General features: G+C 52.5%; 39 protein-coding genes (2 of these 39 only partly in view). 17 read left to right on the top strand and 22 right to left on the bottom strand.

The features are described from left to right. The 3 genes from BMW93_RS25840 to nirB form a co-directional block, all read right to left on the bottom strand. Window positions 1-1396, bottom strand: the 5' portion of a protein-coding gene (locus BMW93_RS25840) for an ATP-binding protein (RefSeq protein ID WP_090383187.1). It extends 32 nt beyond the left edge of the window; only the first 1396 of its 1428 coding nucleotides appear in the window; its start codon is at window positions 1394-1396; the stop codon falls past the left edge of the window. Between the two features lie 44 nt (window positions 1397-1440). Next, window positions 1441-1794, bottom strand: a complete 354-nt coding sequence (gene nirD, locus BMW93_RS25845) for a nitrite reductase small subunit NirD (RefSeq protein ID WP_090383188.1) — start codon at window positions 1792-1794, stop codon at window positions 1441-1443. Window positions 1795-2029: 235 nt separating this feature from the next. Beyond that, window positions 2030-4543 (bottom strand): nitrite reductase large subunit NirB, encoded by a 2514-nt coding sequence (nirB, locus tag BMW93_RS25850; RefSeq protein ID WP_090383189.1) that lies wholly within the window; start codon window positions 4541-4543, stop codon window positions 2030-2032. A gap of 275 nt (window positions 4544-4818) precedes the next feature. Here nirB and cobA point away from each other — a divergent pair, with 275 nt between their 5' ends. From cobA to BMW93_RS25880, 6 genes are all read left to right on the top strand, one after another. Further along, window positions 4819-5577 carry a uroporphyrinogen-III C-methyltransferase gene (cobA, locus tag BMW93_RS25855; RefSeq protein WP_090383192.1) on the top strand — a complete coding sequence of 253 codons (759 nt, stop codon included), beginning with the start codon at window positions 4819-4821 and terminating at the stop codon, window positions 5575-5577. A gap of 37 nt (window positions 5578-5614) precedes the next feature. Next, complete coding sequence (locus tag BMW93_RS25860) at window positions 5615-6973, top strand: alginate export family protein (RefSeq protein ID WP_090383194.1); 1359 nt, start codon at window positions 5615-5617, stop codon at window positions 6971-6973. A gap of 36 nt (window positions 6974-7009) precedes the next feature. Next, window positions 7010-8320 (top strand): NarK family nitrate/nitrite MFS transporter, encoded by a 1311-nt coding sequence (locus BMW93_RS25865; RefSeq protein ID WP_090383196.1) that lies wholly within the window; start codon window positions 7010-7012, stop codon window positions 8318-8320. A 243-nt stretch (window positions 8321-8563) separates the two neighbouring features. Further along, entirely contained in the window at window positions 8564-12106 is a 3543-nt protein-coding gene (locus tag BMW93_RS25870) for a nitrate reductase (protein ID WP_090383199.1), read from the top strand. Window positions 12107-12407: 301 nt separating this feature from the next. Next, window positions 12408-13892, top strand: a complete 1485-nt coding sequence (locus tag BMW93_RS25875; protein ID WP_090383201.1) for a rubredoxin — start codon at window positions 12408-12410, stop codon at window positions 13890-13892. A 2-nt stretch (window positions 13893-13894) separates the two neighbouring features. Then, window positions 13895-14374, top strand: a complete 480-nt coding sequence (locus BMW93_RS25880) for a nitrate reductase associated protein (protein ID WP_090383323.1) — start codon at window positions 13895-13897, stop codon at window positions 14372-14374. Here the strand turns inward: BMW93_RS25880 and BMW93_RS25885 are convergent. The 3 genes from BMW93_RS25885 to BMW93_RS25895 all read right to left on the bottom strand — a co-directional run bounded on the left by BMW93_RS25885 (window position 14371) and on the right by BMW93_RS25895 (window position 18949). Continuing rightward, on the bottom strand, window positions 14371-15675 hold the full coding sequence (locus BMW93_RS25885; protein WP_229240812.1) for a TlpA disulfide reductase family protein: 1305 nt from the start codon (window positions 15673-15675) through the stop codon (window positions 14371-14373). The two genes, BMW93_RS25880 and BMW93_RS25885, sit on opposite strands and share 4 nt — an antisense overlap. A 220-nt stretch (window positions 15676-15895) precedes the next feature. After that, window positions 15896-18136: a M1 family aminopeptidase gene (locus BMW93_RS25890; protein ID WP_090383207.1), complete on the bottom strand. Its 2241-nt coding sequence runs from the start codon at window positions 18134-18136 to the stop codon at window positions 15896-15898. A gap of 105 nt (window positions 18137-18241) precedes the next feature. Then, complete coding sequence (locus BMW93_RS25895) at window positions 18242-18949, bottom strand: hypothetical protein (protein WP_229240814.1); 708 nt, start codon at window positions 18947-18949, stop codon at window positions 18242-18244. 427 nt (window positions 18950-19376) lie between these two features. On the opposite strand from BMW93_RS25895, the gene BMW93_RS25900 reads away from it, so the two are divergent. After that, window positions 19377-19658 (top strand): hypothetical protein, encoded by a 282-nt coding sequence (locus BMW93_RS25900; RefSeq protein ID WP_229240816.1) that lies wholly within the window; start codon window positions 19377-19379, stop codon window positions 19656-19658. On the opposite strand, the gene BMW93_RS25905 is transcribed toward BMW93_RS25900, so the two are convergent. Then, window positions 19637-19831 (bottom strand): hypothetical protein, encoded by a 195-nt coding sequence (locus BMW93_RS25905; RefSeq protein ID WP_090383211.1) that lies wholly within the window; start codon window positions 19829-19831, stop codon window positions 19637-19639. The genes BMW93_RS25900 and BMW93_RS25905 overlap by 22 nt on opposite strands. 237 nt (window positions 19832-20068) lie before the next feature. Continuing rightward, entirely contained in the window at window positions 20069-20656 is a 588-nt protein-coding gene (locus tag BMW93_RS35575; protein ID WP_177194196.1) for a hypothetical protein, read from the bottom strand. 168 nt (window positions 20657-20824) lie between these two features. Here BMW93_RS35575 and BMW93_RS25915 point away from each other — a divergent pair, with 168 nt between their 5' ends. The 7 genes from BMW93_RS25915 to BMW93_RS25945 all read left to right on the top strand — a co-directional run bounded on the left by BMW93_RS25915 (window position 20825) and on the right by BMW93_RS25945 (window position 31708). Then, window positions 20825-21601, top strand: a complete 777-nt coding sequence (locus BMW93_RS25915; RefSeq protein ID WP_090383215.1) for a thioredoxin family protein — start codon at window positions 20825-20827, stop codon at window positions 21599-21601. 164 nt (window positions 21602-21765) lie between these two features. Then, on the top strand, window positions 21766-22416 hold the full coding sequence (locus tag BMW93_RS25920; protein WP_090383219.1) for an RNA polymerase sigma-70 factor: 651 nt from the start codon (window positions 21766-21768) through the stop codon (window positions 22414-22416). 8 nt (window positions 22417-22424) lie between these two features. Continuing rightward, on the top strand, window positions 22425-23411 hold the full coding sequence (locus tag BMW93_RS25925) for a FecR family protein (protein WP_090383222.1): 987 nt from the start codon (window positions 22425-22427) through the stop codon (window positions 23409-23411). Window positions 23412-23416: 5 nt separating this feature from the next. Then, complete coding sequence (locus BMW93_RS25930) at window positions 23417-26914, top strand: TonB-dependent receptor (protein ID WP_090383224.1); 3498 nt, start codon at window positions 23417-23419, stop codon at window positions 26912-26914. Window positions 26915-26947: 33 nt separating this feature from the next. Continuing rightward, a complete protein-coding gene (locus BMW93_RS25935) occupies window positions 26948-28513 on the top strand; it encodes a RagB/SusD family nutrient uptake outer membrane protein (protein WP_090383227.1) in 1566 nt (521 codons plus the stop codon). An 84-nt stretch (window positions 28514-28597) separates the two neighbouring features. Continuing rightward, complete coding sequence (locus BMW93_RS25940) at window positions 28598-29452, top strand: DUF4380 domain-containing protein (protein WP_177194197.1); 855 nt, start codon at window positions 28598-28600, stop codon at window positions 29450-29452. Window positions 29453-29539: 87 nt separating this feature from the next. Then, window positions 29540-31708 carry a PQQ-binding-like beta-propeller repeat protein gene (locus BMW93_RS25945; RefSeq protein ID WP_090383232.1) on the top strand — a complete coding sequence of 723 codons (2169 nt, stop codon included), beginning with the start codon at window positions 29540-29542 and terminating at the stop codon, window positions 31706-31708. 37 nt (window positions 31709-31745) lie between these two features. Here the strand turns inward: BMW93_RS25945 and BMW93_RS25950 are convergent, their stop codons facing one another. Then, a complete protein-coding gene (locus tag BMW93_RS25950; protein WP_090383235.1) occupies window positions 31746-32111 on the bottom strand; it encodes a DoxX family protein in 366 nt (121 codons plus the stop codon). Window positions 32112-32212: 101 nt separating this feature from the next. On the opposite strand from BMW93_RS25950, the gene BMW93_RS25955 reads away from it, so the two are divergent. Beyond that, window positions 32213-32623, top strand: coding sequence for a helix-turn-helix domain-containing protein (locus BMW93_RS25955; RefSeq protein WP_090383238.1), 411 nt, complete (start codon window positions 32213-32215; stop codon window positions 32621-32623). On the opposite strand, the gene BMW93_RS25960 is transcribed toward BMW93_RS25955, so the two are convergent. Next, window positions 32598-33542 (bottom strand): hypothetical protein, encoded by a 945-nt coding sequence (locus BMW93_RS25960; RefSeq protein WP_090383240.1) that lies wholly within the window; start codon window positions 33540-33542, stop codon window positions 32598-32600. The genes BMW93_RS25955 and BMW93_RS25960 overlap by 26 nt on opposite strands. 415 nt (window positions 33543-33957) lie before the next feature. On the opposite strand from BMW93_RS25960, the gene BMW93_RS25965 reads away from it, so the two are divergent. Continuing rightward, the gene (locus BMW93_RS25965) at window positions 33958-39021 is read left to right on the top strand and encodes an ExeM/NucH family extracellular endonuclease (protein ID WP_090383242.1); all 5064 of its coding nucleotides are present in this window, start codon (window positions 33958-33960) and stop codon (window positions 39019-39021) included. A gap of 176 nt (window positions 39022-39197) precedes the next feature. Beyond that, window positions 39198-40790 (top strand): DUF4394 domain-containing protein, encoded by a 1593-nt coding sequence (locus BMW93_RS25970; protein ID WP_090383244.1) that lies wholly within the window; start codon window positions 39198-39200, stop codon window positions 40788-40790. Window positions 40791-40860: 70 nt separating this feature from the next. On the opposite strand, the gene BMW93_RS25975 is transcribed toward BMW93_RS25970, so the two are convergent. From BMW93_RS25975 to BMW93_RS26030, 12 genes are all read right to left on the bottom strand, one after another. Then, on the bottom strand, window positions 40861-41460 hold the full coding sequence (locus BMW93_RS25975; protein ID WP_143061727.1) for a hypothetical protein: 600 nt from the start codon (window positions 41458-41460) through the stop codon (window positions 40861-40863). After that, window positions 41457-43322, bottom strand: coding sequence for a T9SS type A sorting domain-containing protein (locus BMW93_RS25980; RefSeq protein WP_177194198.1), 1866 nt, complete (start codon window positions 43320-43322; stop codon window positions 41457-41459). Before BMW93_RS25980 ends, BMW93_RS25975 begins: the two co-directional genes overlap by 4 nt. Before the next feature lie 204 nt (window positions 43323-43526). After that, window positions 43527-44786 carry an ankyrin repeat domain-containing protein gene (locus BMW93_RS25985; RefSeq protein ID WP_090383252.1) on the bottom strand — a complete coding sequence of 420 codons (1260 nt, stop codon included), beginning with the start codon at window positions 44784-44786 and terminating at the stop codon, window positions 43527-43529. Window positions 44787-45032: 246 nt separating this feature from the next. Next, window positions 45033-48002: a DUF2723 domain-containing protein gene (locus BMW93_RS25990; RefSeq protein ID WP_090383255.1), complete on the bottom strand. Its 2970-nt coding sequence runs from the start codon at window positions 48000-48002 to the stop codon at window positions 45033-45035. Between the two features lie 462 nt (window positions 48003-48464). Then, a complete protein-coding gene (locus BMW93_RS25995) occupies window positions 48465-49115 on the bottom strand; it encodes a response regulator transcription factor (protein ID WP_090383259.1) in 651 nt (216 codons plus the stop codon). 83 nt (window positions 49116-49198) lie between these two features. Continuing rightward, window positions 49199-50512 (bottom strand): HAMP domain-containing sensor histidine kinase, encoded by a 1314-nt coding sequence (locus tag BMW93_RS26000; protein ID WP_090383263.1) that lies wholly within the window; start codon window positions 50510-50512, stop codon window positions 49199-49201. A gap of 382 nt (window positions 50513-50894) precedes the next feature. Further along, window positions 50895-51098, bottom strand: a complete 204-nt coding sequence (locus BMW93_RS26005; protein WP_090383330.1) for a hypothetical protein — start codon at window positions 51096-51098, stop codon at window positions 50895-50897. Window positions 51099-51479: 381 nt separating this feature from the next. Beyond that, window positions 51480-54041: a zinc-dependent metalloprotease gene (locus BMW93_RS26010; protein ID WP_090383266.1), complete on the bottom strand. Its 2562-nt coding sequence runs from the start codon at window positions 54039-54041 to the stop codon at window positions 51480-51482. Window positions 54042-54073: 32 nt separating this feature from the next. Beyond that, on the bottom strand, window positions 54074-54520 hold the full coding sequence (locus BMW93_RS26015) for a hypothetical protein (RefSeq protein WP_090383268.1): 447 nt from the start codon (window positions 54518-54520) through the stop codon (window positions 54074-54076). A gap of 1 nt (window position 54521) precedes the next feature. Next, complete coding sequence (locus tag BMW93_RS26020) at window positions 54522-55685, bottom strand: FtsX-like permease family protein (RefSeq protein ID WP_090383270.1); 1164 nt, start codon at window positions 55683-55685, stop codon at window positions 54522-54524. Further along, a complete protein-coding gene (locus tag BMW93_RS26025; RefSeq protein ID WP_090383273.1) occupies window positions 55651-56319 on the bottom strand; it encodes an ABC transporter ATP-binding protein in 669 nt (222 codons plus the stop codon). The genes BMW93_RS26020 and BMW93_RS26025 overlap by 35 nt, the downstream gene beginning before the upstream one ends. Window positions 56320-56767: 448 nt before the next feature. Beyond that, window positions 56768-57671, bottom strand: the 3' portion of a protein-coding gene (locus BMW93_RS26030) for an amidohydrolase (RefSeq protein ID WP_090383332.1). 689 nt of this gene lie beyond the right edge of the window; 904 of the gene's 1593 nt are visible here — the last part of the coding sequence; the start codon falls outside the window, past its right edge — the gene reads right to left on this strand; the stop codon is at window positions 56768-56770.

A 57671-nucleotide genomic window follows, 5' to 3' on the forward strand; every position in this document is an offset into this window, starting at 1 on the left:
CGCTATCGACTTTGGAAATGATTTCTATTTCACCATTCAAAAGCTGGGTGCGCGTACGGATATTTTCCATCCCGTTACGGGTCAGGAACTGTCCTTCTGACTTTAAATTACTAATTAAAAATCCTTTTCCGTCATCGGCGATTTCCAAAACAATGCGATTCTTATTTTGTTCCAATTTTATCTTGATCCGATCCGCATTCGCATGTTTCACGGCATTGTTCAACGCTTCCTGCGCAATACGGTACAACCCGATTTCCATCGGACGGCCCATCATGATGCGCTCGCCGGTCTCGCCTTCAAACAAAACTTTGATCCCCGACAAGTCGGCAGCCTGCTGGCAGAGCAGTTTCAAGGCCGATGCCAGCCCGAAATCGCTGAGCACGGAAGGCATGAGGTTAAACGATACCTGCCGGGTTGTCTGGATAATATCCTGAATGAGTACTACCAGCTGATCGAAGCGTTTCTGGTGTTTTTCGTCGTGAAACTGGACGGCTTTTAATTTCTCTGCATGGAGTTTGAGGCCGGTCAGCATCTGACCTATCCCGTCGTGCAGCTCCAATGCAAAACGTTTCCGCTCCTCTTCCTGGCCTTCAATTAATGCCGCTGCCCGGACACGGTCTTCGGCGAGCTGTAACTCATATTTTTCCTCTTCAAGTCGCAGCAATTCTTTCTGCGTTTCCAGGAGTTGAATATTGGCTTCTTTTAATCGCTGGTTAGAAAACTGCAATGCATCTTCCGACTCGGTCAGCATCCGCACCACACGGCGCGTGGTATTCACTACCGGCCTAAAAATCAACAACCCCTCTGCCACGAGCACGAGAATCGTCATCAGATCCAGTATCCATTCGATGCGTTCCAGGTTTTGGAGCCTTTCAAAACTCTCTTTATCAAACTGGAATACAATGCGGTTCATTTGCGCCAGAAACTCCGGCTCGTGGGCAAGTACCTGCGCCAATGCCTGCTGTCTCACGGCCAGGTCGGAATTGTCGCGGCCTATGATGACCAGATTTTGATAAATGCGGTCAAAAATGGGGGCCAGTTCGCGGAACATCGTGTCCAGCGGCTGGCTTTTCCAGGTAACAAAACCCTTTTCTACGGGAAGTCGTCTCGATACGAGGTCTTCGTGGCTGTCTTTCCATAATGTGAGCAATGCGTCAAAACGCACGGAATCGCGGTGCTCGATGCCGTTGATTTTCAATACGGCCAGCTTAGTAAGCCGCTGGCTGAGCATTCGCTGACGACCGGCCACGTTTACCAGCCGGCTGTCGTGGTTAAGGTTCCTGATCGTTCGCCTGATCAGAAACAGGCCGCTCACGGTAAGCAAAGCTACCACGCACAATGCCACTACATAAAACCGCGTCAGGCTGCCCGCCACGCGTTTGTCGAGTCTCTCCATTTGCTAGCCCGGCGTTGAAACCCCGGGTTGATAATACCCAATGCTCACAGGCCGATGTAGACCCGGTTCTCTTTTACCATTACTGGAAAAGTATTGATCCGGTACTCATCATCGTTCAGGCACTGTCCGGTTTGCAATGAAAAGGTTTTTTTATGAAAAGGGCAAGCTACTTTCGGTTCTTCTCCATGGCTGCCGATCATTCCGCGCGAAAGCGCCATTTGCTGGCGGTGCGGGCATTGGTTGTCGGTGGCGTACCACTCTCCTCTCCGTGCAAAGTTGTAGATGGCAATTTGTCTGCCGCTGATAAACGCGCAGCCTCCGCCGTCTTCGGGGATATCGTCGACGAAGCATGCCATGTGCCAGGTTACTGCATTGATTGTGTCGGTGATCGTTTCCATCTGTCTGTAAGGTTGGTCGTTGGGGCCCAGGGTTGAAACCCTGGGTTAAAAATCTTTTGCTGCTGATTTGATTCTCTATCGATCCCCGGGTTAAAACCCGGGGCAATGGGATTTTTAATCCATTCCCGTCGGCTTCAGCCAACGGATGGCCATTGCAATGGATTTTATTTTTAATCCATTCCCGTCGGCTTCAGCCAACGGATGGCCGATGGATACCGCGCCCGCGGAGCCCGCATTATGCCCATTCTTTCGCGCGCTTCTGCTCTCGCATATCCGCAAATGTGATGCTAGGGTCTTTCATCGGCGTGTTCACGAAGTGCGTGAAGCGCTTGCGCAGCTCTGGGCTTTCCACCACTTCGCGCCATTCGCATTTGTAGACGTCGATAAGGTTTTGCATATCGCGTTCGAGTTCATCGGCAATGCCCAACACGTCGTCCACGACGACTGCCTTGAGGTAGTTTATACCGCCTTCCATTTTGTTGAGCCAGGTAGCGGTACGCGTCAGAGGATCAGCGGTTTTGATGTAGAACATCAGGAAGCGGTCGATCAGGCGGAGACAGGTTTCCTTATCCACATCGCTGGCGAGCAGTAGCGCGTGCTGTGGTTTCGCGCCGCCATTGCCGCATACAAACAGGTTCCAGCCCTTGTCGGTAGCGATAATACCGAAATCTTTGCTCTGCGCCTCCGCGCATTCACGTACGCAACCCGATACCGCCGATTTCAGCTTATGCGGGGAGCGCAATCCTTTGTAGCGGTCTTCCACTTCGATCGCAAACGATACAGAATCCTGCACTCCGAAACGGCACCAGGTCGAGCCCACGCAGCTTTTCACGGTTCGCAGCGATTTACCATAAGCATGACCGCTTTCAAAGCCTGCTCCGATCAGCTCTTCCCAGATATCCGGCAAGTCGCCCAGGTGCGCGCCGAAGAGGTCGATGCGCTGGCCGCCGGTGATTTTGGTATACAAGCCATATTTCTGCGCTACCTGACCAATCACGATCAGCTTCTCAGGTGTAATTTCTCCACCGGGAATCCGCGGCACGACCGAATAAGTACCGCCTTTCTGGATATTCGCCAGGTAGCGATCGTTCGAGTCCTGCACCACAGCACGGTCTTTTTCAAGGATGTTTTCATTCCAAAGACTGGCCAGCACCGAGGCTACCAATGGCTTGCAGACCTCGCAACCATCACCTTTTCCGTGATGATCCAGCACGGCACCGTACGTCTTCAACCCATTCATTTTCACAAGATCCATCAGCTCTTGTCGCGAGTAATCGAAATGCTCGCAGATCACATTGCGGACATAAACGCCTTTTTCCTTCATCACACCCGCAATCAGGTCTTTCACCATCGGAATACAACCGCCGCAGCCTGTACCGGCCTTGCAGCATTTCTTCAATGCATCCACGGTTTGATGGCCGTTTTCACCTACTTCATGACAAATCATGCCCTTGGTAACGGCCTCGCACGAGCATATGAGCGCGTCGTCGGGCAGGCTCATCACGCCTGCGCCCGCTTCCTCGCCCCCGCGTGAGCCCAGGATCAGGTCTTCCGAGTCGGGTGGCAGGATGGTTTTGTTTTTGCAGGTTTGCAGCAGCATATTGTATTGCTCAGCCTCGCCTACCAGGATACCACCGAGCAGTGTCTTACCGTCGGTGCTTACATTAATGCGTTTATAAATGCCCTTCGCTTTGTTCTCATAACGGATCGTGCGGCAGGCCGGCTCCTCCACGAACGGGTCGCCGAAGCTCGCCACGTCGGTACCGATCAGTTTCAACTTGGTCGACATGTCGTAAGGTAAAAACTCCTTTTCACCGCCTGTCAGCATGGTTGCCACGACATCGGCCATTTCGTAGCCCGGCGCGATGAGACCGTAGATCATATGGTGGGCCAATGCACATTCCCCGATCGCGAAAATCGACGGATCGGAGGTTTGCAATTGACTATTCACCACAATACCACCGCGTGGATGCGTTTCAAGCCCTGCTATTTTCGCCACTTCATCGCGCGGGCGGATACCAGCGGAAATCACGAGCATATCCACATCAAGGAAGCTATCGGCGAACTGCATTCCTTCAATGCGGTCGTCGCCCTTGATTTCCTGCGTGCTTTTGGAAAGGTGTATCTGTAAACCGAGCGATTCGAGCTGGCTTTGCAACATGCGCGAACCGGCGTCGTCGATCTGCCTCGGCATGAGGCGCGGGGCGAATTCTACCACGTGTGCTTCTTCCAGGCCCAGGTCGAGCAATGCCTTTGCCGCCTCCAGACCGAGCAGCCCGCCACCGAGTACCGCACCCTTTCTCGCCTTTTTAGCATACGACTGGATCAGTTCCAGGTCCTCTATCGTGCGGTACACGAATACCCCGTCCTTTTCAACCCCCGGGATCGAAGGAACGAATGCCCCCGAGCCGGTTGCCATGACAAGGTAGTCATAATATACTATATGTCCATGGTGTGAACGCACCAGTTTCTCTTCCCTGTCGATATCCACCACCGGGTCGGACAAAAACAGCCGTATCCCGTTTTCTGCATACCAGTCGACACCCGCCATTGTCAGATCATCGGCCGATTTGCCCGCAAAAAACTCGCTCAAATGTACTCTGTCGTAGGCAGCGCGAGGCTCTTCGCCGAATACGGTGATCGAAAAATCCTGTCCGTCTTTTTTTCTCGAGAGCAGCTTTTCACAGAATTTGTAGCCCACCATACCATTGCCAACTACGACGATCCGGGTGTTTGAAACAGTTTTCATAGTAATTAATAACTATTGATTTGTGAAAACATAATTATTTTGTTGTACTATTTTAATATTATGTGTGTATTATCATTTTTTCGATAGGTCAAAAGTAAATCGTGTTTTCTGGAATTCCTAACTTTTAATTCGTATTTATGATCAAAAACAAACATAAATTTTGGCAAAATGATTGTTTTATAAAATTTAACTAGTAAATTTGAACCAATAAATGATATAGTTACAAAATACTATATATAGTACATTTCTAATATTCACCCTATTATATATAAGAGATGGAAGCGAAACTGACACTGGTAGGAGCCGGCCCGGGCGACAGCGAACTGATCACACTGAAAGGGATGCGCGCATTACAAACCGCCGATGTGGTGCTGTACGACGAACTCGCCAACGCGGCTTTCCTGGAATTTGCGCCCGCCCACGCATTGAAGATGTATGTAGGCAAAAAAGTAGGGAACCCTTCCTTCTCGCAGGATGAAATCAATGGCCTGATCGTCCGCCTCGCCCGCAAGCGCGGTCATGTGGTACGGCTCAAAGGCGGCGACCCGTTTGTGTTCGGCCGCGGACATGAGGAGATCGAATACGCCCGGGACCACGACATCCTTTGCGAAATGGTACCGGGCATTTCCAGCAGCATTGCAGTACCCGCTTCGCTCGATATACCGGTTACACGCCGGGGATTAAGCGAGAGCTTCTGGGTGATCACGGGCACGACGCAGAACGGCGAGCTTTCGGACGATCTCCGGCTGGCAGCGCAGTCGCGCGCGACGGTGATTGTTTTGATGGGTTTGAATAAACTGGAAGAGATTTGCGCATTATACAAACACTTCGGACGCGGCCATTTGCCGATGGCGGTGATCCAGAACGGCACCCGGCCCGATGAGAAGAGTGTGGTGGGACAGGTTTGGGAAATGCCGAGGCTCGTGCGCGAGGCCGGCATCGGCACGCCCGCGATTATGGTGATGGGCGAAGTAGTGGCCCTCAGCCCGACTTATGCATTGGAATACCTGCAAAATATGCAGATGGCATTTTGACCCGCTTTGCTTTCACTCCAACCTAAACATAATCACAATGAGAAATGCTGTTTACCTCCTGCTACTGGGTATCCTCGGGACGGGTTTGCTGGCTCCGACGCGGACAATGGCGCAATTCAGCCTTTCGGGTCAGTTACGCACCCGGACGGAGTTACTCGACGGACAAGGCACGATGCTTTCCAAAGGCGAAAAGCCTGCCTTTTTCACGTCCCAGCGTACCCGCCTGAATGCGGGCTACAAGGGTTACCGGACACAGTTTTTCGTGGCCGTTCAGGATGTGCGCGTTTGGGGGCAGGACGCCTCGACGAACAACCGCATTACCAATTCGGCTATGAATGGATTGATGCTGCACGAAGCCTGGGGAGAAATCAGCCTGCTCGACACCAACCAGACGAAGCTCGGTAAAGAGTTTGCAATGAAGATCGGGCGGCAGGAGTTTCTCTACGACGACAGCCGCGTACTCGGCAATCTCGACTGGCTGCAACAGGCGCGGCGCCACGACGCAGCTTTGGTGAAGTACGGCTTCAATGGCTTTACCGCACATTTGGGCGTTGCGTATAACCAGAACCGTGAGCTCAAAACCGGTACTTTGTACGACGGCGTGCCCGTAGGCTATGCTGCTGGCACAAACGGGATCGGGACGATGTACAAGTCGTTACAGTTCCTGTATTTGGGTAAAAAATTAAAGCAGGGAAATGCCTCTTTTCTCGTTATAAAAGATGATTTCCAGAAATATACATTAGATACTGCAGGTGTTAAAAAACTCGCAAACGGTGTGCGGAGCCGTGTGACCGTCGGACCATACCTGCAAACCAAACTGGGCAAGAGCTGGACGCTGACTGCGAATGCATTCTACCAGACCGGCAAGGACAAGGACGGTGCGACGTTAAGCGCTTATATGTATTCTGTCCGGGGGTTGTATGCGATGAACCGGGTATTTTCCATTGGTCCCGGGTTCGACTACACCTCCGGCACAGCTAACGGCTCTGCCAAAAACCACACATTCGATCCGCTTTACGGCACGCCGCACAAGTTCTGGGGCCAAATGGATTACTTCTATGCCGCGAATGCATTCGGTAAAGGCGGCCTTTCGGACCTCTACATTAATACGACCATCAAAGCTTCCGAAAAACTTTCCATCAACACCGACCTGCACCATTTCGCGAGCGCAGCGACAGTCCGGGTTGCTGATAATCAGAAACTTTCGTCCAGCTTCGGCGAAGAACTCGACATTATCGCCAATTATAACCTAACCAAGACCATCAGCTTTCAGGGCGGCTACTGCGCATTTTTCTCCACCAACAGCCTCGCGCAGGTGAAGGGTGTGAAAAACCCGCAGAAAATGTCTAACTGGGCTTACCTGATGATCAATATCAAACCTGAATTCCTGAAATAAGTCTGTCACTACCAACCATTTCGAACTCTTATTACTATGGAAACGACCAATAAGCCGCTTGAAAAACTCAACATATTCAGCTTCAAGGGCGTGCAAATGCGTACCTTCCACCTGACCTGGATGGCGTTCTTCCTTTGCTTTTTCGGATGGTTCGGACTGGCCCCGCTGATGACCGTCATCAAAACCGACCTGGGACTGACCAAACCGCAAATTGGCAACATTATCATCGCTTCCGTAGCCGCAACGGTCATTGCCCGCATTGCCATCGGCAAGCTTTGCGACACCTGGGGACCACGGAAAACCTACACCGCATTGCTGGGCCTCGGCTCTATTCCCGTCATGACGGTAGGTTTGGTGGATTCCTATGAAGGTTTCCTGTTGTTCCGCCTCGCTATCGGCGTGGTCGGCGCTTCGTTTGTCGTCACACAATACCACACATCGGTCATGTTCGACAAGAAGATTGTCGGAACGGCCAACGCGGTGGCCGGAGGTTGGGGTAACCTCGGTGGCGGTATCACCAACATGGTTATGCCTTTGATTTTTGCGGCATTCGTAGGCGCAGGTTACTTGCCTGAATCGGCTTGGAGAATTGCGATGGTGATCCCCGGCGCGGCATTATTGATCTTCGCGTTCGTATACTACTTTTTCACGAAAGACACCCCTGCCGGTAACTTCGAAGACCTTGCCGTTGCCAATCCGAAAGCCACCAAAGCGAAAGGCACATTAGGCATCGCCATGCGCGATCCCCGCACCTGGGCACTGTTCCTGGCTTACGGGGCATGTTTTGGAATTGAGATCACTTTCGACAATGTAGCTGCATTGTATTTCTTTGAAAACTTCAATACCTCGCTGGCAACGGCGGGTATCCTGGCTGGTACATTCGGTTTTATGAACATTTTTGCCCGCGCTGTCGGCGGTATCGTGGCCGACAAGGTTGGCAACAAATGGGGGATGCTCGGCAAAGGTCGCCTGCTTGCATTGTTGCTCGTCCTGGAAGGGATCGGCATTGCATTATTCGCGCAGAGCGGCAGTATTATCGGCGCGGTGATTACGATGCTTTGCTTCGCGATGTTCCTGAAAATGGCGAATGGCGCTACTTATGCGATTGTGCCATTCATTAACCAAAAGGCGATCGGTTCGGTGAGCGGGATTGTCGGTGCGGGCGGTAATGTGGGTGCGGTACTCGCGGGCTTCCTGTTCAAATCGAGCACTATCTCTTATTCGCAGGCATTCATGTATATCGGTGTTGCCATTGCTTGTGTGGCTGCCGTTGTAGCATTGATCAATTTTGAAAAAACCCAGACTATTACCGCGGAAACCGGCCAATTGGAGCCTGTCGAGGCGTAAGGGTGTAGTCCTGGCGCTTTCCGTTGATTAAAATCAACGGTAATAGATTAAAAAAATGATGGATTTCGGAATGGGCGCCGCCCGTCGATTAAAATCAACGGAAATAGATAAAGAATCCCCTTGCCCCGGGTTTTAACCCGGGGATCCGAAAATTAAGAGAAAGGAAATCACTCATTCACTCATTCACTCATTCACTCATTCACTCATTCACTCATTCACTCATTCACTCACTCACTCATCAAAATGAAACCGACCCCAAACTCCTACAAATCGACCTGCTGTTACTGCGGCGTAGGCTGCGGGGTCGTGGTGACGAAAGAAAGTAATGGCCAGTTGAGCCTGGAAGGGGATAAAGAGCATCCTTCGAATAAGGGAATGCTGTGTTCCAAAGGCATGAACCTGCATTACACGGTGATGGACCAGTCCGACAGACTGCTTTACCCGCAGATGCGCCTCAACCGCTCGATGCCGTTGCAGCGCGCGACCTGGGATGAGGCTTTGGAGCGCACAGCGGCTGTTTTTAAAGCACTAATCAAAAAATTCGGGCCCGATTCAGTAGCGTTTTATGTCTCCGGCCAATGCCTTACAGAGGAATACTACCTGGTAAACAAGCTGATCAAGGGTTTCATCGGGTCCAACAATATCGACACCAACTCCCGCCTGTGCATGAGCTCGGCGGTGGTAGGCTACAAGCTGTCACTGGGCGAGGATAGCGTTCCTGTTTGCTACGACGACATCGAGGCGGCCGATGTCATGTACGTAACCGGCGCTAACCCGGCCTGGTGCCATCCCATTATCTGGCGGCGCGTGGAAGCGCACAAAACGGCGAAGCCGGATATCAAAATTATCTGCGTAGACCCCCGCGTGACCGACACCGCCCGCTCGGCCGACCTGCATTTGCAGATCCGCCCGGGCACCGACATTGTCCTCAACAACGCGATCGGCCGTTTGCTGATCGAAAATGATTATCTCGATGAGCGGTTTATTACAGACCACACCGATGGTTTTGATTTATTCCGGCTACAAGTAATGCAGCGCACTTTGGCGGAAGCGGCCGACATTTGTGGTGTCCCTTCCGCCGATATTGCCTTAGCAGCCGAATGGATCGGCCGTTCGAAAGGTTTTCTTTCCTTTTGGACAATGGGACTGAACCAATCGGTAATCGGTGTAAACAAAAACCTTTCGCTCATCAACCTGCATTTAATTACCGGTAAAATCGGCAGACCCGGCAATGGCCCATTCTCGCTAACCGGCCAGCCGAATGCCATGGGCGGTCGGGAAACGGGGGGCCTTGCCAATATCCTTCCGGGCCACCGTGAAGTGGCGAATCCCGGACACCGCGCAGAAATGGAGCAATTCTGGAACACGCCCGTCCGCATTGCCGACAAGCCTGGACTTACCGCGACAGAAATGTTCGAAGCACTGGCCGACGATAAATTGAAGGCGATCTGGATCATCAATACCAACCCTTTGGTAAGCATGCCGGACATGAACGCCGTGGAAAGCGCATTGAAAAAGTCGCGATTTGTCGTCGTTCAGGACGTTTCCAGCCGTGCCGACACCGTGCATTTCGCTGATGTGGTACTACCCGCTGCCGCCTGGCTCGAAAAGGACGGCAGCATGACCAACGCCGAACGCCGCATTACCTATCTCCCGAAGGTGCTCGACGCGCCGGGAGAAGCCCTGCCCGATTCTGAAATCCTCTGGCGTTTCGCCCAAAAGATGGGTTTTGAAAAAGCATTTAACTACAAAACCACTTCCGAGGTTTACGATGAATATGTAAAGGTTACGAAGGGAACGACTATCGATGTGACCGGCGTAAGTCACAAGCTGCTGAAAGAAAAACGCAGCGTCCAATGGCCATTATCGGTTCGTGATGCGGAACGCTCAGCAGAAGTGCGCCAACCGGGCACGAAACGCCTTTTCACCGACCATCAATTCTACACCAAAAACAAAAAAGCCCAAATCCACGCTGTCCCCGACGAAAACACATCCGAACCCACCGACGACCTGTTTCCTTTGGTTTTAACGAGTGGAAGGATTCGGGATCAGTGGCACACGATGACGAAAACCGGCCGCGTCGCGAAACTGAACAAACATATCCCCCAGCCTTTCCTGCAAATCCATCCCGAGGACGCACGCGAGCGGGGTATTTCGGAAGGCAGCCTGGTAACGGTGGGCAGCCGTCGCGGGGAGGTACGCGTAAAGGCGCAGGTTACAACAGATGTGCGTCAAGGCCTCTGCTTTCTGCCCATGCACTGGGGCAAAATACTGGGAAGCAACCTGGTACGTGCCAACAATCTGACCAGTCCGCTGGTTGACCCCAAATCCAAGGAACCCGATTTCAAGTTCTCGGCCGTACAGGTCGGTTTATATAAAAAACCATTTGAAAAAATCATCATCATCGGCGCCGGATCGGCGGGGCTGGGCTTTATCAACTCCTACCGCCAGCTGAATGCCGACGATGAGATCCATGTTTTTTCCAAAGAAATTTACCCGTTCTATAACCGGGTAATGCTGCCCGATTATATCAGCGGCACCCAAACCTGGGAACAACTCGTGAAGCTGCGCGAAGACCAGTTTGCCGAAAACCGCATTACCGTACATAAAGGCGTGAGTATCATGCACATCGATCGCAAACATAAAACGGTGATCGATAGCAATGGGCTGGAACACCATTACGACAAACTCATCCTCAGCATGGGCAGCAAGGCATTCATGCCGAAGGGCGTACCCAACCTGCCAGGCATATTCAATATGCGTTCGCGCCTTGATGCGGATTCGCTCCTGCCATTTTTGAAACAGCCCGAACCGCACGCGGTCATTGTCGGCGGCGGCATTTTGGGACTCGAACTCGCGGCATCTTTTCGTGAAATGGATGTAAAAGTGACCGTAATCCAGCGCAGTGGCCGTTTTATGGAGCGCCAGCTCGACCCGCTGGCCAGCGAGCTGCTCTACCAGGAGCTCCTCGACCGGGGTATCGAATGTTATTTCAACGATGAGGTGGCTACCTTCTCGGGTTCGGATACCGTGGAAGGGATCAGGCTGAAATCGGGGCGGAAGATCAGCTGCCAGGTGGTTGTACTGGCAATCGGCACCGTCCCGACCATCGACCTCGCCAAAGATGCCAGCCTTGAATGCAAGCGCGGCGTAATTGTGAACGATTATATGCAAACCTCCGACCCGGATATTTATTCAGCCGGGGAAATCGCAGAATGGAACGGGCAGATGTGGGGCATTACCCTCGCCGCCGAACAGCAGGCAGAAGTGATCGCCAATTACCTCGCAGGTGATATTTCGCAACCTTACAGGGGCAGCACCTCGATGAACATCCTGAAAATGGAGGGTTTGCAACTCAGCAGCATCGGTATGACCGACGTTCCCGCCAACGACCCGACTTACGAACAAATCGTATTTATCGATAAATCGAAACGCTATTATAAAAAATGCATCGTGCACCGCGACAAGCTCGTGGGCGCGATCCTGATCGGCGACAAAAACGAATTCCTCGAATTCCGCGACCTGATCGCTGGCGGAGTCGAGCTTTCCGAAAAGCGCCTGCAACTCCTGCGGGCAAGTCAGAAAGCCGAACCGGTAATGGGTAAGTTGGTATGCTCCTGCAACAACGTAGGCCAGGGAAACCTCGAAAAAGCCATTGCCGGCGGCTGCGGCGATTTCCAGAAGCTCTGCCAGACCACCGGCGCCGGGACCGGCTGCGGCTCGTGCCGGCCAGAGGTAAGGTCGATACTTGAAAAGGCGTTGGAAGCAAATCTGGTACCAAATTGAAATTGTGTCAGGTTTGGTCAGGAGTGGTCAAGATTGGTCAGGTTTGGTCAGGAGTGGTCAGGAGTGGCCAGGAGTGGTCAAGAGTGGTCAAGAGTGGTCAGGATTGGTCAGGAATGGTCATTTGTGGTAATAAGTAATCCTGACAACGCTCGACAACGCCTGACAATACTTGACAACACTTGACAATACTTGACAATACTTGACAACACCTGACAACACCTGACAATACCTGACAATACTTGACAACACCTGACAATACTTGACAACACCCGACACCCACTAACCACAAAACCGTAAAACGATGCGCGACTATTACCACATCAAAATCAACCTGCCGGGGGGCATTGCTTCGCCGGGGTACCTGAAAGATATTCTTTCGGCGGCGTGGAATGCGAATGTCCGCAAGGTCCGTTTCGGGTCGCGGCAGCAGTTGCTGATGACCGCGCATTACGAGGATATGCGGTTTCTGGAACGTGATTTTAAAAAGCTGGGCATCTTTTACGAGGTCAATACCGACCGCCGGCCGAATATCGTCAGCTCCTACTGTGGCGAAGACGTTTTCAGGACCGGGCAATGGCTTAATGCGAGCGAGTACCATTCCGTACTCGACAGTTTTGATGCCGAGCCCGGCTGGCAGCCCGGTTTGAAGGTCAATATCTCTGATTCAAACCAGAGTTTTACCCCGTTTTTCACGGGCAACCTCAACTTCATCTCCTCGCCGGAACCGCATTTCTGGTACTTGTATGTGCGTTTAAAACAGACCAACACGGTTTTCAAATGGGACTGGTTGATTTACACGAATGAAATCGGCCGCTTGTCCAAAGTAGTGGAAGAATGCATGCTCAATGAAGGTTTAAATGAGGAAAATGCATTAAAAACAACTGTAAACGAACGTATTCGCTACGTTTTTCAACAGTCGCAGCAGGAACTCGAACTACCTTCTTTTTCCCTGCCTTATTACGAAGGTTTCAACCGCTACGAATCGCGTACCTGGCTCGGGCTTTACCGCCGCGACGAGGAATTTACGATCGATTTTCTCCTGGACGTATGTACGCTATGCCTGAACACGCGGGTGGGTGAAATTTGCTCCACACCATGGAAATCACTGGTTATCAAAGGAATAGAAGACCAATACCGTGAAGCTTGGAGTAATATTCTGGGAAAACACAATATCAATGTCCGCCACGCCGCCAACGAGCTTGCTTGGCAGACGGAGGACCATAATGGCGACGGCGCAGAACTTAAAAACGAACTGATCCGGTATTTTTCCAAAAACGACACCCGTACTTTCGGCCTTTGCTTCGGAATACAGACCCGCCCTAAATCCGAGGTTTTCGGTTCGGTACTCATTCGGAAACGGCCGTTGCTACGGGTCGGGCAGTTGCCGCTATTCAGCGTCTACGACCTTTATTATACAGAAAACTTCAACCCGAACAGTCGCGCATTAGTGCCGTTTGAAAAAGGGTTATTCAAAATACATTTGCCTGCCCAGCTGGAACGTCTTTGCAGGCGGTTTAACAATCAGCGATCGAGGGATACTCTGAAAACTATGCTGTCCGAGCCCGACGAAGCCAAAGCGGCCGTCAAAACGGCGAAGATGGTGCACCAATGCCCCGATTGCCTGACGATTTATGATCCCGAGTATGGCGACATGCCCGGTGATATCCCACCCGGGACCGCCTTCGAAGACCTTCCGGCCGGCTACTGCTGCCCTATCTGCGACAGTGGCAAGGCCGTTTTCGAACCCATCGAACTAACCCGATCATCCAACCTCGAACCAGCATGAACATGACATCATTACCTGCCATCGAAACCCGCTTTTTCGCGTTTGAAAGCGATTTTGTAGATAGCCTGCGCTGCATTCCGATGATCGTCCGGTACAAGCTCGATACCTGTCGCGTGAAACTCCAACTTGCCGACTGGGCCAAATTCAACTACGAGGAAAAAGACCAGCTTGCAGAACTTCCCTGCCATTCCGCGGACGAGATCGAAGCATATGCAGGCTATGTGAACGCATTGGTCTGGACCTACACCAGCACCGTGCCCAGCCTGCTCAAAAACCTCGATCCCGCCTGGGTATACACGTACGTGCCCGCGGAGGTACGCGAGAAGGCGCAGGAATGGAACTGCCCCGTTATCTCTGCCGCCGAATGGATGCAGCTCGACGTGCTCGAAAGGTTTGCATTGGTAAAACTGAGCCGTTCAGGACATGAAGGACGAAATTTCCCGAGGGCGCTGGCGGAGTTTGGGCTGGCGGTGGCTTGTTAGTTTTGCGCTAATTCGTTAGCTATCAATAGCCTTTTCAGTTCATCTGCTACTTTGCCAGACGAAGGCCGCTTGGCATGTGCGGCCACCATTCGTCCTTGCGTGTCGATCAGCAGATAGCGCGGGATGCCCCATACATAATACTGGTTCCAAATGGATTGAGGGGAATCGCCGTCGTCGATGATATGAATGCCTTTGGGCACTTTGTCGCCTGCTACCATCTTTTTCCAGGCCAATGTATCGCGGTCAACCGAGACGTACAGGAACGCTACTTTGTCGTTACCCTTGAAATTCGCAAGCAGTTTTTTGGAGTCCGGAAATTCTTCTACGCAGGGCCCGCACCAGGTTGCCCAGATATCCACATACACGACCTTACCCCGAAAATCCGATAGCGACAATTTCTTTCCATCCGGTGTTAAACCGGAAAATACCGGCGCAGGCTTTCCCGGGCCGATTTTCTCCCATCTGGCAATATCTTCGCGGATTACTTTCTTGAAATCATTGGATGCAATCTCACTTTCAAGCTTCCCGGCAAGTTTTAGGATGGATGGCGAAAGCCCGCTACTACCGATCTGATAGTCAACACTTTTTACGCGAAGCAGCTCTTCAACTAGCTTCGGGTATTTTTTTGATTTAATCTTTTCATCAACAAGCAACGGGAAAATTGCCGCCAGCGAATCGCTATTCATTTTTTCATTCTCCTCGTAAATTGCTTCATTCATTTTATGCTGATAAAAAGTTGCGATCAATGCAAAATCGAACATTGCGGTTTTCAATGCGATAGAGTCGGCAGGTAATTCCCGGATTACTTTCCTCACGGACGGCGGTATATCCACCGAATCGGTTCCGTTCGCAAAATTGAATTGGTAAGCGAGCACGCTCATTTTAATATTCCGTTGTAAAAGATCCATTCTTTCCTGAGAAACACCCGGATTGGATTTGATTTTAGCCAGCAATTGATCGTAGCCTTTTTGCAAAGAATCTTTTGCCAAAAGAAACGTATCCTGGTCGAGACGAAACGAATAGGTCCCATTCCACTTTTCCAACCCCTGTCTGAATTGCCCCGCTTCGTTGATAAATTCCTGCGCAGCTGCGCCGTCGCCTTCAAAGCTGAATGCATGCTTGGAACCAGGTTTCGATGGAACGATGGTAAGTTCGTCGCCTGGAAAAACAAGAAGGCCCGCCGCGAATTTTCCTGCATTAACTCCTACAAAAACGGGCGCATCAAGCGTAAATTCAACAATTCCCTTCCCGGCACTGTCCAACACAGCCCTGCCCAGACCAATACTATCCAGGGTAACCATCTTCGTGCTGCTTATCATAACAGTGTCGCCCGCCGCCTTGGGAAAGTTTACAGAGATTTTAACCAAATTCTTTCTCTTCTGGTCGCAGCCGTTTAATTGAAAAAGAAAGCAAATTAAAAGCAGGAGATATCCCGGATAGCGCATTTTGCTGAGGTTTAGTTAAATACAATATTACTCAAACCGTTTTACGCTAATCAAATGGGTTTTGTGGAGATTAAGGCTATTCTTTTAAAAATTTAACATATTTTAAAAGTTGTCCGTTTTCTATCTGAAATGCTAAAATATATAGTCCGCCAGGTAAAAATGAGACATCGACTGACAGTTCAGAACTGGAATCGGCTATTTGATTATCATTTAACCAATACACCTGACCTGAAATATGGTTGACGGAAACCGGTTTGAATCTCTTTCCACCCGTCGAATTTTTGATCCGCAAAACAGATTGAACCGGATTGGGCGCCATTACAATATCTTTCATTGCAGCCCCACATTCAGCAACTACAATCCGTGTTTCCTGCGATTTTCCATCCAAGTCATATTCTTTAATGCGGTAATAACTTTGGTTTAATGCATTTTCGATTTGAAAAGAATAATTATTTTCAACATTCGAATTACCCACCGCAGGCACAATACCTTTCGAATCCCAATGGCGGGCATCGTTGCTGGCAAGTATTTCAAAATAATCCGCATTTACTTCTTCCGTGGTTGCCCAGCTGAGTCGTGCACTATTACCACTGCATTCTACGCCAAATTTGCTGAAAACCACCGGCAGCGGACCGGAAGCTTTGGTCAGCGTATTGTTCCGAGTGATCAGCCAGACGTCCGGGTCGAAAATTACTTCGGTGGCTTCAAAGCCGAGGTTATCCATGAAAACCTGTCCATTCAAAGTGTTGTTGAGTACCACCAGCTTCTCCTGATTGGTACCCGCATTGCGGAAAAGCAACGGCACAGGCAGCTGGAAGAAACTCACCGACGCATGCGATTGCGTCTGGCTCAGCTTCACCTGTACCGAATTACCCGCCGGGTACCATTCGACCTGGTACGACGGGTACCCCTGGCCGGTAAACCATTGATTGAAAAAATAGGTCAGATCCTTCCCGCTGGCCGCTTCCAAATGTGTTTTCAGATTGGCCGTGGTCGCATACCCATAGGCTAATGCGGGGTCGTTGATGTAGTTATTGATCGCCGTAAAAAAAGTGGCGTCACCCAATATCCAGCGCAGCATATAGAGCAAATGCGAGCCTTTGTAGTAACTCAGACGGCTGCTGAAAATCCGGTTCACATCATTCACATTATCCACCCAGACGGAGCCGCCGGGTAGCGAGGTGATATTATTGATTTCGTTGGTACGGGTGATTTTGGTATTCGCCGGATATTTGGCCTCCGAGTAAATGCTCGCGAGATGCGTAGCGAAGCCCTCGTTCAACCAGATATCCTGCCAGCTCCCGCAGGTAATTTTATCACCAAACCACTGATGTCCGAGTTCATGCGCAATGAGTGTTTCACCCATATTGACCATGAATGAACACGTCTGGTGCTCCATCCCACCACCCCAGCCAAATTGCACATGGCCATATTTCTCGTTCTTGAACGGGTAATCGCCAAAAAGGTTACTGAACTGCACCATCGCATTGAGCGTATTCTGCACGCCATTTTGAAAAGTGAACTGGCTCTCCGGGTAGCAATAAGTTTTGAACGGTACGTTGGTAGCACCTATCATCACGCTATTATCCAGCACATTATAGTTAGTAACAGCAATAGCCACCAGATAGCTCGCAATCGCGTAACGGTGCTTCCAGTGCGTACGGGTTTTTGCGCCCGCTACCGCTGTTTCACTTTTCAGCAATCCGTTTGAAGCGGCCTTGTAGGCTGCGGGATGCGTAATGTATATATCCAGTGAATCGGCCTTATCGTCGAGGCCGTTTTTGCAGGGCCACCAGTCGCGGCTTCCGTACGGTTCGCTTAATGTCCACAGTACCGGCGTCGCGGATGGCCCGTGCGTGGTCACGACGAAAGCACCGAAAGTCGGCGGGGGCGCTCCCTGATAGTTGATCGTAACGGAATCTTTTGTTCCTGCCCCGAGCGGAGCTTGCAATGTAATCGTCAGTGCGTCAGCGGCATGCGTGAAAGCCAAATTGCTGCCATGTTGCTGCACCGACGACACCGTCAATGCGCTGGACAGGTCGAGGGTAATGCTGTTCCCCGCGGTACTCATCACAAAATGGGGCGTCACAATGCCTTTGATATTGTTCACCGCAGGATCAACCTCCCATTCGCAACGATAGTACTTCACGTCGAAGTTGTTGGAAGCCATCACGCGCAGGCCCGGCGCATTCAACCGCAATCCGGCACTCCGGCTTTCGAGCACGGCTATGTCGGAAGTGGAGAAATCCGCAGCGGGTTCCTGGGCAAATGCCCGTCCGGCGAGCAACATAAAGAGGAGCAGGAAAGGTGTTTTCATAGCGTGTTGTAAATTGTAAGTATATCATTACCAATACGCTAACTTAACCAATTGCGGACAATTCTTTTCCGTTTTCCTTCCAAATGTTCAAATGGCGGGTTTCAGTTACAGGGAGGTAAGCACATCGCAAAACCCGAGTAGTCTTTGCAGATCGTCGGCATTGCCGAAATCGATACGGTTCTCACGCATGTAGCGCGCGAGCTGGCGCCTGTTGCGCCCATACACCCGCAGGAACGCGCGACGCGACGCGGGGTGCACGACCCGGTTCTGATCAATCAGAAAATAGGTCGTTTTCACCTTCCAACGGTTCCCGGAAGCATTATTTTCCCATTGGAAATTTCCGTTGTGGTTGCTCACCATCAATGCATGCGCTGAATTTCCTTCCGACGCCGAAAAGTGCTGACCCGAATGGCTGAGGCTATTGCCCGCAGGTTCAGGCTGCGTCCGTGCGGCCAGCAGCACGCGCCCGGGGCTTCCGATCACCTCCATATCCGAGTGAGCCTCGGTAAGCATAAACCGGCGCTCCCCGATCGAAACGTAATCAATCAGATATTTACCCGTAAAAAGCAGTGTATCCGCCTGCGGGTTGAGAAACTGCATCTGGCCACGCTGGAAATGGTAGTTCACAAGCGCTTCGCGTTGGGTACCATTCCTGAAATGGACCGTCCCTTTCACGAATACGGGAAACAGGTAGGTGGCGGGCTGCTTTGCCTGCGCGTTTTCGGATGCGTGAACAAAGCACGCGACGTTTAATGGGACGTGCGAAGAAATTGGTCGATGGATCAACAGGAAGGCAAGCAGCAGTGTTTTCATAATGGTTCAGGAAAACGATTGGTGATACAACTTCTGCTCTAAAGATGCTACCAGCTCATTTTCATACCCTTATGTTCACTTAAACTTTTACAAATACTTCATTGAAAAGGTATATAGTAAGCTCATCCGGTAACATTGTGAAGAATTTTTCTACAACCTATTTTAAAAAAACCAGTTAAATTCTAAACTTTTCGTAATACTAATACTACATTTTTAATTCAAAACGTATATATTGCCGTTCATAAGGTTCAATACCGCCAACCAACGTTATTAAATTGCGAAACCGGATACATCGGCACACTTTTGGTGCCGGTTAGATCCTACATCAATGGAATTCATGATGGAAATCGGAACAATCAAGGCGGTACATATATATACTCACCGACGATTATATGTTACGGCCGAACTGGAGTTGAACCTGAAAGGAGTGAAATACATATTTGGCGGGCACGACGTCTTACTGTCGGGCATGAATGGCGGCGAATCGGCCGATCCACCGTTCCTGGGCAGGTTCCTCTTCAGGTGCATGCAAATTTGCAGGGTCGATAACTGGGACCAACTGAAAAGCTCGAAGGTATTGGTGGAAATACAACATGGCAAAGTAGTGGCCATCGCCGACATCACCGGCAACAACTGGTTCAACCCGACCGCGGAATTCGAAGCAATGGGCCAGGAGAAAGAACAACGCTATTCCAGCCGGACTTCATAAATACCATTCTCGCATTTCTCCGGCACAGCCAGTTCTAAATGTTCCTTAAGGTTCACCCGCAGGTAATTTTCGATTGCAAGTATCGCATCATTCTCCGACTCCGCCCCCGACACCGCCAAAACCACTCCCGGTTCCAGCCGTCCTGTTTCATCAAGATTGGTTATACTTGGCATGATAGATTTGTCAGTTTATTGATTAAACTAGCTTAAAGGTATAAGTCGCGCATAGTAAAAGTTAGGCGGAGCAAAAGTTAGGCGTAGTAAAAGTTGGGCGTAGTCTCAGACTACGTCCGAGCGACACGCGGTCTCTGACCGCAACACCATGCAATGCCGGTCGGAGACCAACCTACACCCGACGTACTGACAAACTACGCCCAACTCTTACCACTCCTTTCTCCGCTCACCATCTCCTCACGGAATTTTACCCGGTGTCGTAGTGCTACCCGGCACGGTCGAAGACGGGATCGTTGTGCTTTGCGGCACCTGTGCAGGCTGCGTGGTTGCACCCGGAATGCTGGTTTTCGGCACATTGCTGTTACTCGGGTTTGTACCTTGTTGCAGGTTGCCCGGAGTGGTGGTGCGTGGCACGGCATTCGGATCGGTCGGGGTTGCGGGAACGGTCGATGGCGTAGTCGCGCTGCTTGGGACGGTGCTGGATGGCACGGTCGATGGCTGCGTCGTTGAACTCGGGGTAGTGGTGCTCGGAACGGTCGTCGGCGATGGCTGCGTCACGGTGCTGCCGGGCCTTGCGGCGCCTGGCAGGTCGGACGGTTGCACGATGGCGCCCGGAACGGTTTTAGGCTGTGTCGTATTGCCTGGGTAGGTCGACGGTTGTGTCGTGCTTGGCGTAGTCGACGGCTGCGTGGTACTTGGGACGGTAGCAGGCTGCGTGCTCGAAGGCGTGGTGGCCGGTGTAGTCGTCTGCGCAAAGGCGGCGGCCCCTAATGTGGCACTACCGACCAGGGTTAATGCAATGATATTCAATTTTATAGCTTTCATAATAAAGTATGTTTTAGTTGTTGAATGTTTTCAGTTATGAGCTCAATGTTGAAAAAGAATCATACCAGAAGCGCGTTTGTCTCAAACACCCCCTGAAATAGACGTTTTTACACGCGCTGTTTGCGTGATTAATTTGTGAGTTTTGTATGAAACTAAATCCAGAAACCAATGGAAAAGCAATTGGACACCATGGCCGACCGCTTGGAGGAAAGCCTCGCAACGCATCGCGTCGTATCGCAGGAAGAATGGACCAGAGCGCGAAAAGATCTGCTCAAAAAGGAAAAGGAACTCACGCGCCTCAACGACGAGCTCAGCCGCCAGCGCCGGGAATTGCCCTGGGTGAAGGTCGATAAATCCTACATTTTCGACAGTACCGAAGGAAAACGCTCGTTACCAGACCTTTTCTATGGCAAAAGCCAGCTTATCGTTTACCATTTCATGTTCGCCCCGGAATGGGAAGAAGGTTGCCCGGGCTGTTCCTTTCTCGCCGACCATATCGACGGCGCCAATCTCCATTTGCAGCATCACGACGTTTCGGTGGTCGTCGTGTCGCGTGCGCCGTTGGAAAAGCTTCTTACATTTAAAAAGCGCATGGGCTGGAAATTCAACTGGGTGTCGTCCTATGGCAGCGATTTCAACTACGATTACCACGTATCGTTCACCAACGAGCAACTCAAAAACGGCACGATCTATTACAATTTCGAGTATTCGAAACACGACGAAGGCACCGAATCGCCGGGTACCAGCGTGTTCTACAAAGACCGTACAGGTAACATTTTCCACACTTATTCCAGCTATTCCCGCGGCGGCGACATCCTTATCGGCACGCACAATTACCTGGACCTAACACCCAAAGGCAGAAATGAAGACGGGATCATGGACTGGATGCGCCACCACGATAAATATGAGGATTTCAAAGGCGATGCGGGCAGTTGCTGCCATTAACAGCAGCCTGCCGCTACTTTTTCGATATTTCGCAATTAGCGCTTTTCGTGCTATTATATTCTGCTCAATAAAGATTTATAATTTTTTTATTCGCAACATAGGGAAAAGTAGTCTTTAATTGTCTGGTGGAGGTAATTTAAAGCCAGCCTTTTGACATCCGACTAATGACTGCTTTTCCGCTCAACCCACTGGAAGAAGATTTTCCCGGCCAACAACCGGAAAACCATGACCGCGTCAGGTCGGAAGCGATCGTTCCCGACGACGAATGGCTGCTGCGCAGGCAATTTGCCGAAGCGCCGGATAAGGCTTGCGAGCTGCTTTTCCGGCGGTATTATGTGAATCTGTGCAACCATACCATCCGCTTTGTCCATTCCAGGGAAGTAGCGGAGGACATTGTTTCCGAGATTTTTACCGCATTCTGGCAAAACCAGACTTTCCGGCACATTAACACTTCCTACCGGGCGTATCTTTATAAATCGGTCCGTCACCGTGCCTACAATTACCTCAAATGGCAGGTCCGCTTCCAGCATTCTGCCGATGAGCCGGTCCATCCGTCGGAAAGTCCGAGCCCACACGAGGTGTTGCAATATTCCGAACTCCATCAGAAAATCGAGCTTATTGTCCGCGAATTGCCTGCGCAATGCCGCCGCGCCTACCTTTTGAAGCGCGTCGAGGGAAAGAAATACGACGAAATAGCACAGGAAATGAAGATCAGCGCCAAGGCGGTGGAAGCACTCGTCAGCCGGGCGCTCAGCCGCCTGCGAAAGGAATTGTCCGCGCATTGGGTCTTGTTCATTATGCTCTTTTTCTGCTAATCCACACCATGAAGGAATCTGTTATCCAGTTACTGCTATTCGATTTTTTTGAAGGGAAAACAACGTCCATCCAACGGAAAATGATCGAAGAATGGCTCGCGGAAGAATCTAACCAGGAACTCTTCTACCGCTACCTCGACCAATGGGAGAGCGAACATCCCCAATTTGGCCCCAACAAAGAAATCGCCCTTGAACACTTCCGCTCGGTGATGGCGGGTGCGGACGAAACAGAGTTACACAACATAGAACCGGAGCCGGAAAGGCCATTCAGGGCACGGCGCTGGTTTCTGGCCGCCGCAGCGGTCGCGTTAGTCGCTGCCGGACTCGCATTTCAGAAACAAATCCTTTACAAATCTCTGGACGCGGGTCCGGGTAAAAGGATAACCTACCGCCTCAGTGAAGGCACCGAAGTCCTTTTGAATGCAAACTCCACACTTTTGGTACCCCGTTTTGGATTCCTGCATAATGAACGCGAAGTTTTCCTGGACGGAGAGGCGGAGTTCAAGGTGACGCACACCCGCAACCACGACCGCTTCGTCGTGAAAATGAGCGACCGGTACCAGATCGAAGTGCTCGGCACCGAGTTCGTCGCATTCTCGCGGGCGCGCGGCAAAAGAGTATTCCTGAAAGAAGGGAAGGTCAAGCTGGGGCTACCCGAAGGCAGGCAGATTTATATGAAACCGGGCAATGTATTTGTCTCCGGTCAAAACGGCTCCTATAAGATGACCGTCCCCACCGATACCCGCCCGTACACAGCCTGGAAAGAGCAGACTTTTTATTTCAACAATACACTGCTTTCCGACGTGGCGCAGCAAATCGGGGAGCAGTTCGGAACGCAGGTGCGTATACCCGACACGTTACTGGCGCAACGGAGGATCGGCGGCATTTACAAGGCCGATCAGGTGGATGACCTATTGCAGATTTTGTCCGAACTCATGCAAATAGAAGTCATCCAGAAAGAGGATCACATCGAACTGGCTATTCCTAAACCTTAATCAATATGTCCAAACAATTACTTACCAAACCAGGGCTGGTACTGATCGCGCTGCTGGTGGGCCGTGGGGCAATTGCACAGAACGTCGCATTTGTGCAGCCCGTGCGGCACCACGCGGAACGCCAGGCCGGGCCTGAAACCCAAAAGCTCAAAGAAGCACTCCTCGAACTCGGTAAAAGGTATCAGGTCAACATCGTGTTCGAAGAATCGACCGTCCAGGGTATTTCGATCGTCGTGACACCCGAAACGGGGAATGTGAAATTTGAAAAGAGACTTGAATCGCTGCTGAACCCCAACAACCTGGAATTCAGGAAGTCGAGAAAGGGCACCTACCTCATTATCAAAAAACAGGCTAAAAAGGCGGCTTCCGAACAATCGCAGACCACCGAACTCACGAACGACTTTCCTGTGCCCGGCACGCCCGCTCCCGTGGAGGTACGCGTCGCGGCAGCGGACGTCCGGATCGCCGCTATTCCGGTTAAAGGCCGGGTACTCGACGCCAAGGGCGACGGCCTCCCCGGCGTGAGCATTGTAGTGAAAGGTACCAACCGGGGCGTCACCACCGACGCCTCCGGGAATTATCAGGTAACTGTCGACGATGCCAGCTCCGCATTGATTTTCAGCTTTGTAGGCTTTGCGAGCCAGGAGGTCGTGGTCGGTAACCGCACCACCCTGGACGTTGTGATGACCGAAAACGTGAATGCATTGGATGAGCTCGTGGTAGTGGGTTATGGCGAACAGTCGCGGAAGGATCTGGTCGGGTCCGTAGGCGTGCTGAGCCGGAAAAACTTCGGGGATGTGGGTGTGAGCAATACTTCGCAGCTCCTGCAAGGCAAAATCGCCGGCGTGCAGGTGGTCAATAACAGCGGCGTACCCGGCGCGGGTGCGCAGATTGTCGTGCGCGGCACGGGCTCGTTCACCAGCGCCGCCCCGCTTTACGTCATCGACGGCATTCAGAGCGACGCCACGATGTTCAATTCGCTGAGCCCGTACGACATCGAATATATCAGCGTACTGAAAGACGCTTCCTCCGTGGCCATTTACGGGGCGCAAGGCGCGAATGGTGTCGTAGTGGTAACAACGCGATTGCCCAAAACCGGTAAGCCCCGCGTCACCTACAACGGCTACGTCGGCATTTCGAAGCCGTGGAAACAGTTCGATATGCTCAATGCCCAGCAATACACCGATCTCGTGAAGGAATGGTATACCAATTACGGCCAGCCCCTCCCACCCCGCCTTGCCACACCGGAGGCCAATATCACGAAGACCGACTGGCAAAAGGAGATGTTCCGCACCGCCAAGATGACCGAGCACCACATCAATATCGGCGGCGGCACCGAGCATGTCACTTACAGTTTTTCAACCGGTTATACCAAACAGGAGAGCCAGGTGGTGGACCTCAATTTCACCCGGGCCAACTTCCGCTTCAATCTGGAAGAGTTTATCGGCAAACGCATTAAGCTGGGCCAGCAGCTCAATATCCGCTACCAGGTATCGGACGGCAACACGGCCAATATCCTGAACGGCCTTCGCATGCCGCCCTACATTTCGGTTTACGACCCTACCAACCTGCTCGGCGGCTACGGCATCGCCACCAGCGCGAAGGATGGCAACGACTCCCAAAACCCGCTGATTATTCCAAACCTCTACGACACCAAGAACCGCAACCTGAATAACTACCTGCAATTGTACGGCGAACTCGACATCATCGAAGGCCTCCGGTTCCGCACGCAGTTCGGGGGAACTTATAATTTTAACCAAAACTACTCCTATAACCCCACTTATGCCGGTAACCAGCTCGTGACACAAAGCCAGATATCGGAGGGTTACGGGTATAACCTGAGTTACATTCTTGAAAATTATTTTACCTACAACAAACAATTCAAAGACCACGGACTGACCCTCACGGCCGGTAATTCCTACCGCGACGGCTATCTGTCGAGATCCGTGAACCTGGTCGGAAGCAATTTTGCCAATACTGAAATTCATCAGATCGGTGTAGCCAAGACGGTAAATTTCAGTTCAGGTGCGGCCAATTCCAACTCCCGCTTTATCTCCTACTTCGCCCGTGTGAATTATAATTTCAAAGAAAAATACATTCTCACGCTGACGGGACGCCGCGACGCCACTTCACTATTCAGTAAGGATAATCGGGTAGGTTACTTCCCCTCCGCTGGTTTGGGATGGCGCATTTCGGACGAAGCATTCATGAAGAATATCCCCTTCATTTCCGACCTGAAACTGCGGACCAGCTGGGGTAAGACGGGTAACTCCAATATTGCGGGCTTCTCCTACCAGTCGACCGTATGGACCGGCTCCGGCAACAGCGTGGTGTACCCGCTCGGGCCCAATGAAACGCTCGTCAACGGCGCGACGGTCACAATACCTTCGACGCCCAACCTGAAATGGGAAGAAACTTCGACCATCGACGTCGGCCTCGATGCCTCATTCTTTCACAACCACTTCACGGTGAGCGCAGGCTATTACAATCGCAAGAACAAAGACCTGCTCGTAGAAGTCCCGGTTGCATTGTCTACCGGCTACGGGGGCGTAAGCGGCGCGTCGGCCAGCCAGCTGATCAACGCGGCGTCCGCATTCAACAAAGGGTTTGAACTGACATTGGGCTACAACGGTACCAACAAGGACCTTCGGTACAGCATCAATGTAAATGGAGCTTACAATAAAAACCAGGTTACCTCGCTGGGCACGCAAGGCGCCGTACCTATCATTGCAGGCGCATTCTACTCCGTTCCAGCCATGTCGCGCACGGAAGTGGGCCATCCGATCGGCGCTTTTTACGGGTACAAATACGACCATGTCGCGATCGACAATGCGGATATCGAAAAATACAATGCGTTGGCGCGGCAGAAATCGGGCGATCCGAACGCCGTATACCAGGCGGGCTTGCTTCCGGGAGACCGTATTTTCCAGGATATCGATGGCGACGGGCAGGTTACCCTCACCGACCAGACCTTCCTCGGCAGCCCCATTCCGAAACTGACCTACGGCGTGGACGTGAACCTCAACTACAAGAATTTCGATTTCATGGCGACCTTGCAGGGCGTTGCGGGTATCGACATTATCAATGGTACCAAATACTACCTGGAAGGCGTAGCCCTGCCATTCAATACCAAAACCACCGTACTGAACCGCTGGCAGAAGCCGGGCGACGTTACGGATATCGCGCGGGCCGGACAGAACTACGGTACCGCCGCCAACCTCCGCAATTCCTCCTGGTACGTCGAAAATGGCGCCTACGCACGTGTACGTAACGTGACGCTCGGGTACACGGTACCGGGCGCGAAGATCAAGCCATCGACAGGTAATGTCATTTCCAGCCTCCGTGTATACCTCACCGCGCAGAACCTGTTCACATTTACCAATTATTCGGGCTACGATCCCGAGGTGACGGGCAGCGGCAGCTTCATTTTCGGAAGGGGCATCGATACCGGCCAGGTACCACAGCCGCGGACGTTCATGCTCGGTCTGCAACTCGGGTTCTAGACAAAAAATTTAAGCTTCTCTAAACAGAAAGACATGAAAAGGATAAAGCTATTTCTGTGTACGGCAATGCTTCTCACCGCTTGCAGCGACAGCCTGCTCGACGTCAAGAACGAGAATACCTACACCGATGAAACCTATTTCAAAACCAAAACGCAGTTCAACGAGGCCATCATCGCGACCTACACGGTGTTCAGTCACATGGGAATGATGTCCCGGGAATGGTACTTCATCTTCGATCTGCTGGCGAATGAAGCCGAGCGTTCGAGCGCCCTGGTAGGTACCGAGCTGCAATTGACCGATTACAGTTTTACCAATAACAATGAAGATATCGTCGGCTTGTGGTCGTCGCTCTACCGGATGGTTTTCCGGGCCAACCTGGCATTGAAAGTAATGGAAACCTGGCAGCCGGTGGACGCCTCGGAAGAGACTTTAAAAAAACAGTACATTGCCGAAGCGCACTGGCTGCGCGGTTTCGCATATTTCCACCTGGTAACCAACTGGGGCCGCGTGCCATTGAAAATGAGTTATGACGATTCCAAAACGAATTCCAGTCCGCGTGCTTCCGTGGAAGAGCTTTGGAAAGTGGTAGAAAGCGAATTCAGCCTCGCCGTTCCCGACCTGCCGGTAGAGTACCCGGCCGATCAGAAAGGCCGTGCCACCAAAGGTGCCGCCATCGGTTTTCTGGGCCGTACTTATTTGTTCCAGAAGAAATACGACCAGGCCATTACCGAGCTCACCAAGCTCACCGCCGCCCCGTTTACCTATGCATTAGACCCCAGCTACGATCATTTGTTCGGGGAAGACAATATCAATACGCCTGAGGTGCTTTTTGCCGTGAACCATACCTATACCACTTCCAATACCCAGTACTATATGTTCGGCGGCTGGGAAGGGGAAGATGGCAAGACATTCCATACCGGCCGTGCGCAGGAATATGGCTTCAATGACTGGGAAAACGTGACCATTTCCAATGCGCTCGTAGCCGCCCATAAATACAACGACCCGGCAACCAACGCAGCGGGTTACATCGACCCACGGGCCGCGCTGACCTTCTATGGCAGCAAAGCCAACGGAGGCGACACCGAATACTGCGACCATTGCGCCGCAGGGGCCATTCCGTTCCCATTCGATTTTTACAGCAACCGCTACCGTAAGTACGAGCCGTACGAGTTTCAGAAATATACCGAAGCCCCGATGAGCGGCATCAACACGCATGTCATGCGCTACGCGGACGTCCTGCTCATGCTCGCGGAAAGCCATATCGAAAAAGCCTCTCCCGACATCGCCAAAGGCATTTCGTACATCAACCAGGTACGTAACCGCCCAAGTGTGATGGCTAAAAACTACCCGTCGTCGCTCAGCCAGGCCGACGCGCGCACCGCACTGCGCCGCGAACGCCGGATCGAGCTGGCCGGTGAGCAGTCGCGCTGGTTCGATCTCGTTCGCTGGGGTATTGCCAAGGAAACGCTCAACAGCGAACACCCGGCAGGACCCGGTCAGGAGCCGTTCCTCGATAAGCACGTGCTGTTTCCCATTCCGATCGCCGAAAGGAACTCCAACCAGGCTTTGGCCGCGGATATTGCCAACGACTGGAATTGACGGGTGATAACGACATTCTATATCCGCTTAATGGCGACATGCTCATGCTTCATGGCATGTCTGCCATCCTTTGGACAAAAACGTGTGGCACCGGAAACGGCCAATGGCCGGTACTCCATAACCCTGAATGGGCAAGTCCTGAAAATAGACCCGGCGAAAGGTGCGCGGATTACCTCCCTGCTGCTGGACGGCCAGGACTTTCTGACCGATAGCACCGTGAACGATTTCAACTGGGGTTCGACATTCTGGCTGAGCCCGCAGAGCGACTGGAACTGGCCGCCCTCTTCGGAAATCGATAATATGCCGTATCAGGCCAAAATACAGGATAATGCGGTTGTGCTCACCAGTTTGAAAGATCGCAAGACGGGTCTTGTGGTGGTCAAGGAAATTTCCGGTAATGCTGAAAGCCAGTCTTTCAACCTGAAATTCACCGTCATCAATGAGTCGGATCGTGAACAACGCGTCGCGCCCTGGGAAGTGACCCGCGTACACACGGGAGGTACCGCATTTTTTCCAAAAGGAAAAGACAACGCCCGGGGCGGTTTGCTGAGTTCCACTTCGGTTAGCGACGGTATTTTCTGGTATGTATATCAAAAAGAAAAATTACCTGTAAAAGGCGACCGGCAGATTTATGCCGACGGTGCGGAAGGCTGGATGGCCCAGTTGAATGGCGATCGGATCCTGATCAAAAAGTTTCCGGACATCGCGCCGGAGCAAACAGCCCCCAAAGAAGGCGAGGTAGAGCTATTTGCCAGCGAACCGACCGCAGACAATCCGGGATACGTTGAAATAGAACATCAGGGCGCCTGGCAAATGCTGAAACCCGGCGCTTCATTCAGCTGGACCACTACCTGGTTGCTCAGAAAACTACCCGCAGGTATCGACCCGTCGCCAGGCAGCCGCAACCTGGTCGATTACGTCCGTAAAGTAGTAAAATAACCCGTTTGGTTACTTTATCAGGCATTCGCGGCAGTGCTGCGCAACGATCCCTAACCCCTTATTCGAGAAGCTGAACCTCAACTTTTTATGATTGGAATTAACAAATTTCAAAAACCACCTTTTCAAAAGAAAACCGTCCTGATCCCCGTCGTCGCGGCCTTTCTGGGGCTCGTTGCCTACCAGACCCGCGAGGCCGACGACCGTTCATGGAGTATTTACAAGGCCGATGCCGAAAGTACCAGCTACTCGCGCCTCGACCAGATCAATGTTTCGAATGTAAATCAACTACAACCCGCCTGGACTCATTCCTACAAGGATATGAAAGAAGGCAGCCGTGGCGGCAGTAGCGAATGCAACCCGATTATCGTCGACGGCGTGATGTACACCACCTCGGCCAAACATTGGGCCTATGCCATCAATGCCGAAACCGGCGAGCAGCTCTGGACATTCGATCCTTTCGACGGGGCGGAAGGCGGTGGTGTAAGCCGTGGGGTAACTTATTGGGAAAACGGCACAGACAAACGTATCCTTTTCACCGGTGGTGATAACCTCTTCGCGCTCGACGCGCGCACGGGGAAACCGGTGCAGTCGTTCGGAAAAAACGGAAGGGTTAGTATGAATGCAGGCCTGCGCGATGATCCGGAAACCATTTCTGTGATCCCTACCTCACCGGGCATTGTATTCAAGGACCTGCTCATCATGGGTGCCGAGGTTTCCGAACTATACGGCGCCCAGCCCGGCTATATCCGCGCTTACAATTGCAAAACGGGCAAATTGGAATGGACATTTCACACCATACCCCTACCTGGCGAGCCCGGCTACGAAAGCTGGCCGAAAGACGCCTACAAATACGCGGGCGGCGTAAACGACTGGGCCGGGATGAGCCTCGATACCCGCCGCGGCATTGTGTTTCTGGCATTAGGATCGCCATCCTACGACTTTTACGGCGCCGACCGGAAGGGAGATAACCTGTATGGGAACAGCGTGGTAGCACTGGACGCGGCAACAGGCAAATACATCTGGCATTACCAGCTCGTCCACCACGATCTTTGGGACTACGACCTGCCCGCACCGCCCAACCTGGTGACCGTCAACCGTGACGGGAAACAGATCGACGCCGTGGCCCAGGTGACAAAGCACGGATTTGTATTTGTTTTTCACCGTGAAACCGGCGAGCCGCTGTTCCCGATCGAGGAGCGGAAAGTGCCGGCCTCGAATATCCCCGGCGAATACGCGTCGCCTACCCAGCCGTTTCCGCTCAAACCCAAACCTTTCGCCAGGCAATGGATGACCGAGGCGGATCTGACGCATTATACCGACGCCGGGCACGATTCGCTCGTGAAAAAATTCCGCTCGATGCGGTACGAAGGGCTGTTCACCCCACCCGATTTGAGAGGTACCCTGATGCTTCCGGGCACGCGCGGCGGCGCGGAATGGGGAGGCGCCGCTTACGACCCGGCTTCCACGGTACTTTTTGTCAAATCCAACGATTCCCCCGAAATCCAGTCGATGAAGAAAGTCGATGTTGAGCAGGAGGCCAAAGACCAGACCGTTTACGACCAGGGAAAGACATTGTATATGACCTACTGCGTGGCCTGCCATGGCAAGGACAAAAACGGCGATGAACCGAACTATCCTTCGCTGATCGGCCTACGCAACCGCATGACACGCGAAGCAGCCCTTGACAAGATCAAAAAAGGCGGCGGAAAAATGCCCGCATTCGCCTCGGCCATCAAAGGCAAAGAAAAGGGTATGATCGCATTCCTTTTCGACCGCCCGCAAAATTCCGCCAAAGTGACCAAACAGGAGACCGGACAAACCCAAAAAGGCGCCGACAAGTACCTGAACCTTACCGCATACGGCCATTTCCGTGATCCACAGGGCAACCCGGCATTGCGCCCGCCATGGGGAACGCTCAATGCGATCAACCTCAGTACCGGCGACTACGAATGGCAGGTAACGCTCGGCAACGACGAAAAACGTCAGGAAAACGGCGCACCGGAAACCGGTCAGGAAGGTTCCGCCGGCCCGATCGTGACCGCTGGCGGCCTCGTTTTCATCAGCGGCACACAGGACCGCAAACTCCGCGCATTCGACAAAAAAACCGGCAAGCTTATCTGGCAAACCACCCTCCCGGGCATCGCCAACGCCACCGCCTGCACCTACATGAGCGGCGGTAAGCAGTACGTGGCATTATCCGTGGGAGGAACGAAGGAAAACCCGTCGGGGTCTGTGATGGCGTTCAAGTTGCCGTGATAAGTTTGCTAAACCACCAATGTGCAAAGCACCGGGATCAATTAGCAACGGTCGCTTTCCCAGGCAAAAAGACCGACGGATCCCGCAGAAACGCCGCAATCCAGATGAGTGTCAGCGGGAGGACGGCGTTGAAGGCCGTGCCATGGGAAAGTTCGGTGGCGATGGCGCCCGCAAAGTAGCAGGTGAGAAGGATGAAACCGATTTTCATGGTTTTCGGGTAAACGAAGAGGGCCGTGAAGCCGATCTCCATCAGGCCGAGGGGGATAAGGTAACCCCCTACCCCGACTTTGGTTAATGTCTGAACGATTTCCGGGCTCTTACTCAGTTTCATAATGCCGCTGAACACCGGCAGCAACGAGGCCAGGGCGGTTACGACGATCGTGATGATTTTCTTTGCTTTCATGTCTGTTTTGATTTTTTGTCAAAACTAGCTACATTTACTATACAATTGATAGTAATATACAAAAGGTTAGTAATAACCTTTTAGTTAGCAAGAAAAATAACATGACATTCACTAATCACAACGGCCCGAGGCCCAGCCGGGCACAATGCTACAATAAGCTCAATGCAGCAGGAGATGCCTTATATGTAATCGGGGGCAAATGGCGGCTGCGCATCATCATCGCACTTTCCGAAGGGCACAAACGGTTCAACGAAATTCAGCGCGCCATCGACGGCATTTCGGCCAGGGTACTCTCCAACGAGTTGAAAGAACTGGAAATCAATGGCTTCGTTACGCGGAAAGTTTATACCGACTTCCCGGTATCCATCGAATATGAACTGACGCCTTACAGCGATACATTATCGCCGGTCATCGACTCACTGATCAATTGGGGCGAAATGCATCGTCAGCGGATCATGCATTCGGAAAAGCCGCAGGAAGAGCCCGCTACTGCTCTGGCAGAGATACTGTGACGTGCCACATATCACCCGAATTACTCACTTTTTCGGTCCCCCACACACCCGGACCGCCGTCGGGCCGCAGGTAGACGCTAAACACCAGCGTACTGATTTTGGTACCTTTGACGAGTACGCTTCCGCAGGCGGCGCCGTTATCGCAGTTGCCGGTAATCGGCGTTTTGGAGTGCAATATCCTCGTTTTACTCATATCTATCTGCATTTCCTCGCTGCCCGAGAGCTTCGCTAATGTCAGCGACGGCGTTTGCAGTTCGAGTTCCGTGGCGAAACCGAGGCGCTTATCGCCAAAATTCGTGGTCGCGCCCAGACCAATGAACGAAATGACCGGATTATCCACCGGTTTGTTGAATTGCAGCCGCAACTTCCCGTAGTAATACCGGCAGGTGTCGGTTTTAGGGGCATTCGCTGTTAGCAATGGCTTGGCGGAAAGGAATACCTGCAAGCCGGCATTCATAAACAGGTTCACACCCTTCCCGACCGGTCCCTGCGGGTGCGCCGTGAAAATTTTGCGTGCCGTATCGGCATAATAGTAGTTGGTATTGATCACCGGTACCGCCCGTACATGCGTGCTGCTCGCACCCGACGCAGCGCCGAAAGTCATTCCCGTTACATGCTGCGGCACATTCACGTATGGCTGATCGTCAAAACTGAACGTCACCGACAGCTCCGATTTCAGTTTCTGAAAATAAATTCCCTCGTCGGTACTTCCGTTTTTATTGTAGAAGAAAGTCAGGGTTTGAGGGATGGAAGTAGGCCCCTTCGGCACCGGCAACTGGTAGCTGTTGTTGACGCCATCCTGTACCAGTTCGTAGGTACTCAGGACGTTCGGTCCCTGAGCAACGGCAAAGCCGGTTGAAACGGCAATCAGAAAGCACGTCAGCACCGACCTTAGCGGTGATAATGAAGATGTTAGCATGTGTGAAAGGTTGAGATACGTTGAGATAACAGCAGGCAATATAGGATTTATGTGCGAAGGTGTCCACTGATCCGGGGTTCTGATTTTCATTTTAGCAGGATAATTCAAGTTAATCCTCACATCTTACCATTCAAGAGGTATTTAGTCAGGAATTTCAAACTAAGTAATTGATTATTAACTAAATGTAACTACACGGTTATTTTTCATCGCTCCGAAAAACTTAAAGGTGGATACCGCTTTTTTACCGGCGCGGCGGTTAACCAAATGTTTCCCCTCAGCCTTCAATCATAATACATTATTGATCCGCTTTCCGCCGGGCGCCAGCACCTTTTGAGGGAAATTTGAGGCTTCATTTCACATCTCGTTCCGACTACTCTCCCATTCGTTCCGGCTATTATTCATTTAATCTCAAAACATGAAGAAATTCTCTACGCATTTGCGCCGGCCCGGAAAGGTTCGCGCAGGAATGCTTTGGCTGTGCTTGCTGCTCACCTGCACGGTCAAAGCCCAGATCCCTAAAACAGGCTTTGATCCTGTATTAGCACCTCAATTTATGTCCAGTGGCGACGCTACGCGCCTGCCGGTAATCTTCCGCGCGACGATCACGGGACTCACCCCGTCGACCTCTTACCGGTATTACAATCAGCTCGCAACGGATGCAGACCTCACCGCAAACAATAGCGGTGCCGGTAATCCATTGTTTATCAGTCAGGATGGACTGACATACACGTATGCGACCGGCACCTCGCTCACCACTGCGGGCCGCTACGGCACGTTTACGACGGATGCTTCCGGTAATTATACCGGCTGGTTCGGGGCCGTGAACACCGGCAATGCCAAGTTCGCCGGCGGGGCATTGCTCTACGCGACCCTTACCCTTGGCGATGCAACCGGAACCTCCCTGGGCCGGCGCGCCCTGAGTGTTCCTTTTAAAGTGCTGGCATACAGCACCGCAGCCGGGACCAACAACGGGTCCTTCCTGAAAGAGACTACCTCCGGTGCGACCTCCAAAAACATCGTCGCGATTTACGACAACACGGCCGGTACCGGCCGACCACTTTACGTTGCACCTGTGGAAGCTACCGGGGCAACCATCGCCAGCGTCGTGCCCGGCTACACCACTGCCGCCGGTGGCTGGAATGCCATCATCCCCAACGACAATGCGAACGGCGTAAGGCGTATCGAACAACTCGGTGTTGCCAATGCAAGCATTATCGGCTGCTCGACCGATGACGACGGCATATGGCCGACGGGATCGATCAATACCACGAACCCCACCGCCGGTGCATCCGGACTGACCATTGCCGCTGGCGATGCGGCGCTTACTTCCTGTACTACGTTACCTGTTGTAAATCTTTCGGTAAGCAGCAATGCCGGCACCGAAGCCGCACAGACCATCATTACCGTCACTGCAACGGCAACGGCACCCGTAACGGGCGACCAGACCGTCGACATCAGCATTTCGGGCACCAATATTACGGCGACCGATTATGCATTGTCCGGCAATGTGATTACCATTCCAAACGGCGCCACTTCCGGCTCTGTGACATTTGCCATTTCCGACGACGGCGATGTAGAGAATATCGAAACCGCTCTCCTGACAATTTCCAACCAATCGGCGGGCATTGTATTGGGCACCGATACGCAATCGGTCACCATTACCGACAACGACGGCGCACCGAACGTGAATGCACCGGTGATTGTGGCGGATAATGAAGCGTTGATCGATGCAGACCGTACGACCGCGTACCTTTCGGTTCCTGACAACAGCCCAGTTGCAAGCCCGGCGGCATTTGTAAGCGGTGTACCCAACGACCCGACCGACCCGGCCCGTACGCTGGGTATCGAATTCAATGTAAGCGATGTGGAAACGGCCGCATCCGGTCTCGTTGTAACTGCAACCAGCAGCAATGCAACCGTCGTACCCGACGCCAATCTTTCAGTCACGACTGGCAATGAGAATAGCCGTAACCTGAAAATCACACCGGCAGGTGTAGGATACACCGATATCACCATCACCGTCACCGATGGCGGCCTCAGCAGTTCCTACGTCATCAAATACGCCGCTTCCGCAGCCTCGGGTACGCCCGCACTCACCCGCTTCCATACGCAGGTGAGCGACGCCTCCACGGCGCAGGCCGTCGACAACGACTATATGCTGGTAGCCGACGACGAGAACCAGGTTTTGAGACTTTACAATCGCCAGAATTCAGGCTTGCCGGTGAATGGCTTTGACTATACCAGCTCCCTCGGCCTGACCGATATTTCCGGAGGGGCACCGCGCGAGGTCGATATCGAGTCGTCGCTCATGATCGGTAACCGTATTTACTGGCTGGGATCGCACAGCAATGCATCGGGAGGCAACAACCGCCCCAACAGAAGTCGCATTTTTGCTACCGATCTGTCGGGCAGCGGAGCAGCAGCTACCCTGTCATACATAGGAAGGTATGATGGCTTGAAAACCGATCTGCTGGCCTGGGACGCTTCCAATGGCGATGTCCTTGGCCTCGCGGCAAGTGCCGTCGCAGGTAAAATACCGGAAGATGCTGCGCTAGACGGGTTCAATATCGAAGGCCTGACCATCGCTCCCGACGGCACAACGGGCTACATCGGCTTCCGGGCACCTTACCAATCGACGAGCACGCGCACGCTCGCATTGATCGTGCCCTGGACCAATATGACCTCGCTTTTCTCCGGCAATCCAACTACCGGTCCTGCTACATTCGGAACGCCGATCCAGCTCGATCTGGGCGGCAGGGGCATCCGCGAGATCAAAAAAAATGCTGCGGGGGAATATTTGATCCTGGCAGGACCGGCCGATGTGGCTACCGGCACAGCCCCCAAAGATTTCCGCTTCTACACCTGGACCGGTAACCCTGCCGACACCCCCGTGCTGCACTCGGCCAACCTGACGGCCCTGAATGCCGAGGGTAGCTTCGAATCGATCGTCGACCTGCCTTCTCCATTGACCAATACGAGCGAAATACAGGTTTTGGTGGATAATGGGGATAATGTGTTTTACAATGACGGCACGATTGCGAAGGAACTGGGCCAACCAAACTACAAGAAATTCAGAAGCGAGCGCATTGCGCTGGGGAACGCACCGTTGGTTGCTACGAGAATCCACCAGATCCAGGGTTCGGGCAACACGGCGGCCCTCACGGGCGCGCTCACCATCGAGGGCGTCGTGACCCGCACTTTCACGGGTTCAACCGGACTGAACGGATTTTATGTGCAGGAAGAGGACGCCAACGCAGATACCGACCCCACCACGTCGGAAGGTATTTTCGTCTACAATGTCGCCGCAGACCCGGCTGGTGTAGTAGCCGTTGCGCAGGGAGACCTGGTCCGCATTTCCGGAGAAGTGATCGATTTTACAAGCACGACCAGCGGTTTTACCACCAGCCTTACCGAGCTAAAAACGCTTACCGCATTCGAGAAACTGGGTACGGCACCGCTGCCGACCATTACGAATGTGACGCTGCCAGTCGCCAATGTTTCCGACCTCGAACGCTACGAAGGCATGCTGGTAAACCTCAGTGCAGTCAGTGGAAATCTGTTCGTGACCGAATATTTTCAGCTGGGCCGCTATGGCCAGGTTGTATTGTCGGCCGATGGCCCGACCAATGCAGCCGGAACCGACGGCCGTCTGGATCAGTATACCCAATTCAATGCACCAGGCGTGGCGGGTTACTCGGCCTACATGGCCGAAACAGCCAAGCGTAAGATTTACCTCGACGACGGCCGCTCGACCCAGAATCCCGACCCGGTCATTTTCGGCCGCGGCGGCAATCCGCTGAGCGCTACCAACACTTTGCGCGGCGGCGACCAGGTAGCGAGCATTACGGGTATTCTCGACGAAAGGCTGGAAGGTTACCGCATGCAAACCTCTTCCGGCGTCAATTTCATCGCGGCTAACGAACGTCCCACCACTCCGCCGAGCGTCGGCGCGACGGCCACATTGAAAGTCGCCAGCGCGAACGTACTCAACTATTTTAATGGAAACGGAACCGGCGGAGGTTTCCCGACTTCACGCGGAGCCGATACGCAAGCGGAATTTACCCGCCAGCGCACCAAGGTGATCGAAGCATTATACACCTCGGGAGCGGATGTGATCGGGTTAATGGAGTTGGAAAGGGATGACTACGGCCCGAACAGCGCCGTTCAGGACCTTGTGAATGGGCTCACCACCCGCGCCGGCGCGGGTGGTACCTATGCGTTCATCAACCCCGGCACGATCGCTACCGATGAAATCACCGTGGGACTTATTTACAAACCCGGCAAAGTAACGCCGGACGGCGCCGCGGCCACCATGCCCGATCATTATGGCCAAACCAGTCCGGGTTATCCGGCCGGACAGACCGCCTTCGACGTGGTAGGACGTAAACCGCTGGCCCAGACATTTACCGAAATATCCAATTCGGAGAAGTTCACGGTGGTTGTCAACCATTTCAAATCCAAAAGTTCGAGCTCGAATGGCACAGGCGACGCGGATGCGGGCGACGGCCAGGGCGAGTCGAACGGGACACGCGTACGACAGGCGCAAGACCTCGTTACCTGGCTCGCGACCAAACCTACCGGCACCACGGACCCCGATTACCTGATTTTGGGTGACCTTAATGCTTATGCCAAAGAAGACCCGATCACGGTCCTGGCCAACGCGGGTTATGGCAGCCTGCTCCCGGCCACTTCTTATTCCTACGTTTTCGACGGCTTCACCGGCTCGCTCGACCATGCATTGGCCACCACTTCGCTTGCCGACCAGGTTACCGGTGCGGATAAGTACCATATCAATGCCGATGAACCGGGCGTGCTCGATTATAACACCGAATTCAAATCAGCGGGGCAGGTTACCAGCTATTACAGCGCAGACCAGTACCGCTCCGCCGACCACGATCCGGTATTGATCGGGCTCCACCTCGAACCTTCTCTTCCGGTTCACCTGATCTCCTTCCAAGCCACCGCGGGCAAGCGGAATGTGACGCTCCAATGGGCTACAACCTGGGAGGATCAGAACGAAGGCTTCGACGTATTGCGCTCGACAGACGGCGTCAACTTCTCGACGATCACGTTTGTAGCAGGTCACGCAACTACATCCTCGCGCTCCGAATATGTATGGGTCGATTCGGACGTGCGGGACGGCATTCTTTATTACTACCGCCTCCGCCAGCGCGATTTAGATGGTAGCAGCACATTGTCCCGCATTGCGGCGGCGCGCGTGGATGCGGGCGAGAGCGCTACGGCATTTGTATACCCCAACCCGAATGCGGGAAGCTTCACGGTTTCGGCTCCCGGCGCTTCGGGTTTAAAACTTTACAATGCGGCCGGGCAGAATGTTCCTGTTAATGTCAAACCGATCGGCAGTGAAGGTTTATTTTCTGTGCAAATCAAGGGGCAGGCCGCTCCGGGAATCTATACGCTGATTGTCGGACGAAATGCATCCGGCGCATCAACGAGCATTAAAGTTTTTGTACAATAAATAAAAGCAGGTTAAACGGGCGGCCGGATTCGGGGATCGGGCCGCCCTTTTTTTAAATGATTCATTAAGATAAAATTAGAACTGAAATAAGGTTAAAATTTAATATCAGAAGTCAATCCAAAGGGACGTCCGCGACGTAAGTGGTCTATCAAACTACATAACTCAATCACGTTCCTATGAAGTTACTCGACTTTTACCAAAGGCCGGTAGTTGCTGCCCTTGCCTTCATCCTTGCGCTCTCGATGTATTCCTGCGATGATCACCGCGTACCTCCTACCGGCCCGTCGCTTCCCGACAGGGTTTTCTATGCATTATCGGATAACAACCAGCTGCACGAGATCAATATCCGGAACACCGGCGCGCCATTGCGGTCATTTGCGGTAACCGGTCTTGAACAGGGCGATATGCTCAAAGGAATCGATTTCCGCCCCGCGACCGGACAACTATATGCGATCGGTTCGTTGAATAATCTTTACCAGGTGAATGTAAAGTCGGGCGACCAGGAAGGAAAAGCGACCCGCATCGGTATGGCCCCGATTGCCGCCACATTGAACGGCCACATCGGTTTCGACTTCAACCCGACCGTCGACCGCATTCGCGTCGTGACGAGTTCTACCCAGAACCTTCGCCTGCATCCCGAAACCGGTGCCATCGTTCCGGGCGATTCGCCATTGAATGGTTATCCCAACCCGATGATAGGTGCCGTGGCTTATACCAACAGTCGCGCAGGCGTTACGGCCGCTCCCGGGGGCGTGGGCACGACGCTTTACGACATCGATCCTTCTACCGACATGCTATACATACAAAATCCGCCTAACCCTGGTGGTTTGGTACCGGTAGGACCACTGGGACTGAACATCCAGGAAGTGGGCGGTTTCGATATTTCGCCCGACGTGAGCCCGTCCGATATTTATCCTATTGCCTCCGTCAAATTCGGCGACAAATGGGAGCTGGATTTTGTGGACCTGGCAACCGGAAAGATCCAAAAACTGGGCGATTTCCCAGCCAACGTGAATGTGATCGGCATTGCTATCCCTTCGCTTCCAGTGGCTTATGCATTGACCGAAAGCGGAATGCTGAAAATTTTCAACCCGGAAAACGGCATGGAGTACGGTACCAAAACAATCCCGGCCATCCCCGGAGTGACATTGCAAGGCATCGACATCCGCCCGGCTAACGGCAGGCTGCATGCATTGGGCGATAACAGCAAAATCTACGGCATCGATCTCGGTAATGGAACCGCCACCGAACTGGCAAGCCTCAAACTGGCCGACAACACCCCGGTAATGCTCAGCGGAATGCATTTCGGCGTGGATTTCAATCCTGCGGCCGACCGCCTGCGCGTCGTGAGCGATAATGGACAAAGCCTGCGTATCAACGTCAACGACGGCGTCACGATCGTAGACGGTTCCCTCAAAATCGGTATGGCCGGCCCGACCCCGTTTGTGACAGCCGTTGCGTACACCAACAGTTACCCAGGGGTGGTTGCCGCAAACACGGCACTATTCGACATTGACAGCCAGTCCAATACCTTGTACCGGCAAACACCTCCTAATGACGGCATCCTCGTCGATCCCAAATCGCTTGGCCTCGACGTAGCTCCCGGCATCGGGTTCGACATCGGCAATGTTTCCGGCAAAGGGTACGCCATTTTCACCGTCGGTGCCAACACCAGCTTCTACACGATCGACCTCGCCACCGGCACTACCACACACAAATTCCCATACAGCGGCCCGGTGAAGGGGCTGGCGGTTGGGTTTGGATTGTAATGTGTTTTAGGTGTTTTCAAAACCAGCCGTCCGGTTATTGCCGGGCGGCTGGTTTTGCTTTAAGAGGGCGTTACCGCGGTTCGGTGAAAACTTCCCGGACAAACATATTTGCGACAATGAATTTGCCATTCGTATATGTAATGGTGTCCACCGCTTCTTTCGCCCGTTGACGTTTATTGATCCGCACAAATTTCGCTGCGAACTGCCCCTGCATTTCATTCTTCACCGGGTCGTAGTACAAAATTTTGAAGTAGTTAAACGGGCCTTCGAGTAAACGGTATCTGTCCATTGTTACATCGTCTCGCGGATAAGTCTTAAAGTATAAGCTGACATTAACTGAATCCCAAGCGCACATCGAGTTTCGCTGATGTCGCATTGAGCTATCGGTTGGTACATAGTTGCCAGGTTTAGTATGAAAATAATTCAGGAGTATAATCTGATACTCTTCCTCCGCATTTTTTTTAACCAACATCAACGCTGCTACATTCTTGTCGCACCAATCCGGGTCTACATACCCGCCCATTTCCACGGCGATTCCTGATTTAAAAGGCACTCCATTGATTTCACCAGTGATAAATTCCTGTGTAATCCTTGGATCCTTCGGAGGCTGCTTGTCACAGGATACCAAACCTGAGAATAGTAATACAAACATGTAGCTGTATCTTTTCATGGTCTCGACGTTGGTTGGTAAATCACCTTTTTGCGTATAACCGGCCCACTACCGCTGACGGTGATCATGTAAACACCTGACGCAAGACCCTTTTCGACCAGATCGAGATTAATCACATTCCGTCCGGCATTACATTGATAAACCTGGCCTCGCATATGCACGCGCCCATTCAAGTCTGCGAGGCCAACTTCAACTTCACCGACCTTTTCTGCATTGAAAATGATCTCGACACGCCCAGACGTTGGATTAGGCCGTACAATTGCCCCTTCGCTTTTGATTTGAAGAGAATCACGCTCTTTCTGCCCTTTTCGATAACCACCGTTAGGGTCGTCATCCACCCATATTTGCATCCAGTTCTCGACTACCTGTCCGTCCGATGATGTGATTTTCAATTTCAGATAAAATTGATGGTTACCATTGTGGTACAACCCGACACTGTGAAACTCGCCAGTACCGTTACCTGAATAATTGATGCCGTCAGTGGACTCCTTCCACTGATAAGTATAAGGTGGCTTCCCGCACTTTGCGATCGCCTCATACGTGTACACCTGATATTCATACCCACTATATGGTCCATATACCCAGCCGTTCAAAACATTTGGCTCGGGTCGAAAAGCCTTTACAACCGAAGCTTTGTCATTCATCACCTTTGCATTGTTGTGGGTAGCATCACCCATTGGCGATCCTGCAAATATTTTACTAGGGTTGGAGTAATAGAAGATTTTGCTACCTGGCGCAGTTCCCGTGGCCACCAACGTATTGAAACCAAGGAATATATACCCCTGCGCGTACGGCAATCCGAAAATTTCGCTTTCATGATTGCACCCAAAAAGATGACTCAATTCATGCGCTCCGATTACCGGAATATTGGGGTTCGTCAAGCCTACAATTGCATAGCTTCGGTTACTATTGGGATGCTTATAGGTCGGTGGATAGGGAACTCCGCCTGCCGCATTGTGGTCTTCCCAAGCCAGTAGTAACACCAAGTCTGCTTTATTCTGATTGCACAAATTTTGTACAGAAACGCTGTTACTCAGAGCTAGTACATCCTTATGAATGTCATGATCCGTCTTCATAAACGTCGTCTGCGCCACACCCGCCAACTCAATAAGCGCAGCGCCTGGCAAGCCGCTATTAATTACAGTCTGATTAAAAATATCAATCGTATTATACGCATGATTAGCCGCTGAAACCGGGCTCACGTTATTTGCGTGAATAAAAAGCACGCGGATAAACGTGTTGCAAGGCTCGATCTTCGCATTGTCGCCCGGCTTTCTCGCACGTTCGTCGGCATCAGATTGTTGCCGCAGGGCTTTTTCAGCCGCACCAATGCCCGAGGCGCAGAAATTCGCCTTTCCCGCATCATTATCAAATCCTAGTAAAAGCTGGCCGTCTTCGCCGAGGTCGCATATTTCATAGGAGCGTTCCGGCCCCTGGATCATGCCGCCTTTCATGCCGTTGCGGGATGTGAGGAGTACCGATAGCAGGCTTTCTCCTACCGTTCCGTAGATTTTGTAGTTCTCTGCGTCGGAGTATTCGATGGTTTTGACACGCACGTCATACTGCCCTTCGCGGCCCGGAATGGTTATCTTCAATCCGTTGTTCGACAATACTTCCGCGATGGGGCGCATTTGCACGATGATCGTTTCACCGGGGTACTGCCTGTTGTTGGTCAGGCCGTTATACAGCTGCTTTCCATTGCCGGAAAGACTTTCATAATCCGGCTTGCCCGGTAAAAGCAGTTCCCTGGATTCCTGCGCGTAAGCGCATGTGAGCGATGTGCACGCGATGGCGAGGCAAACCAGCCAAAGCGCAAAAACACGGGAACACGATACGTAACCATTTGTCCATAGAAATTCCATAGGCATACCTGTTTAAGTTCCTGAAAAAATGCATAACGAGAAGGAGCCGTGGCGAACCACGGCAGGAACGGAGTAGGTACGCGGCCGGCTATACGCCGACCGTGGTTCTTCGAATTAAATGGATAATTTCTTCAAATCAATTGGAAAAGTGCAGCAATGTGCAAACTAACACGATGGATTATCAAGTGACGGAAGTTTCGCGTTTCAGGACACTTTCGCCTGCAAAATCCTCGCAACGCTCTCCTGTAAAGGCGGGTGCAGATCGGCCAGCAACCACCAGGTATGAATTTTGGCGCCGGCGTCGACGAGCTTTTGAACTATTTCCAAATGGTGTTCGCGCGCACCTTCGTGTGCGGTGGCCCAAAGCGTCTGGTCGAGTACCGTGCCCCCGAATTCGTTGCGTGCTTCCAGCGGCGCTTTGCGGCTGAGCAGCAGGTCGACTACCTCAGGATAACCAAAATATCCGGCCCAATGCAATGCGGTCCAGTCGCGGTGGTCTTTCGAGGCCGGACTTACCCCTTTGTCGAGCAGGAAGCGGACGGTTTCAATGCGGTTGAGCATGGCAGCCCATACAAATGCCAGCGCCAGGTTGGCGTCGGGCGTCGCAGCGATTTTCAGCCACTCCACACGCACAAGGGGCGCATCGGCTTTCAGTTGGCCGTCGTCGCCGAGGTAACCGGCCAGTTGCCCGGTCTTGCCCATCGCGGCGGCAGTTACCACATTATCTACCCGGGCACCTCTCGCTACCAGTACCTCGGCCGATTTGGGATAATGGAAATAAATGGCCGTCAGGAGCGGCCCGCAATTGTCGCGGACACCATTAATGGCCGCGCCATAATCGAGCAGTTTTTCCGCCAGCGCTGTTTGCAATCCTGCCTGGGACGGCGGAAAGCTCGACACGAGCAGTTCCAGCGTCGTGCCCCATTTGGTGTCGTAAGTGTCGGCCAGGGCATCGGGCAAAGCCCCTGCGGCAAGCAATGCTTCGGCTATATCCAATGCATTCGGCGGGGTAAGCTGCCTGAAATTCTCGGTCCCGTTGGCGGCGGTGTAATGCAGCAATGTAGCCCTGTGCCCGCGCGACGAGCGCTCATGCACGAGCGAGGGATTGTCTTTTAAGAGGTCTTTCAATTTGGGCAGATCGCCTTGTACGACAGCGTCTACCGCCTGTTCGAATTTCGCGACCGGCGACCCGGCGTCTTTCAGGTCGGCAATGTGTTGCAGGAAAGCAGGCCAGTCCACAAAACCGTGCTCCCTTGCGACTACTGCGCGGGCGTCGTCCAGACCGAAGTTCGTATCGGGGCGGTTCAGTTGCGTGAGCCGTTCCGGTTCGGGATGGTATTTTCGGATGTATTTGACAGAATCATTGTCGATGGACCGGCAGGCGTCCGCCAGCGTGGCGGCTTGTTTTTCATAGTATTCGGGGGTCGGATCGGATGTGAGAGGGATGGTATCGGTCGTATTCATGAGTTCGGTTTGTTAGCAGCGGAAACATATAACAATTAGTGGGTTTTTGAATAAAATACAAAATCCGGTTAGTAACGTTAACTTCATTTCAGAACACCTTCAACACTATACGTCAACCCACCAGCTTTCCGGCGCTCGAAAAAACGCACTGCATTCCTTCCTATATTAATCCAAAACCACCCATTCCCGGATATCCGTCCAGTTATGGGTGGTTAGTTATGTTAAAAAAAACCTTGCCTGAAAACCTTATCCGCCGTATATATTAAATGCAAGCAGGTGCTTTTTGAAAATCGCTTCGAAACGATCGGCCTCCTTGTCCTGTTTTGCCCGCCGGCATTCGCGGACGATACTTTGCAGGATAAACAGGTCGGTATTAACCTCCCGACTACGGCCTTCATCCTTGCTTTTGATCCACGAAAGGTTTTCATCCGAGCGAATCGCCATCGTCCGGGCCGAGTCCAGCGCCTTTTTATTTTCACCGACATCGAACAACGCTCCCACAAAGCCCGCGGAAATCTGGTCGTACGGGATAGTGTCGTCGGGCATTACGGCCATGGCCTTGTTTACCACTTTGCGCGCTTTGTCGATCCTGTTTTCGGCGATGAGCTGCTGCGCGAGGCGCAGGAACGACAGCCTCGCGGTAACGACCGGCGATCCGAGGTAGGTATCGTCGTAATACACTTTCGGGTTGTTCATTTCGCGCCAGGACATCTTGTTCATCATGTTGTCGTACATAATGTCCGAGTTCACGTAACCGTCCGACGCCCCGGGCACCCGCACAGGCAGCAGGCGATAGGCATACCCTTCGAGTTGGAGGTATTCCTGCAAGCCCAGGTTATGGGAAGCGCCCATGGTCGACGAGAAATACACCGGCCGCTTCCAGTTGTTGCTCGAAATAATGTCCAGCATCACCAAATCACTTTTCAAAAGGTCGGTTTCGCCTATTTTCCAGCTCATCGAATCGGTCAGATAGGGTGCCAGATCGCTTTTGACGATATTCATCTTCTTCACCTCGCTTGTATTCACAGGCAGGAAGAGTGTCGAGGACGGGAGGATCGAGGTCATATCGCCACTGGTCAGCGGCACCTGGATCGCCTTATTGTCCTGGCGGATCAGGTCGAGGTATTCTTTCAGGTTAATGCCTCCTTTTACGGAAGCGATTTCGTAAAACGGCAGGTATTCATTTTTCCCCAACTGATAATTGCCCGAGTCCAGCGACAGCGGCAGTGCGTCCGACCGGTTGATCTTCCGCTTCAATTGCCCGATGTACCAATCCGTGCCCAGGAAGGTTTGCACGCACACGCGCACGTCGGTACGGAAACCCTCCACTTCCTGCACATACCACAGCGGAAACGTGTCGTTATCGCCTCCGGTAAACAGGATCGCGTTGGGTGCGCAGGAATTGAGCAGGTTACGCGCAAAATCCACCGAATGGTACCGGTCGGTCCGGTCATGATTATCCCAGCCTCTTGCTACCATGATCGCCGGTACCGAAAAACAGGCCAGGCCCGCGATCCCGGCGCGTAATGCAGGCTTTTGAATCGCTTTTTCGAGAAACTTCGCGGCGGCCATGACGCCAAAGCCGATCCAGATACAGAAAATATAGAACGACCCTACGTAAATGTAGTCGCGCTCGCGGGGTTCGGAGGGAGGTGAATTGAGATATATCACGAGCGCAACGCCCGTCAATACGAACAGCAGCGTTAATACCAAAAGGTCTTTCCGCCGGTGATAGTACATATATATCATGCCCGCAATACCCAGCAGGAACGGAAGCATGAGAAAGTTGTTGTGCCCCCGGTTATGCCCGATACTTTTGGGGAACGACTGGCTCGTTTGCCATGGCAGGAGGATACCCGCGCCTTCCCGGTCACTCTCGCGCCCTGCAAAATTCCAAAGGAAATAGCGCCAGTACATATGCCCGAGCTGGTGCGAGAACAGGTAAGTCAGGTTATGCTTCATGGTGGGTTTACGGCCCTCTGCCACACCGGTCATTTGCTGGTAGAGCTGCGGATGGCCGGGCTGGGAACTGGACATCCGCGGCAAGAGCATATTACTGCCCGGTTCATATTCGTAGATCGGTTTGTAGTCGATCAACACATATTTTCCGTCCTTCTTGGCATAAATGGGCGCGCCGCGCTTCTGGCTGACCGGCCTGGATACGAACGAAGGGCCGTAGAGTAGCGGCCGGCTTTCGTATTGCTCCCTTTTAAGGTAATACACAAAGCGGAGGACGTCGCTGGGGTTGTTCTCATTGATGGGCGTATTGTAACCCGACCGAACCAGCACCAGCGTATACGAAGCATAACCTATGAGGATAAACGCAAGTGAAAGCAAACCGGTGTTGAGCAACACGCGGCTGGTACGGTGCGAATACCGGATACCCCAGACCAGCCCGCCGAGAAAGAGCATTGTGAAGAAAGCGATACCGGTATTGTAGGGCAACCCCAGCGAATTCACGAAAAATATCTCGAATTTACCGGCGAGCCCAGGCAACCCCGGAATGATACCGGCGTTGATGATGCCCAGGATTAAAAGGCCGGTCAGAAAGGCGATCGAAGCGCCGAGAAAGTTGGGTTTCGCGTATTTTTTGAAATAATATACCAATGCCAGGGCCGGTATGGTTACAAGGTTCAGCAAGTGAACACCGATAGAAAGGCCCACCAGATAGGCCGTAAGGATCAGCCAGCGGTTCCCGGCAGCGGGGTCGTCGATAGCCTCCCATTTGAAAATCGCCCAGATCACGATAGCTGTAAAAAACGACGACAAACCGTATACTTCCGCTTCCACGGCCGAGAACCAGAACGAGTCGGACCATGCGTACGCGAGCGCGCCCACGACCGCGGCGCCGGTGACCAGCAATACATCTGCTGCATTCCCTTCCGCCGGCTTCTTTCCTACCAGCTTCCAGGCGAGCAGGGTGATTGTTTTAAACAGAAAAAAGATCGTGAATGCGCTGCTCAGTACGGAAACCATATTGACCCAGTAGGCCACTTTCATAAGGTCGCCGAGAGCCAGCAGGGAAAAGAGCCGGCCTATGAGCAGGAAAAGCGGCGCGCCCGGCGGATGAGGGACCTGCAATTTGAATGCACAGGCGATAAACTCTCCGCAGTCCCAGAAGCTGGCTGTCCGCTCCATGGTGAGGACGTAGGTGATCAGGCTGGTGGCCAGCACGGCCCATCCTGCCAGATCGTTCCATTTCTTTAAGGATATCATGTTTGAAGGTGTTTTGGATGAAGCACCAAAACTATTCAACACGACCCGCCGGCTGCTCACCGGCGTTCTTAAAAAAAGTTAATAAAAGTATCTGATAATGAGGCTTTAACTTTATTTAACACAACATACATTCTACAAGCCGGACCGCCTTAGAAAAGCAGGGATATGCAATAGATGAGAGAGGTCCAGAGTATAGAACCCGCCGTTATGGTAATCATCACACCACCCAGGAACGGCAATTCAGCTGATTTTGTAAGTTTTACCGATCTTTCCATTCTAAATAACACTTTTTATGATAGAGGTATAAGGATTGCGACATGTAGAGGCGCAATTCCATCAGTAAAAGTAAATATTGAAAATGAAATGTGAAGTAGACTGATTTAAATTGCAGTTTGCTAATATCTCGATAGTATTTAGTAGCACTTCTACACAAATATAGTACAACTTCAATCGAGCTTTATTTCAACTGAACCCCGCCTTCCTGCGTTTGTAGATTTCCACCTTCTTAAACAGTTCCAGGATGTTGGTCACTTCGAGTTTTTCGAAGATCCGCGCCTTATAGGTCGACACGGTGCTTTCCTTGATATTAAGATTGATCGCGATGTCCTTCGTCCACTTGCCGGTAAGCAGCATATCCATAATTTCCAGTTCGCGGTTCGAGAGGATTTCGAGCGGGCTTTCCTTGCTTTCCCGTTCGAGAAGGGTGTTATTTACGAGTTGGTCCTGAATCACATTGCTGATGTAAGTACCGCCGGCAAGTACCGAAGTGATTGCTTTTTCCAGTTCCTCATTCGAAGTATCCTTGGGCAAATAGCCGTTCGCACCGGCCTTTACGTAGTGAATTGCGTACAATTCTTCATCCTGCGACGAGAATATCAGAATTTTCACCTTGTTCTGAATGTCGCGGATTTTACCGATCATATTAAAAGCTTCGCCGCCCGGGATTTTGATATCCAGGATAACAAGATCGAAGAATCTTGATTGGAGAAGTTTGAGTGTTTCACTAAAAGTACCTGCCTCGATAACCGTTACCGAGGGTAAAAAATCTTCAATTAACAATTTAACGCCCATTCGCACAATGGAATGGTCTTCTACCAGCAAAACTGTTTTCATTCAATATACCGTTACTTCAAATCAGTTTTAAAAGTAGTTTAATATAAATGAAATATTGTGTAGAAAATTAACTACATCAATATTTATTTTGAAAAAATGATGTGAACGGAAGTTCCGATAGGCTCGTTGGGCTTTACGAGCAGCCGCGCACGTATGAGCGTGCTGATTTCTTTGACGATCAAAAGGCCCATTCCGAAGTTCTGGGACACACTTTCGTTAGCGGGAAGCTGCTTCAAGTCGCTGTTGATCCAGTCCATCACGGTATTTTCCATACCCGGCCCGGTGTCGTTCACGATCAGGTGCAGTTCCTCCCGGAAATCGTGGTGCGTGACGCTTATCGTCCCGCCGTTGGTAGCCTTGTTGGCATTGTCGATGAGGTTATGCAGGATAATGCCGACCAGCTGTGCATTATTTTTAATGATCACGCCCGGCATGACGCCGTTCACGAACCGGTTGGCGTTGACCTCCGCGTCCTGGGTAAAGATGGCAAACTTCTGCTCCACCATTTCACTCACGTCGAGATACGTGAACTGGACGTTGGCATTTTTGTAACGGAATTCGGTGTATTCCAGCAGATTTTTCATAAAATGATACAGCCGGTAACTCGACTGGCTGATGGCCCGCACGGTCGACAGATCGGGATGGTTGCGGGCGAGGCGACCGGTGGTCGTCATCAGGAACCGCAGCGGGCTTTTGATATCGTGCGAAATGCTGGCGATCAGGTGTTTCTGGTGGGTATATTCCCTTTCGAGCTTCCGCCGCGAATCTTCCAGGTATTCGAGGCTCGATCGCAACTCGACCGTCTTCGCATCCAGATCGTTGATCGTATCGTAGAATGAACTGAAAAAGAAGTAGTTGATCAGGACGATCAGCGTGAAATTCTGGATAAGCTGAATTGCGATGGTTGCCCGCCCGGAGCCCTGCGGCCCCCACGAGATATAACCCGTCAGATGGTACCCCAACAGCACGTAGGCGATAAACGGGATCACCGCCAATGTCGAGTAAATCACGCCCCAGCGGTTCCCGAGGCCATAAAAAGCCGCCACGCTGACTACGACGAGGTATTGCAGCGTCACCAGGTCGAACCCTTTCTGAAAGTAATACAGGTTGCTCCAGATGATCACCATGAAAATCCACATGGCTGCGTGCACGGCCTTTCGCCATTGAAAGCCGCGCGAAACCCCGGCGTAGTAGGTTAGGATAATGGCGAGCAACACAGCCGCTCTGACCGCCTGGACACGGTAATGTTCCAGCTGATAAAAGATCAGCAGGAGCGTTGTAGTAAGAATTTTCAGGTTTAGCGCGTAAGAAAGGACTTTGATGCGGGCCCGGTTAAGGATACCCGGTTCACCCTCTAACTGTTTTCGGACAGGCCATTCCAGTATTGATCGAATCATGTATTCAGGTTTTCTAAATCGCTGTTCGCCGTCGGGGTCAGACGATGCGATAAGACCCAAATCTACCTAAAATACGCAACAGATAGTGTAGAGATATTGCCACAAACAAAACAATAGCAAACTACAATGGCTTTCTTAGGCTGATGCTAAATTTGTAAAATCCTGCAAATGAATGATTGTGGCGTTGCGCGCAGGACCCTGGAATTGAACGTATGAAGTACGTTAATAAACGTTGAGTATAACTTACACCTTCTCCGGTATTACCGAGAAGGTGTTTCGTTTTTGAATGCTTTGTGGGTAATTCGGCTGGCCGCTGGCCTGAATGATGATGAAAAAGAGGAACGGAGTAAATAACGGTTTTGGGGTGGTGTGTGTGCCTGTTCTATTTCCCCGATTTGTCCTGCATTTTTTTAGACTTCTTTACTTCACCCGGCGTGAACTCCCCGTTAATCCATCTTACAAAGTTTTTTGACTGTACCTGATAAACCTGGGCTGACAGAGGTTTCAAATCCGATTTTTCGATTTCGAGAAGATAATCAGCCAGAAGCCTGTTGATCTCTTCCAAATATTTGCTTTGCGTCTTCATGAGAGGATTTTGTGTTTTTACAAAGAAATAACTATTCTGATACTCAATCAAGTGCGTGATTTTCGTATCCCTTTGCAAACATAACCCTTTCCCACTGATGCATTTTGGGTTTTGGGGTGAGAACGCTGATTTTTAGGGTGTAAAGAGCCCTCGGTGGGGGGACGAAAGAGGGCTATCAAATCCCTTCAGTGGCCACTAAATTTTTACTACAACAGGCTTCCTGTGTACGCTACCGAAGTTTTATGGCATTTGCATGACCCGCTTGTAGCAAAGCTGGCACAGAAGATATTACAGTCGCGGGTAGCGTTACGGAACACCGGAGAAGCCCGGTAATGGGAATCAGGCGGGAAACGTTCCTCTCATTTCCCGCCTGTAAAATACTTATTCTAAAACGTCGCCGGAATGCGTCTGCGAGCATCCCATGAAATCCATATGCCCCATAATCGGCGCACCGGGAGGCATATCGAGCACCGAGCCGGGCTCAAACTTGACGGGGTTCTTACCGAACTCGTCGATCTGCGCCAATGCGAAAAGCATATTCGCCTTCTGTTTCGGGGCTGCGGCGGCGAGCTGTCCTTTCAGCCATTCGCTCAGCTCTCCTACTTTCAGCAATGCTTCGCCCCTTACATGCTCGGGCGCTTTGGAGTCGGCGGCGAGCATGAGCAGGTATTTCAGTGAAAGGTTATTGACCAGTGTTTGTAATTCGCCCTTATAGCCGTCCAGCGGGGACGATTTCCAGGTTTTCTCAAAAAGCCTGTCGATCACCGGCATCAGTCCGGGTTGCTTCGCGTCGCGTGCATTGTACTCGATCAGGCGCGCCGCCCGCTCGGGATTGAGCAGGTACGAGAGCGTGGTACCGGCCGCAGTCTCGGCGGCGGCAATGGGGTCGAATGTCGGGCCGGTGTGGCCGGTGAACGTTTCCAAACTGGCCGGATAGCCGCTCGGGCGCGGCGGGATTTTGCTGATCAGCGCTTCCGGCAATGCCAGTGCTTCCGGCGTGATCGTGGCGAGCAGCGATTCCAGCGCACGCCATTGCTCCTTAGGCTCCACCATCCGTGTCGTCACCTGACCATCGTTTTTAACGGCATGGGTAAAATACAACCCGCCCACCGACTTCGCCACCGCCTCGACCTGGTAACGGTGAAGCAGGTAAACCGGCACCAGCACTTCCTCGATCGTCGCCATCGGCTCGCCTTTCTGAATGGCTTTTTCGGAGAAATTGTCGAGCACTTTCCTGCGCACCTTCATGATATTCGTCATCTGGTCGATCGGGTTGGCACCGTCGTCCCACTGGTGCGATGTCGGGTGCGCATTGCCACCGATATCGGGAATATACAGAAAGCCTTGTTTCAATGTTTCCTGCATGATTTTTTCCAGTCCGGCCTCTTCGTCGGCGCCTTTCGGAAACTCGGTATAGCCCCACATTACGGCACGCTTATCCCAGGCACCAATGCCTTTTGCATAGGAATCCGAAATATCGACGGTCCCGTCCGCTTTCAGGGAAAATCTCGGGAAGGGGTAATCCATAACCGAGCCTCGGTCTTTCGGGCTGGCCGCAAAATTGTGGTTAAAACCGAGCGTATGTCCTATTTCGTGGGCCGAAAGCTGTCTCACGCGCGCCAATGCGAGTTCCTGCATCGCATTGGTTGTCTTTTTGCCATCTTCATAAGGCTGTAAAAGCCCCTCGGCGATGAGGTAGTCCTGGCGGTGGCGATCGGAGCCGAGCGTCACCACGCCTTTGATAATCTCCCCTGTCCGTGGATCGACATACGATGCACCGGACGAAAACCCGCGCGGGGCACCGGTGCGGTTGATCCAGTTCACGACGTTGTACCGGATGTCCATCGGGTCGGCACCCACCGGTAATTCCTTCACCTGGAATGCATTCTTGTAACCCGCAGCTTCGAATGCCTCGTTCCAATAAGCGCCGCCTTCGATCAATGCGGTTTTGACCGGTTCAGGCGCCCCGCGGTCGATATAATACACAATGGGTTCGACGGCTTCGCTGGGCGCATTACCCGGGGTTTTCTTTTCCAAACGGTGCCTGCGGATGAACCGCTTCACGATCGGCTCGGTCATCGGCGCCGAAAAATCCATATAGCTGAACATCCCGAATGCCGACCGCGGATCGAAACGCCGGGGCTTGTAGTTACCGTCGGGCAGCTCCACAAACGACTGGTGCATATTGATCGTCACCGCCCCGGGGTCGGGAGCGAGGCTACTGCCACCGCCGCCAAACCGGTTCACATTCGGCGAGCCGCCTGTGAAAGTGACCATCGCTTCGAATTCGGTATTTTTAGGGAAATTTTTAGTGTTTTCGAGGAAGACGACGGAACGCGACTCGTCGAGCCGGTAAGTACCTCCCCCGCCGCCCGGCTGCGCTACACTCACGGGTCCGCTCACACGCCGCACGCCCAGTCGGGCGGCGATATTCTGGCTGTCGCGGACAATGAACGGCGTAAGGTCGATCAGTAACTTCTCTCCTTCTACCGCCACCGGTGCAAAGCCCCAGATCACCGATTTGGCGAATGCATTCTCCACTGCCTTTTGCTCGTCGGCATTCTGTGAAATAGCCCGGTAGTTGGTTACCGGCTCCACCAGCAGCACTTTCGGGCCTACTTTGACAAACTTGGCCAATGCAGAACTGGCCTGTCCACGCTCGGGACCGCCATTGCCGACGCCTTCGGAAAGTGATGCGAAATAGAGGAACTCCTTATCGAGCTTATCTACTTCCAGCAGCACCTTCCCTGTTTTTTCATCATAATAAAAATTAAAAAAGCCTTCGTACTTTTTCATGCCCTGCGTGGCGGCAGCGATGCTCGCGGCGGGGGCCGTTGCCCCAGGCGCGGAACCCCGCTGGCCGGGCGCTCCGCCCTGATTTTGTGCAAAACCGAGCGTACCGGCCGCCAGCAGAACAGCCAATGCATAGAATCTCAACTTCATAGGAATCGGGTTATGGATGAATGATTTGAATACTATTTTACCTGCTCCGCTTGAAGCAGGAACACTTCCGAACGGTAATCGCCCGTCTTGTTCAGCACCAGCTTGCCCCTGATCTTCACCGGTTTGTCGGTATACCCGACTTCCTTCACCATTTTGATCTCCACCATCGACGGTATATCCCCCTGCCCGCAATAGGGGCATTGATCCATCGGAACCACGGCGAGCATAAACTCCTTGTGGTTCAGGTCGGCATTGATCGGGATCATATAACCGGGCAATTCGACAGCCTTGTTCTGCAACGCTTCCAGCCGGGCTGGAAACGCAGGGACCATCTTAAAATCGGCGTTCTTCTTGTAGGTACGTTGCGCGATGAGCTTCCAGGTGTCGTTCATCAGCGGGATATGTGCCGGCGGCTGGGCCATACCGGCATATCCCGCCAGCAATAAAATCAACAACAGCCATTTTTTTGTAATCATCATTTCAAATTTTCGACATGGTTTCAGAAATATCGGTCCGGTAGGCTTGTATGGCAGGCAGCAATGCGGCCACTAACCCGATGAGCAGTCCAGCAACGAGCAGCCAACCCTCTTCGGGCAAAAACACGAGACCGTCCAGCCGCGCCTGCGGCGAATGTTGCCAGTAGCCGATCGCGTGCAGCGCGCCATGACCAAGCAGTATCCCAGCCAGCGATCCAAAAGTGGTTAGCAACGTTCCTTCCAGCAGGATCATGCCCAACATCACCCCACGCGACGCCCCCATTACACGCATAACCGCGAGGTCATACACGCGCTGGCGCAACGAGTTGTACAGGCTCACGAAAATGCTCACGCCCGCGAGCAGCATCAACGCGACGGCGAACCAGCGTACCGCGTCCACACCTACGCCGATCAATGCGAACAGCCGTCCGCTTTCCTTCGCCGGGGAAGCCGCCTGCATGTTCGTAGAGCGGTTGATCATCGCAGGCAATGTCACCATCGCCATCCGCGACCGGTATTGCAGGAGCATGGAAGTGATTTCCCGTTGCCCGCCCGCGCCGTGCATTTCCCAGATGCTCTCCAAACCGGTGAGTACCAGGTTATCGGCCACATTTCCGCGCTTTTTCAGCACGCCGACCACGGTATAGGCATGGTCGTCATGAATATCCTCCTCCGACGAAAGCCCGTGCGAGCCGTAAATACGATCGCCGGCTTTCAGGTTCTGCGCCTCCGCCACTTCCGCGCCGATGACGATTTCAAATGCTTTCGTCCAGAAATGCCCGGCAGCCAGTTCCAAGCTGTGCAGGCCCACATAACCCGTATCAGTTCCCACAATGCGGAACCCGGCGTAGTTATCGCCCAATGCCAGCGGCACCGCTTTTTTGACCATCGGATTGGCGGTAAGCAGACGTGCCTCGTCTTCACTGATATTGCCCGTAGGAAAATCAATGAAATAGATACTGCTCAATATCAGCTGCAACGGGCTTCCCTTCGCTCCTACCACCAGATCGACACCCCGCGCATTGTCACGCAAGCGGTCGCCTACCTGGCTCACGCCGAGCAGGAGCATGGCGAGCATCCCGGTACCAAAGGCGACCAGCAGCAAATTCAGTACGAGCGTGAGCGGGTTGGCTTTAAGATTTTTCCAACTGATCCGAAATGCGTTCATGCGACAGTTCAAACATAAAATTCTTGAAAAAAGCATCCTTCACCCGATCGTCGTGCGTGGAAATGACCAGCGTAGCACTTTGCGTGACAGCCAGTTCCGACAACAGCCGGATCACAGCCTCGGCATTCCGGTTATCGAGGCTGCTGGTAGGTTCGTCGGCGAGCAACAATGCCGGCCGGTTCACCAGCGCCCGCGCAATGCCCACACGCTGGGCCTGTCCCTGGCTGAGCTCCTGCGGGTAGCTGCGTCTTAGAAGTTCCATATCCAGTGCATCCAGCACTTCGCGGATACGCAGCGGGTCTTTGCCCACACCGGCAAAAGTTTGTGCAATCGCCAGATTTTCTTCCACCGTCAGGCTGCGGATCAAATGCGGTTGCTGGAAAACGATGCCGATATGCCGCCCGCGAAACCGGTCGAGAGCACGTGCAGGAAGTGCGTATAAATCCGCCCCATTCACTACTACGCTCCCCGACGCAGGTCGCAGCAATCCACCGAGCATATGCAACAGCGTTGTTTTCCCGCTCCCCGATTCCCCCAGCAACAGCCATTGCTCACCCGCCGCAACCGTCCAGTCAGGAAAGCGCAAAGTCGTGCCGGTCGCGAAGGTTTTGGTCAGGTTGGTGGTTTGGAGCATTTTGGGTTGGTTTTGTCAGGTGTGGTCAGGTGTGGTCAAGTGTGGTCAAGTGTGGTCAGGTTTTGTCAAGTGTGGTCAGGTTTAGTCAGATGTAGTCATGTTTAGTCAGGTGTGGTCAATTGTGTTTGTTGGGTTAGTCGGTCAGAGACCGGCGTCCGCTCGGACGTAGTTGGAAACTACGCCCAACTCGTTTAATGCAAATTGTATTAAAGGAAAGGAATAAGTTGGGCGTAGTCTGCGACTACGTCCGAGCGTCACGCGGTCTCCGACCGCGACATGATCGAAAAACCGTTTACAGCAATCACTCCCGACCACGCTTGACAAAACCTGACTAAACCTGACTAAACCTGACAAAACCTGACAAAACCTGACCAAACCTGACCACACCTGACTAAACCTGACCACACCTGACCAAACCTGACCAAACCTGACAAAACCTGCCCCCCATTCACTTCCCCGTCCCGGCGTTTTCGCGCACCGTCGGATATTTGATACCGAGTTGTTCGAGATACGTCGCGTATTTCGTAGGGTCGTAATAGTACTTCTTCATTTCCGGCCGGAATTCGGACATGATCTTTTCGTTGAGATGGATCGCCGGCTTGTCGGTATCGGAAATGAGGGCTTTGTATTTCACGTCTTTGGTCTGGACATTGTTGAAATACTCCCAGGCATAGCGCAGTACTTCCGGCTTTACCAGCAGGTCGAGTAGGGTCATCGCCTCCACTTTCGCACCGGCGGTAACGCCCTTATGTGCGATGGGTGTAGCCATGGCGATCGCATTCGCCCAGTGGTGGCCCGGCAGGCCGGGAATATTCGCCGGATAGCGCAGTACCACCGTGGGGAGGTTCCATGAAATATCGGCAATGTCGTCCGAGCCGCCGCCACCTGTATTGGGCGTGGCTGACGGCTTGGTGAGCTGACTTAAAGTGGTCGCCAGGCCGTTGGTTTCCAGCGCGCCGCCTTCCGGGTTTTGCATTTCCTTCTGGGCCGCTTTGGCGAGTATCTGGTCGTCGTCCGACCATTTGGGCAAGCCTACCCGCTTGATATTCTCGTACATCGTTTCGGCAATGGCCTGGTTGAAATGCCCCGGCCAGGCGCTGCCCAGCACCTCGTAGGTCATTTTGGTTTCGGTCATCTGCGCGGCGCCCTCGGCGATGCGGATACCGTCCTTGAACATCTGGGTGATCTTCGGGTACGTCCGTTCGCGGAAGTAGTACCATACCGATGCCTTCGAAGGCACCACATTGGGTTGGTCGCCGCCGTCCTTGATCACATAATGCGACCGCTGGGTCGTTTCCATATGCTCGCGGTGGAAGTTCCAGCCGATATTCATCAGTTCCACGGCGTCGAGC

Origin of the sequence: Dyadobacter sp. SG02 (assembly GCF_900109045.1) — a bacterium.
In the GTDB taxonomy this organism is placed as follows: Bacteria; Bacteroidota; Bacteroidia; order Cytophagales; family Spirosomataceae; genus Dyadobacter.

Coding starts and splice junctions, on each gene's coding strand:
- nirD (WP_090383188.1), bottom strand. CDS start 1,794: ATGGAAACGATCACCGACACAATCAATGCAGTAACCTGGCACATGGCA.
- nirB (WP_090383189.1), bottom strand. CDS start 4,543: ATGAAAACTGTTTCAAACACCCGGATCGTCGTAGTTGGCAATGGTATG.
- cobA (WP_090383192.1), top strand. CDS start 4,819: ATGGAAGCGAAACTGACACTGGTAGGAGCCGGCCCGGGCGACAGCGAA.
- BMW93_RS25860 (WP_090383194.1), top strand. CDS start 5,615: ATGAGAAATGCTGTTTACCTCCTGCTACTGGGTATCCTCGGGACGGGT.
- BMW93_RS25865 (WP_090383196.1), top strand. CDS start 7,010: ATGGAAACGACCAATAAGCCGCTTGAAAAACTCAACATATTCAGCTTC.
- BMW93_RS25870 (WP_090383199.1), top strand. CDS start 8,564: ATGAAACCGACCCCAAACTCCTACAAATCGACCTGCTGTTACTGCGGC.
- BMW93_RS25875 (WP_090383201.1), top strand. CDS start 12,408: ATGCGCGACTATTACCACATCAAAATCAACCTGCCGGGGGGCATTGCT.
- BMW93_RS25880 (WP_090383323.1), top strand. CDS start 13,895: ATGACATCATTACCTGCCATCGAAACCCGCTTTTTCGCGTTTGAAAGC.
- BMW93_RS25885 (WP_229240812.1), bottom strand. CDS start 15,675: ATGGTTACCCTGGATAGTATTGGTCTGGGCAGGGCTGTGTTGGACAGT.
- BMW93_RS25890 (WP_090383207.1), bottom strand. CDS start 18,136: ATGAAAACACCTTTCCTGCTCCTCTTTATGTTGCTCGCCGGACGGGCA.
- BMW93_RS25895 (WP_229240814.1), bottom strand. CDS start 18,949: ATGAAAACACTGCTGCTTGCCTTCCTGTTGATCCATCGACCAATTTCT.
- BMW93_RS25905 (WP_090383211.1), bottom strand. CDS start 19,831: ATGCCAAGTATAACCAATCTTGATGAAACAGGACGGCTGGAACCGGGA.
- BMW93_RS35575 (WP_177194196.1), bottom strand. CDS start 20,656: ATGAAAGCTATAAAATTGAATATCATTGCATTAACCCTGGTCGGTAGT.
- BMW93_RS25915 (WP_090383215.1), top strand. CDS start 20,825: ATGGAAAAGCAATTGGACACCATGGCCGACCGCTTGGAGGAAAGCCTC.
- BMW93_RS25920 (WP_090383219.1), top strand. CDS start 21,766: ATGACTGCTTTTCCGCTCAACCCACTGGAAGAAGATTTTCCCGGCCAA.
- BMW93_RS25925 (WP_090383222.1), top strand. CDS start 22,425: ATGAAGGAATCTGTTATCCAGTTACTGCTATTCGATTTTTTTGAAGGG.
- BMW93_RS25930 (WP_090383224.1), top strand. CDS start 23,417: ATGTCCAAACAATTACTTACCAAACCAGGGCTGGTACTGATCGCGCTG.
- BMW93_RS25935 (WP_090383227.1), top strand. CDS start 26,948: ATGAAAAGGATAAAGCTATTTCTGTGTACGGCAATGCTTCTCACCGCT.
- BMW93_RS25945 (WP_090383232.1), top strand. CDS start 29,540: ATGATTGGAATTAACAAATTTCAAAAACCACCTTTTCAAAAGAAAACC.
- BMW93_RS25950 (WP_090383235.1), bottom strand. CDS start 32,111: ATGAAAGCAAAGAAAATCATCACGATCGTCGTAACCGCCCTGGCCTCG.
- BMW93_RS25955 (WP_090383238.1), top strand. CDS start 32,213: ATGACATTCACTAATCACAACGGCCCGAGGCCCAGCCGGGCACAATGC.
- BMW93_RS25960 (WP_090383240.1), bottom strand. CDS start 33,542: ATGCTAACATCTTCATTATCACCGCTAAGGTCGGTGCTGACGTGCTTT.
- BMW93_RS25965 (WP_090383242.1), top strand. CDS start 33,958: ATGAAGAAATTCTCTACGCATTTGCGCCGGCCCGGAAAGGTTCGCGCA.
- BMW93_RS25970 (WP_090383244.1), top strand. CDS start 39,198: ATGAAGTTACTCGACTTTTACCAAAGGCCGGTAGTTGCTGCCCTTGCC.
- BMW93_RS25975 (WP_143061727.1), bottom strand. CDS start 41,460: ATGAAAAGATACAGCTACATGTTTGTATTACTATTCTCAGGTTTGGTA.
- BMW93_RS25980 (WP_177194198.1), bottom strand. CDS start 43,322: ATGGAATTTCTATGGACAAATGGTTACGTATCGTGTTCCCGTGTTTTT.
- BMW93_RS25985 (WP_090383252.1), bottom strand. CDS start 44,786: ATGAATACGACCGATACCATCCCTCTCACATCCGATCCGACCCCCGAA.
- BMW93_RS25990 (WP_090383255.1), bottom strand. CDS start 48,002: ATGATATCCTTAAAGAAATGGAACGATCTGGCAGGATGGGCCGTGCTG.
- BMW93_RS25995 (WP_090383259.1), bottom strand. CDS start 49,115: ATGAAAACAGTTTTGCTGGTAGAAGACCATTCCATTGTGCGAATGGGC.
- BMW93_RS26000 (WP_090383263.1), bottom strand. CDS start 50,512: ATGATTCGATCAATACTGGAATGGCCTGTCCGAAAACAGTTAGAGGGT.
- BMW93_RS26005 (WP_090383330.1), bottom strand. CDS start 51,098: ATGAAGACGCAAAGCAAATATTTGGAAGAGATCAACAGGCTTCTGGCT.
- BMW93_RS26010 (WP_090383266.1), bottom strand. CDS start 54,041: ATGAAGTTGAGATTCTATGCATTGGCTGTTCTGCTGGCGGCCGGTACG.
- BMW93_RS26015 (WP_090383268.1), bottom strand. CDS start 54,520: ATGATGATTACAAAAAAATGGCTGTTGTTGATTTTATTGCTGGCGGGA.
- BMW93_RS26020 (WP_090383270.1), bottom strand. CDS start 55,685: ATGAACGCATTTCGGATCAGTTGGAAAAATCTTAAAGCCAACCCGCTC.
- BMW93_RS26025 (WP_090383273.1), bottom strand. CDS start 56,319: ATGCTCCAAACCACCAACCTGACCAAAACCTTCGCGACCGGCACGACT.